The following is a 52,610-nucleotide window of genomic DNA, read 5'->3' as shown; positions in this document are numbered from 1 at the left end:
GGCCGATTGGCTTTGGTGTACTTTCAGCATCAATGCTTCGGCTTCCGCCGGTGATTTATAAAAGATGGTGGTAAGTATATTTACTACAAATTCCATCGTGGTGAAATCATCGTTGTAGATGGTAACCTTAAAGCGTCTCGGCTCGTGAAGGTCTATGCGTTCTCTTGCTTTGAAAGAGGATTGTTGTTGTTCCATTTTTTTGAAGAATAACTATTAAAACGTTGTATTACATTGACTGCCTATCGTTGTGTGGGTAGTGAGAACTCCTGCCAGTCGTAATCTTGTCCGAGTCCGTCGGCAACGGCAATGCGTATAGTTACTTCTCCGGTCTTGATGCGATCTCCGGCACTGATATTTGCCGTATACTTCACGCCTTCGTGAGGGGCAATCTGTTCTATCATGACGGAAGGTGAGATATAAATTCGTTTCATTCCTGTGGTTTCTATCACTACAGGTACTACGTTGAATGCAGTTTTGTCTCCTTCATTCATAATTTCGAATATCACTTTACTGTTTTCGCCTGAGCTGATGGTATGGTCACGGTTATCATCAATGAAACGGATATTACGAATCCTCAGATCATTAATAGCTGAACGAAAAGGTTGTTGTCTCTCCGTTTGTGGGGGAGTGGGTTGAGTTCTTTCTATCTGATAGCCGTATTCTTCTTGTTTAGGTGTAGTAACTGCATTGCCGATAGCTGCTCCTGCAATGGTTCCGATGATAGTACCGATGGCGGAACCACGGTAACCGCCTCGCCATCCTCCGTTGCTTTCGCCTATCAAGCCACCGATAGCATTTCCTACATTGCCGCCTATGGCAGCTCCGGCAAATATTGCGCCGGGATCGCCTGAAGTGGTGCGGCTTGTACCGCAACTGCTGAATAATAGGATGAACGCCAAAGCTCCTAAAAAGTATTTCTTCATATCTTTATCATTTATGAATCTAATATTCGTAAAATGCAAAGTTATGGAAACTATTGAAAAGGTGTTATCTTTGTCACAAATTTTAATGAGAATGAAGGTATTATATGAAAAAGCGTAAGCATAAAAAAGAAAAAAGCATCTCTATTCTACATCCTCACCACATGATACACCGTCCCCCTCCGTACCCTCTTCGACGGAATGCCATGTTTCTGCAATATCCTTCCGAACACACTCACTTTCTTTGCCGATAAGGGTTTGGAACTATTCCTCTGCATGTCTTCCAGAATTTCTGCCGGAGACAACCATTCACCTTCTTCATTTTCACGAGCCGGACGGAAGTATCGGTAAAATAACTGCTCCTCGGGTGATACTTGTTCAAATTCACGATTGCTTTCGGTCATGATGCGTTCGTCCTCGGAGGTGAACCAGTAGCGTTCATTATGGTCGAGTTCATACATAGCTTGGGCATAGAGCTGGTCGTAATCTATGGGGTGGGAGGTGTCAATCACTCCTGTGACTTCAATGCAGATAAAACGGCGGCTACCACTAGGATCAGTTAGTAAATCTTTTTGATTACTTGTTGCTATGAACGAGGCATAACGGCGCATTTCGAGCACGGCATTGGCGTAGGGTTTGCGTACGTTGACCACGGGCTTCTGTAAAATGTGCTTCAAGAATCCCTGTTGCGTGGCACTAATCTGATCGAACTCGTCAATATTTATCAATGCGAAGCGATTAAGATACAGCTCAGCGTCCCTCTTGCGGGAGAAGTCGATACTATCTGTAAAATAGACACGTTCCGATGGTGGCATGATGCTGCGGCAAAAGGTACTTTTGCGGGTTCCTTGCGCACCGACCAGCAAGGGCGAAACACTGTTTGCATACTTCTTATCCATCCCACGCCAGTGCGAAACCATATTCAGAAACCAACGGTGAAACAACTCAGGCCAGTGCGGATTCTTGCAAGGTACCGTTTGAGCAAGGGCTTGAATACGGTCTTTGCCGTCCCAACCGGAAAGATTGTACAAGAAGTCTTCCAACGGATTGAAGATAGGTACTCGATTGGAATAGACGTAGCGGCTGATGTCCCTATCCCACAGCGGAATACCTTCGGCTTGAGCGTCGAGGGCGATACTGTTCAATGCACGCTTGTCGATAGGATTGAAGCGGAAACGGTAGGAATGGCGTTCGCGGTACTCCACTTCACCCACCTGCGTGTTGTAGCGGAATTCATAACGACGCTTCATAAAGTCATCGGTCTGCAAAGAGAGTTGCTGCTCTTTACTCAGGCTGATTTTCTCGCCGAAACCTTTGCTCTCCAAGTATATGTTGTTGAATATTTGACGGATAAGCATCTCCTGCCTGCGCAGATAATAGTGAAAAATGGTGTGCCTGATGGCTTCCTCTTCGGGTATCCCCGATTGAAAACAGTTGACAGCGAGTTGTGTCAATAATGGTTGAAGACTATTGGCGGGAGTGGCTCCGGAAGCTTCGGTTTCGGTTATGTCTGTGTAGGATTTTCTTAATGCGGATTCGAATAGAAGACCGATAGAGTCTTCCTCATTCATTCCGGGTACGGCTCGTGTCAAGGGAGATTTTTCCTTTTGTAGGGTTTCCCGATAAGTAGGTTCATCGGGCATGGAGGCAGGTTGGGATAGATAAAACTGCACGGTGTCGGGACGATATATCACTTCCGGATCGTATGAGAGCCGTGAGAACTGATCGAGGCGTGGCTCTTTGGGAATAATGTCGTAGGGAAGTTGAGGCTGATAACATTTCACGGCCAACCGATAGGCATGGGCGTGGAAGATAGCGGCTTCTTCCTCAGTTTGGGGTAGTTCGTTGTCCGGACGAGTGAAAATAGTCCATATTTTTACTGTCCGCCCGCTGGAGCCGGTGAATGCGCAAAGCGTTTGGGGCTGTTCCCATGCACGTTGTTTCACGAAGGCTATTTCGGCTTTGCCGGATAGTGGGCCAACGGTCAGTTCCACAATACCGTTGTATGTTTTCATCTGCCTGCCACTACCGGTACGTTGGTATTCGGCGGCAGGCAGAATCTTCGGGAGTCGTTCTGAAAAGTTACATTGTTCGCCTGGTAATGTGTACTTTAATTGCTCTCTGAAAGTGGAGATGGGGCAGCTTTTGTTCTCGTTTTTTATTTTTTCGATTAGTGTCTCCAAGTTTATAGTAGTCAATGCTGCGGCACCTTCTCTTTCCCTCAGTTGTGTTATTTTCATTAATTTGCTTATTGATGTGCGTAGTTGTTAATATTCAGCTAAGGTACACAATAATCACTGCCTGAAAAATAAAAACGGACAAATTAATTCTTGAAAATAACTTTATTTATACTTTTTCTTCTTCCTGTTCTTGCATCTTTATTAGTAAATAGCTTACATTTTGGAAGTGGCAATGCAGATTACTATATAGCTGTTTTATATAGCCGGTATTTCCAGCCAATTCTGTAATGAATTGCAAATGCCGACCAATTTCGCTATTGATACGCAGGAGTTCTTTTCTATCAATTTGATTTTGAAACATGTAGACACCGCAGGCATTCTGTATTTCCGAAACACCTCTTTTCCATTCGTGCTCGATGATGGGTTGTAGTGAGTAGATAAACTGCTTCAGTTTGCGTTGTAGGTTTTTTAAGCGTGTAATTCCTTGAAAGTCTTCTAACTGGATATTGGCGTTAAATGTATCAGCCATTAGCAGGTAATACGTTGTCATGGCTTCATCTGAATCGAAGCGTTTAGATACAGAGTTAGGTTGTTTTAGGGAAATTGCATGAAATTTCTCCGGTTGATTGCTGTTTTCCATAAATCTTTAAGTTTTTAAAGGTGAATAATTCGATTTATGGGAGAGGAGAGAAGGTACAACAAAAGCGATCCCCGCCTGACCCATTGTCGAAACCTATACATGTAGCATATGTTTGGAGATGCATTACACACTCCCCATGGGGGTACAGGGACCGCCATATAGGAGTGTCATGACCAGGCATAAAAATGCCCGCCACGATGATTTGGCAGGTTTCCCTGCTACATGTTTATTAAGTTTCGACGCGACAAATATACAATAAAAATAGAACTATTGCATGATTGTCTGTAAAAACTATATGTTTTTTGAGTAGCAGGATTGATGTCTTGACTTGCTGTTTCAATGTTCAATATTTGTTTCTACATGGAAAAACAAATAGTTTCAGCAGGCAAAACGATTTGTTTCAACTAACTGTACAGTTAGTTTCAATGAATGAAACACTTTGTTTCAACATACAGAACACTTCGTTTCAACAAGCAAAACAGATTGTTTTTATGGCTTAAAACGATTTGTTTATACTATATGAAACAAAGTGTTCAACACTATGAACTAAGTATTTAACTCATATTATCTTCAAACTAAAACTATGTATTCTCGTGTATGATTATCGTCTTTTCTTTTCGGACTATAATGGAGTGTTGCAGATAAAATCATCTGCAACCATCTGCAACAGGTATCTGCAACAGCGTAAATTATTGAAAGATAATTCTGTATAAGCAAAAGTGTGGCAGATGGCAGATGTTTTTCAGAAAACAAACTTTCGTGTAGAGTGGAGCTTATTTCCAATCAAATTCTTTGCTGAAAGACTCGAAAGCTATTTCTTCATTATGCCCGTAACGTTGGAATAGCTGACGGATGTATGCTTGATCTTCGGGAGCAAGGTAGCACTCTTTGCGGTAGAAGCGATAATACTTTCCTCTACCGAAATAGGCAATCATTTGGCTCTTTAATACTGATACATTTTTATGGGGAACATTGTCGAACAGATTTCTGATGCCCCATGCCACATTGATTTTCTCGGCAGACAGGAAATGGGAACACTTGTCGGCATTGGCAGTGATGCATGCAGGATTAATGATGCGTAGAGTAGGGTAACTGTTTGTACAATGTTGTGCTGCTATGTTGCGCAAGCACTTCGCGGCTTTAGGGCATTGGTTGTTGAAGCAATGGGCAAAGTTGTAAGGAACTAATTGATAATTAAATTCTTCTTCCATGATTTGTTTAGTAAATGCTTACCATTTTTTCGTATACAACGTGTTTTTGATATTACTATCTGCAAATATAAGCTTTTAGGCGGCATTTCGAAAAAGAAAAATGAATAAAATGTGGTAGTGGGTGCTACATTTAGTATGAAAGTGGAAAATCCCTGCACTTGTTCAGTAAATAAGTAGTGCTGTAATTCAATTAGAGGCTGGCTCAAAATATATTTTTTTGAGTTCAGCCTCTTTTTGCTTTTGAAGAGATAGAGCGGGGCTCTACATCTTTCGATTGGTGACTATGTATTCTTTTTGACTTTTTTACAATCCAAATCTGTGTAAATTTTGCATTCCAGGTATTTTGAAATCTTGCTTTACGGTATAAAATCCGATGCTATTCAAGTAATAGCCTGCATTTCCGAATAAAGCACAGATGTGATAACCTTTTTCGGCGGTGTACTCAAAGCCGTACTGACCTGAGAAGTGCGGATCAGAAGAAATGACGTTCCCATTTTTTGTGGTAAAAGTCAATGTTCTAATAACGTATTGATTTGCATAGTAAATGACCATACCCTTTACTGATACAATGTAATCGCCCTGACTAAGTGTTGCTTTGATTTCGGTTCCACCCATGCCACCGTGCACTGCATTATATCCTTGATATACAAAAGTGAGGTTATCGATTATATCTCCTTTGCGGATAATAATACCGGTCGGGATTATAGCCCCTTTCTTACAACAAGTTTCAATGTCGTCAAATTGTTTTCCACAACTGTTTGATCCAAATAACTCAGATTTTTTGAATGAATCAAATAAATTTTCTGTTCCCATTTTTATTACGGTTTATTTCCTACTCTTTGATCGGCTTTTCGGAACCCGCCGTTTTGTAAGCTTGCGAGGCAAATGTAAAAGAGAAATTAAGTATGGAATAATTTGTTTGACGAACAGCATTTATTACACACAAATGTATTAATGAGGGGTAAAACAACCAATATCTTGTGATTGAACAAACATTTTGTTTATTCGTGAAACGGAATTGGTAGGGGATTAATTCAAGCTTAGTTTTGCAGCGTAGGTTTACAAATAAGTATAGGCGGGTTCCGAAAAGCCTTGGATAGAGTAGGAAAATAAAATTTATAAAATATGGGATTGAATAATGTTAAAGTAAAGGAGTCGGTTCTTGAAATTGCGGGAACTGGAAAAATCGAGATTGATTTAGATAAAGTTGCAAGTCTGGTTGACCTTAATAAAGGATGCCGTTTTACTCCTAAGGGGGTCTTGGACTTTTGTAGAAGCTTTAAGGTAAATAAAGATATCTACCCTGAACCAGTATATACCTCAAACTCTGTAAGAAATTTGCATGAGGTATTTGCGTCATCTGTACCCAATAGCTACGATTATGCTGTATTAGCACACATCTTACTTGCTCAAGGCAAAATTAAATCAAAGATTGTCAATGTAGTGAATCCTAAAGATGGAGCGAATAAAGATTATCGTGCCTTTGTCATTTTCGCTGATAACGGAACAACGTATGTTTTGGATTCTGCCGTTGATGATATTGTAGAATTGGAAGAAGGCAAACCCTATAGCAAGAAAGGTACTAAGTACCAACAAGTGGAAGGTAACTATAGAATGGTATCCGTGAAAGACGTTCCCGACTACGACCCCTCGAAATAGATCTTATTATCTAGAAGATAACTAATAGTAAGAACCAAAGTACATATATCCGTATGCTTGCTTTGGTTCTTTTTAGTTTTTAAACAGCAATATTGCTCTAAAGTTCTCCCGTCTCTGCTCTTTATCAAACAAATCGGTGTTTTATTAAACAAATTTCTATTCTATAGATAAGTTTCATTCATTTGCATATTGTATATTAGGAAGTATGAAAGAAAACCAGTGTCTAATAATATCTCTACCTGCTCATTTGGCAGATCTACCCATACAAATTGTGAGGGGATCGGGTCAGGGGCTTGTATGCAGTGTGCAGCGGATGGATGAAGAAAACAATATTGAGTATTCCGTTGGCGAGGATAAAAAGTATATTTTTATTTGGCGTCAGAATGATTACCTTAAACTGACACTTGACGAAATTTTATGGATTGAGGCCGAAGGAAGCTATAGCAGAGTTCATCTTACCGGTAACAGAAATATGGTTATCTCCTTCAATCTTGCTGTTATTGAGAAAGACTTGCCCGGTAGTGACTTTATACGTATCCATCGTTCATACATCATAAATCTGCATCATGTGAATTCGCTGATGGGCAATAGCTTTATCATTGAAGGTAAACTATTGACTATCGGAAGAGCATATCGCGAAGATGTTCTTAGCCATTTCATATTTATAGGTGTACGCAGGAAAACCAAGTAAGATACTTGACACCTTTTTGTGTTGTTCGTGGAAGATTTTAGTTGTACGTACAACGGATAATCAGAATGATATTTATCAGCATACTTTTACAGTTGTAAACCTACAAAATAACAAAAGTATTCATTTAAAAATAGAAACGTATGGCTATTGACATAACCCCGTCGCAAGTTGCGACCAACGCATTGCAGGCGTTACCTTTCGGTAATATTATCGGAGGTCCTTTGAAAGCTTGTATTGAAGCCCAAGCTATGGCTGCCAAAACATCCTGGAATTTTATTCAGGAAGTAGGTCTTAACACAGACCCGCAAACCGGAGAAAAGAAAACTGTAAATGTCTCATTCCAATTTATTAAGGATGGACGCGTCGCACAACTGAATGTACCGTTGCTGACCATTGTCCCCATCCCTTACATTGCTATCCAGACTATTGATATTAATTTCAAAGCTAATATCAACGCTTCGGCATCAAACTCTAAAGTAGAGAATGAAAGTACCTCTATTGACGCAGGAGTGGCTGGTTCCGCTTCTTTGAATCTGGGCATTTTCAAAGTAAATGCGGATTTTCATGCCAATTACTCCAGTAAGAAGGACTCTACCGCAACACAGGATTCCAAATATAGTGTAGAATATACCATGGACGTTGCGGTGAAAGCCGGACAAGATAGTATGCCTGCCGGTTTGGCTAAGGTTCTTGAACTTCTGGGTAATAGCTTGGATGTTTGCGATCCTTCGGGTACTTTAGAAGTAAATACCCTTGAATTTAAAGGTGCACCCGGCGACAAGGCCATGTTGATTGCTACCTACAAGAACCGTGACGGTCTGTTTGAACCTGCCAAGATTCAGGTTCCGGGTCAGACGGGTACAGTTGATGGTGACAACATGATCTTCCAGCTTCCGATAGAAGAAGGCAAAACTACTTCATACATGGTTGGCGTATCCGGTATCAGCAAGAAAGCCATTGTTAAAACAGTCGATACTTATACCGACCAGAAGAATCGTGAACTTGCCCGCATAGAGCGTGAACAAAAAGACAAAGAACGTTTGGACAGCATGCAAAAAGAGATAGCCGACCGTCGGCAGAAGCTGGATGAACAGCATCAGCAGGAATTACTGGCTTCTCAGGAACGTGTTCGTGAACTTGAGAAAAAGCAGGCTCAGGAAGAAGAGGAAGAAAAGGCTAAGAAAGAACAAGCCTCGAAGTAGTAGAAAAATGATTAATTCATAATCCGTCAATAAGTTTATGGCTCAGTTAAGCAAAATTTTAGGAATGATTCTCCGGGATATGGTGGCAGCCCAACATGAGGCCAATATGTATGCTCTCAAGCTGGCTACAGCCTACCGTAACCAGAGTCAGGCAGCTACATTAGGTCCTCCTGCTGTATGTTTAGGAGAAATGGAACTAATGCTTCATTGTGGTTTTACCGGAAAATCTGTTATGGGGGAAGATTACGAAATAGATCAGACTGCGGTTCTTCGTACAATAAAAGAATTGTCCGATGAATTATCAGAAATGATAGTATCTAGTATACTTTCCACCATCGTTCAGAATAAACATAGTGATGAACTTGAAGAAGGTCCTATCACACAGTTGAACCGGGAAAAAACACTGCGACGTAATTTTGTAACTTATCTGAGTCGTAAACTTTTGATTTATCTGAAAGAGCACCGGGCTGAATTCATAGCTTTAGATGGGACGATTGACGCAAAAACACTGTTAGAAAGCGTCCTCCTCATCAGCGACCGGGAATTCATTTCACACTCGGATTTGGGAGATGCATTTGAAAATGATTCGTCAGGTGAATTACGAAATAAAATCAAAGAGAATTTAAGATCAAGCGTTGAATTGCTTTTGCCCAGATTATTGGCGGATGTCAATATTAGTCGTCCTAATCAGTATTCGTCCATGGATGTGATAGTATCTTCCGAAGAATTGTCCAAACTTTCTGACGAGTGCATTCAAACGATTCGATTGAAGATTTCTCCGCGGGATTTGCCGTCGGAAACCGATGTTGAATAATTCAATAATAGCTTAAGAATATGAATGTAGATAAAGAAGAACGAATCAGTAGTCAGGTAATGGAATTGAAGGATCTTATATCAGGTCCCTTGCTGGCTACCATCGATGCTGATTCAATGTCAGCTCAAAGGTATCTGGACTATCTGTTTAAGATAACGTTCGAGTCGTATGATCCGGTTTCCGGTGAAGTTGGAGCGTTGCGTATGTTAACTTTCAGTTATCAGAGCCGTGATTTGACCGGTCCACGTATGCAATCCGTCAGCATCCCGTTATTAACCCTTGTGCCATTGCCTTTATTGCAAGTGCAGGAAGCGGACTTTGATTTTGATATTCAAGTTTTGGATGCATCCAGTAAACAACAACAGTCATCCTTCTCTTTTGAAAAGGGGCATAGTGTGGATAATGCTGATAGTGAAAGTGGCAAGGACACGCGTTTGAGAGTTGCGTTGGCAGCTTCTTCCGGCAGTCATGGAAATAAGTCGGACAGCAGGCAAAGCAGTTTGAGTGCGAATATGAAAGTTCATGTAAAAATGCGGCAGGCTGATATGCCCGGAGGATTGTCTGCTTTATTAAGCAAAGCTGTAACCAATATGTCCTCAGATGTGGCACATGCACTGCCCGAAGTATCTTAATATAAAACCGAAGTTGAACATAAATTATAGAGTATAAAATGCACACATCCAAATCAAATCCTGTTGTGTCGCAGCCAGCTGCTACGCAACAACCAAGTGGGATGTCTTGCCCCATTTGCAAATGTTTCATTCCAATCAGCATTTACCAACTTTTACATGATGGTGCTATCTCATGCCCGCATTGTGGGTTGTCACTTACTATTAACCGCTCGGTTTCCCAGTCTGCCATGAATGCTCTTAAAAAGGTAGAGAATGCTGTAAGCAGAGTTCGGGAAACTGAAAAATTTAAACGATAAAACAGATTAACATGAAAAGAATTTTATTTATTTTATTGTGTGGAGTATTGGCGGTTGCATGTGTTGCATCCACTGCTACTAATCAGCCAATCAAAAGTCATGTGGAAAAAATCACCGAAAGTGATTCTGTGACTGTTGATATTGCATTACAAGCAAAAGAAGTAATTAAGAAATGGATAAAAGAACAGGATGGATTTACTCATAACATATCTGATACCCATATACTTGAAAAAAAAGTATCTCGTGGGCAGGAAGTTTTACAAATTATGCTAGACCACCTTTTATCTCAATCCAAAGATTTTAAAAAAGAAGATGAATATTCTAAAATTTGCAAATATGAGTCTGACCAGCTAAGAGTATATTATACCGAAATTGGAAAGGACGATGTGTTTGCAAGAGCTATCGTGATCTTTGATCTGAATACAAAGCCTGAGGTTTATATTCTTGTTTTCAAAAAATAGTCGGAATGTATCTGATTCACCTGATACATAGATTAATCGATTTGATTTTTCCTGTTGCTTATAAAAAGTATTTGTTGCAGGTTCAAAACGAGGTATGGCCTTATGATGATAAACGTTTCAGTGGTCATGCCCTCCGTTTAGTATACCCAAATTTGAGGATAAACAAACAGGAAGATAAAAAGTTATGGATCGTGCATTCCCTAAATGGTCTGACACCTTATCTATTTCTTAATTCAGTAGGTTTCATCGCTTCAAAGGCTCTTATTCGCGACACAGCTAAATGTATTATTACAAAGCTTCCTTTAGTCGATGGGAAATGCTATTTAAGATTAGTGGAATATAAATATCCATCTCACATTAAGATGAGAGTAGGTAAGAACGATGAAGTCCTTTTTGCTGCTATTCGGATTGAGACTTGGGGAAGAGTATATGACGGCTTCAAGATTGATTTTTATATCTGAATATGGGCAAATGTAACTTAGGGTTGAGGTGAATACCATAGACTTATAAAATAACTTGCACACGGCGGATTCTGAAAAGCCGGATAGGGAAGAGAGTAGGAAATAATAAAGATGTTATATGGAAATTATTAATTCAAAAAGTATTAAAGGGTCAATGTTTTATGCTCAAATTTTACTTATTGACCAAGGATATTCTATTGTGCTAAATGGTGATTATGATAAAAGAACCCGTGAAGCAATAATTGACTTTCAACGTAAGCACCATTTAGAAGCCGATGGCATTATGGGATATAAAAGTTGGGAGGCTTTGCTTTTATCTACACATGAAACAGGAAAAAAGTTATCCGAGAATGACTTTATACTGGCTGCCCAGCTTCTGGATGTAGAAACCGCAGCCTTGAAAGCCATTCAGAAGGTAGAAACTGGTGGTCGTGGCGGTTTCTTTGCACCAGGCAAACCGGCTATACTTTTTGAGGGACATGTGTTTTGGGCGCAACTGAAAGAGAAAGGGCTCAATCCGGAAAATCACGTAGTAGGAAATGAAAATATTCTCTATCGCCATTGGGATAGGACCAAGTATTATGGTGGAATCCGTGAATACGAACGTTTGGAACAAGCTAGGAAAATAAACCTTGAGGCGGCAAATTCTTCTGCTAGTTGGGGAATGTTTCAGGTTATGGGATTCAACTATGCTGCTTGCGGAGAAAAAAGTGTGGAAAGTTTTGTGAACGCCATGTGTGAAAGTGAATTCAAACAATTAATGCTTTCTGTGCGATTTATTAAAGAAGGTGGAATGCTGCCTGCTTTGCAAGCTAAAAAATGGGATGTATTTGCAAAGTTATATAATGGTGCAGGATACAAAGCGAACAATTATGATACGAAGTTAAGTGATGCGTATAATATGTTCACAGAAAATGCCAATAAAGCAAAATGAAAATATTAGAGGGTTTTTATTGTATTGCCTTTTAGTTGTTGTCTCAATAGGGTGCACTTGCCGTGTTACTCCTCTTCATACTAATGACAATGGCTTATTTCCGAAAGGAAAATTGCTGGGACAACCTTATACGCATGTACGTCCTGATATCCGTATGGTAAGGGTTTGTTCGGTTGATGAAGCGGATAGTTTCTACTACCATTTGTGTGGTAATAATGAAATATTGAAATATAGAATGGACAGCAAAGACGTGTTTTACTGCAAAAATAAAAGTACCGGCGGAACTATGATATACAGTCATCATGTCCCGCCGGGAACTTATGAAGTAGGAATTATTCACTTCCTGGATACGGTCATCAATCGATTAGGAATAACAGAAGTGCATTTTGTTAAGGCTATCAGGATTGAATAGATTTAGAAATGGTTGAAGGAATTTCTTTACCATTTCAATCTGTTTAATATTCTATCTTATCCTCTTTATTCATCCATTTCTCGAAAATCTTTTGTGATGATTCCCGGTCGTGTTCTTCGGCAACTATTTTGCGCTTGTCAGCAGGCAAGTCCAGTTGCTTGTATATGAATGAATCGTCAAAACCTACTTCGGCTGCATCGTGCTTGGTGCAGCCATAGTATATTCTGTCTATATGTGCCCAGTAAATAGCAGAAAGGCACATGGGGCAAGGTTCGCAGGAAGAATAGATTTCGCACCCTTCTAATATGAATGTGCCGAGTTCCCGACAAGTGTTCCGGATAGCCATAACTTCGGCATGAGCAGTAGGATCTAAATGATTGGTTACACTGTTGCATCCTTGACCAACTATTTTCCCATCTTTTACAATAACTGCGCCGAAGGGACCTCCTCCGTGGTTGATATTATCTAATGCCAGTTCGATGGCAGCTTTCATGAATTCTTTTTGATAGGACATATTGTTATGTTTTAAGTTAGTACAAATATCGGAATATTTAAGTATAAAGCATACTTAAAGGAAGACTATTTCACTTTCTCGTAAATAGTTTATCAACGTTAATCAGTCTGCTGACTGGAATGCGAACCATCGTAACCCCATTTCACATAAACTGCGCCCCAAGCAAAGCCTGCTCCAAATGCAGTGAATATCAGATTGTCCCCCTTTTTGAGTTTATTTTCAAAGTCCCAAATACAGAGAGGGAGTGTACCGGCGCTTGTATTGCCGTAGCGCTCAATATTGACCATGACTTTTTCAGTTGGTACTTCCAGACGTTGTGTTACTGCACTGATAATACGCTGATTTGCCTGATGAGGAATAACCCAGTCGATATCTTCTTTGCTGAGATTGTTTCTGGCAATGAGTGCTTCGCATGCATCCGACATATTTGCTACAGCATATTTGAATACCGTGCGTCCTTCTTGGTAAACGTAATGAAGATGGTTATCCAAAGTGTAATAAGATGAGGCGCAAACGGATCCACCTGCTTTAATATGCAAAAAGGGTAGTCCTTTGCCATCTGTTTTCAATACGGAATCCATGATGCCAATATTTTCGGTAGTCGGTTCGAGCATGAAAGCTGCTGCACCATCGGCAAAAATAGGGCAGGTAGCACGGTCTGTGTAGTTGGTTATCGAGGACATCTTATCAGCTCCTATAACAATGATTTTTTTGTATCTTCCTGAACGGATAAAGTTCGCTCCAGTTTCCAATGCATAAAGAAAGCCGCTGCAAACAGCCTGCACGTCGAAAGCAAAAGCATTCTTCAGTTTCAGTTTATCACATAAGATGGAGGAAGTTGATGGCAGACGATAGTCGGGAGTAGTCGTTGCAACAATTACCAGATCAATATCATCAGGGTTGGTTTGAGTACGTTGCATCAACTGTTTGGCTGCTTTGCGAGCCATGTACGAAGTTCCTAGTCCTTCTTCTCTTAAGATGCGTCTTTCTTTGATTCCGATACGCCCCATTATCCATTCGTCGGTGGTATCCACCATTTTTGAGATCTCATCGTTCGTCAAGATATAATCGGGCACATATCCTCCGACTCCTGTGATTACTGCATTAACTGTCTGCATCGATACTATTTGTTTAGTAAGTTTAGAATAGATTTGTTCGTCTAATACGTAAAATAAGGGCGTAAATTTACATAAAAGAGAATAAAAAACAATAGTAAGGAATAAATCGCCTTCTCCTTTTATTATCAAGAAGGAAACTTTGATTAAAATTTAGCTAAAATGCTGGGATGTATATGATATAGAGATTGTGAATTACTTTCCGATGCAACACAATTATCAAAATGACAGTCAGCGTTTTGACCTTTTAAACGGTACAACCTCGTTTTTTGCAACTACACGGAAAGTGCCGGCAAGTTGATGTTGTTGATTACAAGTGTTTTAGATATTCGCCTTGTACCGTATTTTTTCAGCTCCGTTGTTTGTGCTTTTATCAGTTTCAAGATGCTGTTTATTAACATCTTGCGTTACTAATGCTCCAACGGGTTTTTATTGAATGCAAAGATACGAAAAATGGAGCAAATTAGACCCCGATTTCTCGAATTTTAGACTTACAACAACTCTTTTATAACTTGTTTTACTCTATTTATATCATTGTCAGACAGTAAGGGGATTAATGCGTTAATCTCGTCAATCTCTTTGTTCCACCACTTAAATTTCAGCATCATTTCAATCAGCTCGTCGTCAAAGCGTTTACGAATGGGCTTCGCAGGGTTTCCGGCAACAATCGTGTAAGGATCAACATTCTTTGCGACAACACTGTTCGCTCCGATAATAGTACCGTCGCCAATCGTTACGCCGGGCATGATCGTTACGTTTTGCCCAATCCAAACATCATTACCGACGATCGTATCGCCTTTGATTGGCATCTTTGAAAGGGGAGGGGCCTCTTGTTCCCATCCTTCTAAAATATAAAATGGAAATGTAGAGACAGCATTCATCTGGTGATTCGCACCATTCATAATAAACTCCACTCCTTTCCCAATCTGGCAAAATTTGCCGATGATTAGTTTGTCGCCACAGAAATCATAATGGTGCGTGACGTGACTTTCAAAGTCCGTGTCGCTAAAATAGGTGAAATCGCCCACGATGATGTTCGGATTCTTGATGGTTGGTTTGACATAAGTAACCGTATCGAAGCCTTCGACCGGAAATACTACATTCGGATCGGGAGTTTTATTATTTCTCATAACTGTATCTCATTTTTAAAATCGGAAACGGATTTCCCTGTTCATCTAATTCGGTGCGTTCGAACAACTCGAATCCGATATGTTCGTAAAATCCTATCGCTTGCGGATTTTGCTCGTTCACATCTACATACCGCACCTCATATTGTGAAATCGCAAGTTCTGCTAACTCCCTTCCAACCCCTTTGCCGAAGTAGCTGGGCGATACAAAAAGCATCTCGATTTTGCCGGACTCAACTCCCATAAAGGCAACGGGGTTGATGCCGTCATCGGCAATTACCAGCGTTTCGATACCCGACAAACCCTTCTTTACAAACGGGATAAGTTTCTGAATATCATCTTCGACCAAAAAATGATGCGTAGCACGTACCGATGCTTCCCAAAGAGTGGTCAAGGCATCGACAAGCGTATCAGTTCTATTTGGATTTATTGTAATCATAGCTTTCGTTTCAGATACACCATATCTTTAAGCAACACACCATTTTCAATCATCATGTGGTCGTAGTTGTCAGTGAAAAAGTTTTCAATGCGATGCGAATATTCAAATCCGCAACTTTCGTAGAAACATAGTGAACTGGGTACATCGCCTGTACCCACTATCATTTGTGCATATTTCCCTGAATAATGCGTAGCTAAGTAATTTATAAGTTTTTTGCCATATCCCTGTCGTTGTGATTCGGGAGCAACAGCAATATTTTTAAGTTCACAAACACCATCGCCTTCGTCAGTGACAACACAAATAGCCTTTACGCCGTTATCGTCAAGCACAAATAGTTCTCCACGCTCCAGATAACGGTCGATCATAGCCTCTGACTCATCGGCAAGCAGCAGCAGGTCTATGTATTGTTTCTTATTTCCTGTTACTTGAATTATATTCATTTTTCAAAAGACTATAAACTTCAATATCGGCAAAACTACCATCGGGGAATAACTCTCCTGCACGTTCGATGCCCTCGAACTTAAAGCCAAGTCGTTTGGGGATATTGCTACTCGGAGCATTGCCAACGGCACACTTTATCTGTACACGATTCAGCTCAAGCTCCTCAAAAGCGTATTTGCACAAACGTTCAACGGCACGGGTCATAATACCTCGCCCTTGATGCTCTTTTGAAAGCCAATAACCAATCTCTGTTTTGCGGTTTGCTTTGTCGGTAGCCTTAAACCCAATCAGCCCGACGAATTTATCGCCCTTGCGAATGGCGTAGGTTTTATCATCGGCATCCACCGCAGAATCAACAAACGCCTGTGTAACTGCCACCGAGGTAGTACCGACCACAAATGGCAACCACTGCCCCAAATAGTCGCGTTGAGCATCTATCGTATTGTACATATCGTTTGCATCGTCTACCTGCAAAGGTCTGAGCGATATTTTGTCTGTTATTTTCATGTGTCGTTTTCATTTTTATACCTTAACAGGTATAGCTGTCGTTTTGTATCTCAAAATACACCCGATTGGGTATAGTGGCATGGTAACAATTTGATAATCATTAAATTTCTTTTATTCCGATTGATTTCAAATACTTATATGTTGAGTCGTAAAATTCTGGCTTTCGTGTCGGGTCTTCGGGGTTTCCTTGCGGAACAACAATGATCATCCCTTGGCGTGCACGAGTCAGCAAAACACGATAGGCGTTTTTTAGATACATTTTACGCTCCTCTTTCTTGATATTCTGCCACTTGCTACCCACAAATGAGTATGTGCCCCAATCACTTGACTTGTATCTGAAATCACCATCCCAAACCACGCATGTATAGTCTAATTCCAAACCTTGAATATCAAATTCTGTTACAACATCCTCCATGTAGTACGAAGAACGAACATCCTCTCTGTCCGACAGGAACCAATGCACGGGATCAGGTTTCACTCGTACATCAATCGCCAATGGACGCAAACGGTAGGCCTGTGACGAAACGATAATGCCGTAACGCTCATTCCCTCGTGCACGCTCTTTGAGCCATCGTTTGGCTTTTTCGACATCGCGAGTAAGGACTATCGGATATTTTGTAAGCTCCTTGAGTGTCTCCGATGCGGCTGGTTTGTCCATATCCAAAAGCTGATGCACGAATAGTGATAGTTTTTCGGCTCTGAAACTACGTAGCGACACTGCCAAATGGAGCTCATCGGTTGTATATACATTCGGATGGTCGGCAAGCAAATTCAAGACCTCACCAGCTGCATACTCTTTGTCAGTCAATCGAGAGGAGATATGCACATGCCAATCTTTGAAATGGTTATTGAGCGATGCAATCCACTCACTAATACCTGCTTCGCCTGTGTTAATCTCCTGACCACCTCCGACAAGGCAGACTACCATTGCCCAATCCTTATGGCGATCCATACACGAAATCAGAAACTCTGGTTCGGAGTACGGAAAGCCCGGACGATTCTTCTTTCGAAGCATAAAGTCAGACGTCATATCCTTAGTCCATGCACGTTGCGCCTCATCAAAAATGGCAATATGGTCAATTGGAGCAAAAGATTTATCTTTATTCTTCTCGCTACGGAAATAGTCAATATCGGCTACAATCTCCCCATTTTCTATCATCGTTCCCTCTAAACAAGCATCACGAAAATGGTGAACATTTTGAATAAACGCCTTAACCTCTTGCGCCACTTCCTTTTTGGTGCATTTCTCGCCTTGCTCCTTGAGTTGGCGAACCTTATCACGTGTCAATGCTTCAACAAGAATTTTCACCAAGGGACCATTACCCGAAAGGTAGACCGCATTTACGCCCTCTTTGCCTGCACTCTGGGTAGAGATATTTAGCCCCACAAGCGTTTTGCCGGCTCCGGGCACGCCTGTTACGAAGCAGATAACTTTATTATGTTGTTCTTTTGCCTGCTCAATAACTTTGAAAATATAATCACTTGTATCTGTAAGATTATCAGCATCAGAGCGAGAAATATCTTTCACAGAGTGATTTTTATAGAGAGCCTGTGCAGCCTCAATAATGGTTGGAGTTGGTGCATAGCGACTTATACTCCAAAGGTAGTTGTCGATGGATGTCGAAGGAAAAATCAACTGCGATTGACGAATAATATCTGCGATATTGTCGCCATTACTTAATATCGGACGCACTATCTGGTCGTCGTACTGAAATAGCAGAATGTCGCTCTCTTTAGCATTCGTTGCTACAAGAATAGGAATAATCGGAAGGTGGTGGCTCTCCTCGTGAAAGTACTTCAAATCGAGCGCGTAGTCCCAAACCTGATTAACATCTGCACCTGTAAACTCTTTAGCGCCCACTTTAAACTCCACCACGAACACGATTCCATCAATGAGCAACACCGCATCAATGCGCTTGCCCATACGAGGGATTGAATACTCAAAGAAAATATCGCCACGAAACCCATTTAAGTGCGCCTTTAGAATTGTAATCTGCTCCGCCCATGCCTGCTTCTGAGTATGGAGTAAATCTCCACGCCCAACAGCAGTCAGCTGAGCCCAAATTGCATCAAATGGCTGTCCAAGGAATTCCTCTATTGTATTGTGGTAATAGTGGCGCATAATATAAATATAGTCTCTTGTTTAGTATTACTCTTCTAGTGAGTACGTCTCATCGTAAATATCCCGCAAGTTTTTACCATCGTATACCCAATATTTGATGGGCTGTACAGCATAGTCTAAACCTAATAATTGCTTTGTAATGGCTGTAAGCGAAATCTCATTGTCGTTATATGAAACTTTCTTGTCGGCGATAACCGTAACGCAAACAGATGGGTCATTAACAAACGTCAATACAGAGTTAGGTTGTATTCCCATCTCTCTAAAATTAAGAGGTGGGCGACGGTTTGTTTTAATCTTTTCACCCGCAGCCTTGTCCTCTGGGGTCAGGTCATTTTCAATTTCGGCAGTCACCTCGCTGGTTATGTCTTTACGGTCGAAGAGCTCCAAAATTGCGGTTGCTTGTTCGGCTTTGATATTGAAAAACTCCCGATTTGCATTTATTCGATTTGGCTCAAACGCTTTGTGAAGAGCTTTTTCAATTTTAGCACAATCCGAAACTTTTACCTCGCATGCATACACGCAATAAAATGGCACAGGAACGCCTGTACTGTAAAGCTCCTTCATTCGAGTATCAATGCTCTCACGTGTTGTCATGCCTATCTTAACCAGCCCCGGCATCGCCGAGTTGGTTAAAACATATACTATTCCTTTGCTATCTTGTTTTGCCATATTTTGAATCTTTAATATTCATCTCGTTTAACCCATTCTATTGACTCAAATTCCACTTCGATTACAGCACTATTAATAATCTTTTCGTCAGCATCAGGAAAAGCTTCAACAATTTCGTTTCTTGCATTATATGGTCCACCATTCCAATATTGATAACCTCCCTCCCTGCCATTATACGGGACTCCATTAGCTGGATCCATATAATTACTAAGAAACCAGCCAACTATGTCTTCTTTTGTTGTATTAGATTTTAGTTTATCAATATTCAGAAGAAGTAATTCCCTAAGACCTTGATGCCCTAATTTCATTACTTCACTCCACCTTTTATCAAACGGATCTATAATGCGATGAAACATAATATTTCGAAGCATATAGCAAAAGTAATGAAACCATTTTCTATTATCATCATCAGAGCCCCTATACTTATCACACCATGGAGTAAAGACATATTTATGAATATCATTTCCTCCCAATAGATTTATTATATCCGAAATAAGTCTATCAACAATTACCAGTGTCTTACTAGTGCTTTTTTCATCTGTTTTAATGATATTAGAATAATATTTCTTCCGTAACTCTAATCTTATATTTGAATAAAATATTTTTTCATTTTGAATAATGCCAAAAGCACTCTTATCTGGAATCAAGCTTATTTTTGCTTCCATAAATTGTTTTTTAAGGCTGCTTTTTAATCCTTCAGAAGTAACCAATATGCCAACATATAGTTCTATGTTATTTAATTCGTTTTTGTCAAGAATCCTTATTGTATACTTATATTCATCTTTCCCAATTACAACAACTTTAGCATCTGCTATTTCTAATTTAGCAACCTTTTTGTAATACGATTCAAATAGGTATTCTGGGTAATCTGCTTTGATGATTTCATGACTTTTATTGTAAATATCAAAAATCACATCTCGGATATTGTCAATATTAATTTTGTTTAAAATATTATCTTCGTAATATTTTAAAAATATTTTATCTCCTTTAGCTCCCATTAATTGCTTCTGGTCATCTTCTGAAGCATTTTTCATTACGAGTTCATGTACGGAGGCAAGAAATGCAAACCATGTTTTGATATACAAGGAGAAATTATCTGAATCAAGACTGATTAACCAATTATTGTATTTGCTTTCCATGTAAATTAATTACGAATTAAGGTTTACTGAGGGCACCACTTTTTGCCCACGTATTACATATTGCAGTAATAAATATGACTAAAAAGAGCACAGGTATTAATGTGAATACAATTGTGTTAACTACACAATTAAAGGTTCCATTCACAAAAGTGATAATTGCCGACACGTAATGTATTGTCAAGATTATAAACCATATTATCATCAAAAATAATCCAATCATAATATTCAATTTTGAAACTGAATAGGCTCCAGCCGTTTTAGTAAATAAATTACTATCCAGCCCCCAAGGTGTGCAATCAGCTCCCATACGGTAATCTTTATTTACCATTAATGCGTTCTCCTTTTCTATGTCGTAAATTCTTCTTTCATAGACCTCATACCAAGCCTTTGAACCCTTAGCCATCATAATCCATATAATAGAGAATGTAAATCCACATAATGCTATGCCACAACATATTTCATTCAATAGGAGTATGCTTGAACTTTCTGGTTGCTTAATTATTTCAGATGCTAAATACGCATAAGCAGTAAAAAACAAAACCAGCAATGCCGACAGGAAAATAGATCTCTGCCATAGGTTTGATATTTCAAAATTTCGCAGTTGGTAAAACGTGTCTCTAATATCTTTCAAGGAAACAATGCTCTCTATCTTCTCTGAAGTAGAAGTATGGGTGTTGTTATTTTCATTTTCCATTTTTCTTAGCTTTAATATCTATTCTACTTTTTAGTGTAAGCCAAAAGCCTATTATCATTAGCACTATTCCGGGAGATGCGTTTATTAGTTTTGATGTAAATCCTGCGGATTCAACGATCCATTCAATAGACCCCGTGAATCCAAGTATCGTTAGGATAAGTCCTGCTATAAGACATCCGATTCCTCCAATAAGACTAATTAATACAATGATAAACTCATATTTCATCGCCTGCATTCCAAATGTGGTATTAGCAATATTTGGATCAATATCCATCGCACATCCAGCCATAAATACCATTGTAAGCACTAATATCAGATATTTTATTTTCAATTTCATAATACCAACGGTTTATAATTATGTTGAGCTTGACGATCTACATTCTATTTATCACATCGGCATTAGTATGATATTGCACATCGTGATTTGAAGATGCCTTATCGGTCCACACCCTAAAAGAATCAGGTAAGAAATTTATATATATATTTCCATTGCTTCTTGTAGTAAGAACTTTTCCATTATATACCTTTTTATCTTTAAGATTGTAGTAGTTAGCACCATCTGCATAATTGCTATATTGAGCAGCTACATCTGTTCCTTCAATATTAGCCTCTGATCCTTTAGAGTGTATGATCATTTTCACGTTACCTATAAGATCAAATAAACATTTTGGGAATCCGGAGTTATGACCGTGATGTGGAGCTATAAAAATATCGATACCACTTTTTACTGTATTTACAAAATCTCGATTATTGTCAATTAACCATTGCCTACCTGCTGTTTCTAAATCACCAGTAAATAATATACGAACACCATTGTGCGAAATGTATCTAAGAATACTTGAGTTATTTCTTACTTTTTTAGATAATTCCTCATCTGTTTTCACAGTATCAATTGGGATTTGAAAGATTTTATTTTCATCAAACCCCCATTCAATAGTTTCAGGATTAGAACCACGATACTGATTGTCAATACTCTGCTTGTAGTCATTATTTATATCTTTGCCATCAGGAAATTCTTCCCATTTTATCTTTCGCAAAAGATATGGCTTTAATTCACGCTCGATACGAGCCGCATTTCTAACATGGTCATCGTCAGGATGCGTTATATGTAGTAATCCCAAAGGATACGAAGTTCCAGTACTCGCTACGAATGGCTTCAATTCTAACCACTCAACATTGTTTCTGATAACATTAACTGGGTTATCTTTGTCATTATGACACCCACAATCTATCATTAATCCATAACCATTAGGACTCTTAATAAGAGAACAAAAGGCATTGCCAACATCAAATACTATAATCTTCATACTGTCTATTTTTTACAATTTAAATATTCTTTCAATACTTCTTTTGCAAAGTAATACCCTCTTTCTCGACATCTATTCCACGCTAAAAGCAATGTAGGTATAGTTGTCGCATATGTTATCCAACAACAAGGAAATTTTACAATAATTAGCACTGTAGATATTATCACAAACGTTAGCATTACCCTTGAGAATACATATTGTTCATTGAAGGTTGGTATACGAGTATCTTTCAGGGCACCAGCAAAACGCATTGCAACTCCAAATATATGTCGTTCATCAGCATTTTGATTTTTACACTCTTCTTTTAATAATTGTACAGCTCTCTTTGTTTCATAAAATCTCACCCTGTCAATCCCAGCATATCCTTTTGTTTCATCGTGCTGAAGTAATTTGGTAGATGGCATACCCCCAAATGTCCAATAATAAAAACCTTCTAGCAAACCACTTATAGCATTGAGAAAATAACCTAAAACAAAGCCTGCTGCCATATATGGAATTGTCAGTTTTTCATTGTATTCTACTCCAATTATATACATGAGTATAAACAGCAGTAAATATCCAAGTATAAGGTTAGCTAATGTGTCGTAATAACTAAATTTCATATTCTATAAATTTAAGAGTTCTATTGCTTTTTGTTCGCCATGCTCAATCGCTGTTTCGACTGCGGTTTTGGCGAGGTCAAGGAGGCGTTTGCTTTCTGCTTTTAGGGCGAAACTCTCCTGTATCTTCTGGGCAATTTGCGTCTGTAACTCACGAGAGAGTTTCGGTATAATCACCTGTTCAATTTCCGATGGTTTCCAGTGTTGGATAATTGAACCGCCTGCATCTCTTTCTGCCTGCATCTTTACAATTATTGAGTTCAAAACCAAGGTTAGGTAGTCGGGTAAAAACTCTTTATCTGTGATTTTTAGGTGCAAGATTGCTCCCGATGTTACTGCATCAAGGTCTTGTTCCAATTTGTATGCAATACCTACGCTGCCGTCTTTGGATAGCAGTATGGTGTCTTTTTTAGGCTTTAATTCATTGGTCTCAAATATTGCTCTGTCGAGGTGAATATCTGGCTCTGTCAAGCCGAATTTTGAGAGGTTCGACACTCTTGCGAATGGGATACCGCTCTCTTGATAAGCATCACTTCCTGGCTCTATTGATTTATTGATAGTTGCAATTTGGCTTAATTGTTTTGTTTCGTACTTTTTAAGATGAGCAAATAAGTCATCATATTTTGGTTGATAGTATTCAGCATCGAGGCGACCACTTACGAGAAAGTCAGAAAGGCTCTTTACTGTTGTTGCCCGCTCCTCTGGTTTCCAATCCTGTAATCCCAACTCTTCCAACAAAATTTTCTCTGCCTCAGAGTAGAGTTTTTGCGAGTTTTCAATACTTTTATGTGCGGACAAAACAACCTGCTCAATCATTGATGATAACTCTACTGAAATGCAAGGTACTTTTAATGTTTCTAAAATTGTTAGATTCACGTGACCTTGTAATCCTCCACTGGCAAATCTATATAATTGATTTTTACCTAATTTTGAGTTTAGAAATACAACCAAATAATATGGATTTAATTTCGTGTCATCTGTTTCAACAATAATAATATCCGAAGAGTTTGAGACTTCGTCTTTCAAATAGATACTTGCTTTACCAAAAGACCCACTTCTCGCTAATAATACATTTTTCTTTTCTACTTGTGATTTAGTAAGTTTCTGATGGAATTGTCTATTAATACGTTGCGGATTTATATCTTGAATAAAAAATTCGCCGATATTATTTGTTTGCAATAATACAGGATCCGAATCATCCTCAGAATAATTACTAACCATCGATCCTACAAATCCCACATCAATCTTTTTGGTAAATGATGATAACGGTTTTGCGTTTAGAGAGCATAATTTTGCATCTTCTAAGACAAATATTTTTTTGTAATACTCCGAGTCAAGTCGCATAGATAAATCACTTGAAATTACATTTTTCAACTCCACCTCGACTGCTTCCAGCCCCTCTAACAAGTTTTTATACTTTACTTCGTCAAAGGGGCATCCACGAAAAAAGATAACTTCTCCTTTTTCGCAAATTCCACAAATGCCTCTGCTATGCCATCGGGCGTTATTATATCGGCTTCGTTACACTTTGTTATATTGTTCCACCGATAATTTACTGTATTATGCAGGTCGTGGTAAATGACAGGGTGTCCGTGCATATCGCATAAAGCAAGTTTGGGGTCGGTGGTTGTTCCGCTCTTATCCTCTTTCCAAAAGAGCTTCTCGCCGCTATTATTCTTACCCTCTTTCTGTTGAGTTGCAAAGAAAATAGGGTAATTATCAACCTTTGGGCATAGTTTTTCATCCCACTTCTGTACAAACAAAACGCTTGTCTTTGTACCTGTGTGCGGTTTGAAAGTGTTGCCGTGTAAGCCCACTACTGCTAATATGCGGCATCGCTCGGCTATAAATTCACGGATATATTTATCACTGGAATTGTTAAATCGACCTTGCGGCAACACGATTGCCATACGACCACCCGGCTTTAGAAAGTTGATATTTCGCTCAATAAACAAAATATCCCGTCCGACACTTTTTTGTGTCTTCCCGTTCTTCATTCCAAGCTCATAGCGGCTCAATATCTGCCCCTCTTTCACATCTCCTGCAAAGGGAGGGTTAGCCATTAGTATTGCAAAATCAAATCCACTGAAATTAGTGTCAGTAGCTAACTTTTTGAGCTTTTTGAATCCGTTGTTATATGTGTCATTCCAGTTTTCATCTTTGGTAACTGTTGCCCAACGGCTATAATCCAACGTATTTAGGTGCATTACATTGGTCTGCCCGTCTCCTGCAATAAGGTTCAGAGTACGAGCCACACGCACCGCCTTTTCATCAAAGTCTATGGCAAATACATTGTCAACCACATAATCAGTCTCTTCTCTCCCTTTCTTGATTGCTGTAAACAGATGGCTTACAGGCTCATTTTTGGCAAGTTGCATATTTTTCCATACGTGAAAAATCGTATGCACTGGAAAACCAGAACTACCCGCTGCTGTATCGATAATAGGCTCGTGGGGTTGTGGGTTCATCATCTTAACACACATATCAATCACATAACGAGGCGTAAAATATTGTCCTTTCTCGCCCTTGCTACTCTTGCTCATCAAGTATTCGAAAGCCTCATCTACAACATCAAGGTTTGAGTTAAAAAGTTTTACGCCTTCCAAAGACGAGACACAAATCGAAAGGTGAGGAGGTGTTAAGTTTATCTTTGCATCAACAGGAAAAACTCCCTCCCATTTACTACAAGCCTTTTTGAATAATTTTTCTATCTTCTCTTTTAGCTGAATATCGCTTTGACCCGAATTGCGAAACTCCAAATTATATTTTTTGTCCGTAGCTCCAGTCTGTTCATCAAACAACTTGGCAAATATTAATTTAAAAACCTCCTCGAACACATCAACGCCTGCATTTGCCAAAACCTCATCTTCCATCTCGGTAACAAGGTCTTTGAGCGATTTACCTGTTTGTGTCAGCTTATCACTCTTTATCAAATCATCCATTGTAAAAGGACGTTGCAAAATATCTTCGAGCGTTTGAGTATCTTTCGGAATATCAGGTATATCCTCAAAATAATTCGGATTTTTTCGTTGGTGGTAAGTAATGGCTGTTCCATTCGTCCATATAGCCATACTCGCACCCGTGCTATGCGTATATGATTTCAACTGCTCCCTGCCATCCTTAGCTTTTGGCTTTTTGACCTCGACAATGATATATGCTACATTGAAATCGTCTTTGTCTCGCACGACAATATCAGCACGTTTTGCCTCTCGTCCAAAGTAGATTGGATACTCAAATACCAGCCTATCCTTAGGATAACCGTATTTTTCTATAAGTTCTTGTGTATATAGTTGTCGTACTATCTCCTCCGGGGTTAGCTTTATCTCTTTATCCCTTACAATACACGTAACGTAAGCATCTTCACCACCCTTTTTGTTTGCTTTCGTTGTGATGCGATTTTCAAGGTTGGTAATATCCTCTTGCTTGAACAAGGTTAGGCTGTATTCAGAGCCTTTCAGAATGTCTGTCAGTTTCATATATATTATTTTTTTTCTTTATTATCAATTAATTCCTTCACATCCACGCCAAGGATTTTGGCGATTTCAAAGAGTTGCTCTAAGCTAGGTTGGCGACGGTTACAGACATAGGCGTTGGTTTGGCTGAAACTTTTGCCGATCTTCTCTGCGAGCCACGTTTGCTTGATTCCTTTCTCTTCGAGGACTTCTTTTATTCGGTTCATCTCAAATTATTTTTTGATGTTTACATCTGTCATACTACAAAGATATGAAAAATTACGCTATGTAAAAGCGAAAAGATGGAGAATGCTAAAAATCTCCATCTTTTCAACTGATTGATAATCTATTTCTTCTGTTTGATGCTCTCCGCTTCTTTGCGGAGCTGCTCGGCTTGTACCTCTTTTAGGCGAGCTTGTTCGAGGTCGCGGGCTCGCTGCTCGACACGCTGTTCGTGCTCTTCAACCATTTTACGCAGAGAGTGTTGTTTCTGCTTGTCAGGCTCAAATTCAAAGATGGTTTCGAGTTTGAACAAGTTGTCGGGAGTGATTTCGCCCATTGCTTTGATGTAGCGGAACTTAATATCGTTGTCCGTCAACCGGCTATTTGCTGAGAACTGATAGACGTTGTAGCTCATTGAGGCGAGCAGTGCTACACCGAGCGAGACCAATGCAACGATCACCTTTGAGGATTTTAACTCAATGGTGTGGAGGTGCTTTTGTGGTGGTAGGGGAGCGAATTGGCGGTTGTCGATTTTTTCGCTTAGCTCGTGAATTTGCTCGTTTGACCGCTCAAATTCGCTCTTGATTAGGGCGTTGGTGTTAGCTGCTGACTGTTCTAAGTTCGAGAGGTCGGGCTGCGGAATATTTCGTATTAGCTCTTCGATTTGCGAGGTATCAACTGTGGGTGAGGCTTGTTCCGATGGAGTGGTTTTTGCCGACTCCATCTGCTTTGATAGGTTTTTGAACTGTTCGATGATGAGCTTGCGAAGTTCATCAAATGAGGTAATTACTAATTTTGCATCCATATTTTTTAATTTTTAAGTGTTTAAAATCTGATTCCTTTTTTCTTTTTCTTGCGTTGCATTTGGCGACGGAACGCCTCTTCTTCGGGATCGGTACCGTTGGAGAATGCCGGTAGATCAAAGAGTGAACCGATGGTGTTGCCTGATGAACTGCTTTCGTGTTGTTCGGTGTGGTGTGGCTGAACGGGTTGCAGTGGCTGCAAACTTTGTTTCTCCTCACGTGCATTCTGCCGTAGAGCATAGTCAATCTTTGAGTAGCTGAACTGACGGTCTACTTTGGAACCGTTGAACGATAGGTTGTTCATCGTGAACCGCACGCCCTCGACCTGAGAGGTGGAACCTTTGGTCTTGAAACCAATTTCTATTCCCTCTGCTCGAAGCCTACTTTGAAGTTCGCTCCACGATCCAGATTGTGGAATGTGCCGCACCAGTGCATCGTATATGCGATATTTGGTCGCATCGGGTTCTCGAAGTCTTTCACGTTTAACATTCTCTTTGCCGCTCGAAACGTATAGTCCGTGTTTTTCGGTTAGCTCCCTACAAATTTTGGTACTCCGAATGCGGTCGTGGTGGTCGGAGATGGTACAGCCGTTGTTATCTACACGGTTGTAGAGCAGGTGTATGTGCGGATGTTCTCGGTCGTGGTGGCGACCGATGATGAACTGCGTGTTGCGAATCCCCATGCGCTGCATATACTCTTGTGCAATGGCGACCATCGTGGCATTGTCGAGCCGTTGGCGGTCTTGCGCAGAGAAGTCGAGCGAGATATGTCCGACCGGACGAGTAACTCTTGTGTTGAGTTGCCGTTGGGCTTCAAAATTTCGGGCGACTGACTCTACGCTTTTCAATCGCACCCCCTCGGCAGCCAAAAGTTCGGTCTGCTTTTTGGAATCGAAGATATATTTTACGGCTCCGGCAAAAGCTGAACCTTTTGTGATTTTTGCCATCATTTTTCGAGTTCGTTTAGTAGGTTATCAATCTTTTCGGCAAGGAACAGATACTCCGTTCGAGCATCCCGATAGCCTGCTGCATTAGCTCGGTGGGCTATCTGATTTAGGTTGTTTGCCATACCTGCCAACTGCCGAATAAGTCCCATCGTTTCGGGCGAAAGGTGTTGTCGTATTTCCGCCTTGGGAATGATAGATCGGATAAAATCTTTGAACGACAAACAGGCTTCTCCTGCTTTCGATGCAAGGGTAAGATACTCCTCTGTATTGAGCATCAGGTTTACTCGGTAGCTTCGTTTTTCTATATCTTCTTTGAGGGGGCGACCTCCTTTTTTACGTACTTTCATTTTACTTGTTTAAATGTTGAATAATAATTAATTCGCTGCCGTTGCACGGCTTGACCATCGGGAGCAAGTAGGGTTTTTGGTACCAAAAACATAAACTTGCTAACCCAATTCTCAATTAACTTATAGTAGGTTGTTGCCTACATCTTTAGACCTCGTTTTTTGATGGTTTTCGGGAGATGTTCTTCCTCTTTTACCAGCTCTAAACCGAGCGAATCTATCAGTGTTTTCAGTGACGGATTGCGTGCGATCATCCCTTGAAGTATGGCTTGCGGTTGCTTCATCTCGAGCAGAAAATCTGCAATATCGAATCCCTCTGCACGTTGCTTTTCGGTGGCGTTCTGCTCCAAATAGTCGAATAGTTTGACCGTAATTCCCATCCGTTGCATCGTTGGAATTTTGCTCGCCCAATCCTCCGTCGCTCCCAAATCAGGAAACAGAACCACGTTTCGTCCACGCAGCACGCTGAGGTTCTCATCTCGGAAACAACCGTTCTTTCCTCCCGATGCAATCCATAAATATTGCGGCAGGTAGGAGCTGGCGATGAGTGCGCTTTTCTCGCTCTCGACAATGGCGACGGACTTGGCGGTATCTGTCGGCAAGAGGTGTTCACCGAAGAAACATTGACGGAGGTTGAACCCCTCTTTGTGGAGAATGGAATGCACCCACGTAATATGATTGTGTGGTTCTTTGATGCGTTTGCCTGTTGTCGGATTGTAGAGCATGATTTTGCCTGTGCGCACCCTGTCGTGGATGTCAGTTTGCCAAAAGACGGTTGCCCCTTGCCAATGGTTTGCCGTACCAACCCGATAGAGCCGCATCAACCGCAACGCTTCGCCCTCACCCAACTGAGACGTGAGAAACTGAAACAGACGATTTTCCCGATAACGATTCATCGACCGTTCCACGAGTGTGGCATCTATGTAGCTTATAGGCAGAGGTGGTGGCACCGGGCGTGCGATCCGCTCGTAGGTTTGCGTTTGCTGCTCCGGGTTCTGCTCGAAATACTCTTTCGGCGTGAAGTGATAGCCGCACTTCTGTTCACGGTCGCACCGTCCGACGTGTTCGGGAAAGTGAATCTGCTCTTCGGTGTCGATATATCGTGAAAAACATCTTTTGTGTTTGCACTCCGGACAGGTGTGTCGGGAGGCAACACCTTTATAGGGTTCTAATGTGAATCTATGGTTCATAACATTGGTGTTGTTGCATTTTCGGCATTATTGGCACTTTCAAAAAGCAAAGTGCCGATAGTGCGGAAAGTGCAGGGTAATTAATCGTTGATTTTTGTGTAGACACCGTGCTTCTCTTTGCGAAACAGTGTGCCTGTGCCGTTGCGTAGAAACTCCTTGAATGTCCTTTCGGGCGTAGAGTGTTGCAGGGCGATGGCAAGACCTTCGGCTGTACTGAAGGTTTCGGGTAGTGCGCTCAATACAGCCTTTTGCGTTTCATTGAGTTGCTCGATAATGTAGTTGGAGATTATCGTTTGTACCCTCTGTGCTGTCTGGCGGAAATATTCGGTCAGTTCGATGGCACCATCTAAACTACCCAGCCCGACACACTCTTTCGCCTGCTCGCCAAATACCCAATGAATGAGTTGCAACACAAGACTAAATCGTGAGATGTAAATTTCCAATTTGCTATATATCCCTATCAGTCGTTCATTAAATTCGCTGTTGCACAGGTCTACATTGCCCCGTTGCCATTGATAAAGTTTGGCTCTGGCTTCGCTGTCATAGCTCAACTCTACCGGAACCGGATCGCCATTCTCATCCATAGCACAATCAATCTCGGTCAACCGTTTTATCGTATCGTTCCAAACCACATCAATTGAGGAGGGCAGTTCATCCGTGCTCCAATACTGCTTTTGCATCTTGCGAGGCACGACAAACAGAATGCGGTCTATGAAACCGTTATCGCTTTTGTCGCCTTTGGCAAGGTCGCACAGTTGGTGAAACTGAATGCTGCCGATGACACTGATAAAAGATTTGCGTACCGAGATAGAGTGCTCGTTGTTGCGACGGTCCACGATAATCGGTTTGCCGCTGAAATTCGAGAGCCAGAATTGCTCTTCGGAGCCTTTCGAGTAGCGGTTGAAGTTATTAACCCACGTTTTTAACTCATCCACATAGAGGCAAATGCCCCGTTTGTTCTGCTCGTGCATATAGGCCAATCCTTCTTGTGTAATGTCCGACACGACAAATTTGTGCAGGCTGGGGGCTTGCGGCATTTCGTTTATGCCCTGTTCTTTGCGCTCTTTGGGTGTGAGGGATGCGAGTTGTTGGTACTGGGCATACTGCATTTTGAATTTATGATGTTCCGCTGCATCGTGACTCAAAAGCGGTTGCATCGCAAAGCTCATCGGGTGGCTCTTGTTTACGCCTGCCTTGCCCACAAGTGCCATATAGAGGGTGGCACGCTCCGTCCATCCCTGCGTTACCTTAATAGAATAGGTGTTGCCGATGGCCACCGATGCCGCAAAGAGCATCGAGCTGGCGACAAAGTCGAGCGGATAGCCCAGACAATGGCTTGTGGTACGGGCTATCTCTTGAAATTTAGCAGGAAAAATGTGGAGCGGAAACTGCGACCCAGCAAGCACATCACCGCATGACAACGCTTCACTGATAATCCCTTCGGCTGTGATTTTGTTCTCTTCCATAGCAGCAACGAATTAAAGACCGAAGCCCGATTTGGGTTTGCGACGTACATCATTCTGCATTGCAGACAACACCTCATCATAACTCTGTGTGGAGGTCGCCTTACGCCCCGTCTCAATCCACTCCAACAGCTCGTTCTCGTAGAAATAGAGTTGCTTGCCTTTCTTGTACGACGGCAGAAGTCCCTTGCGGACGAGGGCATAGATAGTCGGCTTTGCCTTTTTGATGATTCGGCAAGTATCGTCGATGCCTACCAATTGTCGGTTGTCGCTCGGTGCGGGGAGAATCTCCGCCACCAATTTTTTCAGTTCCGAGACCTGCTCGGTCAGATAAGCCACCGCCTGGGGCAGCTTATCGAATGTAATCTCTTCTTTGCACATAAACACATGATTTTTAATGGTTCGTGGGCAAAGGAAATAGGTGTTTTCAAGGCGAAATGCGTCACCTGATAATCACCAATAAATAACCGATTATTGATATTCTATACTGATAAAAAAAAGAAATGGCAACCACGTTTTTGCGTGATTGCCTGATTAGTTGGAGTAGAGAGAGGGTCTATATCTCTTTCTGTAACTTGATTATTGTGCCGCCCTCCATTCGTAGTTTGCTTTTAATGGTTGACTTTTCGTATTTTTCAAAACTCCGTGCGAAGACTTGTTTTAGGAAAGCTGCGGTTTCCGGGCCCGATTTCTTGAATTGATTTCCGATGTTCCACCCGTAGTGCAGAATGTCAACCACACGAACCTTGCTATCAACCACCACAAAAGTATCTATCTTGTCGCACTCCTGTTCGTTGGCAAATTGAAAGGTGCGAATATTCTCGCAGAGCGACTTCATATCCGCCTCGCTCATATAGGCGGAGAGTTTTTCCATCGTGTAGCGGATTACATTGTCGAGCGTTTGTTGCTGCTGCTCGGCGGCTCGCTGCTCAGTTGCTAATTTATATTCGTTGTATTGGGGCAGGGAGGCTACTTCTGGAACTGGCTCCTCTTCGATAATTGATTCCGATTGTCCTCGACCGAAAAGCCGCTCCAATTTAGGCGACAGAAAGTCATTGACAATGGACTGAAACGCGAAATAGAGAGCCCCAAACAATAAACCGCAAACCAAGAATACGATAAATCCCGAAAACTCGTCCAGATTCAACACCTGCACCACGTATATACGCGCCAGAACCGCTATGCACAGAATTGATGCACAAATAAAACTAATGAGAATAATGTTATCTATTTTTTTGCCTGACATATTAATCAATGGTTATTGTTTGTAGGCAAAGTTAATCAGATAATTGTCTCACGCAATGTATTTTGGCTTTTTGGCGTTGTTTGTCCACATTTGGCTGCATTTGTCCACCCTTAAAGAGTAAATAATTTGAAAATTCAACTTCTCAAAATCGATTATTATGCCTTTTTCCCATTTGCCGCTTTTCCAAGAGAAATATCGGTTGTTTTGCCACCTTCCCAATTAATGCAAGGCTGGGTTTCAGTAATTATTTGCCGATAAAATTTTTGATTCTATCATTAAAAATCGCTCCGAACATCTCCATTTCACTGTTTGCAACTCCCAATTTGGTAGCCAAAACTCTCCAATCTTTCACAGTGGTTGCCACTTCGGAGATAATTTGTGCAGCTACCTCACGAGTTAACATATAATTTTCGGAAGCATCTAAAAGAATCGACAAGTCTGCTTTGCTCGAAGAGTCGGAAATAAGCAGACTTTGGTATTCGTTCAGCGTAGGATTCATGTCATAGGCAGGCGAAAGCGTCCACCCTTTGGGGGTGAGTAAAAAGCCGTGATTGCGGAAATGGTCGTCGGAGTTGGCTATGCAAATATTAAACGCAACACGGCGATAAAGTTCTTGCAGGTTCTTTTTTACATCCGCACAGTTTTGAAGAATGAAATCGACCATATCTAAATAACCGTTGCCTGTGCCTGCGTTGGCGCCATCCGAAAGTCCTAACAATGTCATCGCAGAGGCAAAGTGTATGCGTTTACCTGTTTCAACTCTGTCAAAGCGATGAGATAACAGGGTGTGATACTTGTCGTTTGTAGATATTACCTGTGTCGATGCAGCATTAATGCCTGCTTTTCGGGCTAACAGATGGCTGAAATGCTCCCAAAGTCCTACGTTATAATCATCTTTGCGAGATGGAAATTTGGCTATACACAACCGTTTATCTGCATCAATTAGGCTTGCTTTGGGTCTTGCTCCTCCGAGCGATGAGCCCGGTTGAACTAATTGTGCAAGCCATTTTTTATCGGGCAGTTGATTCTCCTGTTCGCTTTTTTCTATCTCTTCGCAAGCGTGCATCAACTCTCGGATATTGGTTAACGGCGGTATTCGTAGTGTGTTGCTTGAGTTGATAAAATCACCGTCAGGTGTCTCTTTGAATCGGAAGCCGCCCATACGCGATGAATCATCTATCCCCAACAGATAATCAAACGAAGATAGACGGCGAACAGAGCGTTTCTCCTCCGCAGCTGAAATTTGCTCCCTACGATTGAGTAGCGTGCGCCCCCAACGGTCGGGCAGAGCATCGGAGAAGCATCCGAAAATATCCTTTTCGGGTTGCGTGTATTGCTGTCCGGGGTAGTTGTTCAGATCATCACTGAGAAATAAATTGCCGTATTTTTTCAGCCATTCATTGTCAAACTTAAATCCATAGCTATCCGAGCCACGAAGCGATTCGTAGCTCAGCTCTCCGATGAGTTCAATATCTTTCAGCCAATCAAAATCGGCATATACATATAGTTTTTTCATTGTTTATTCTTTTTTAGATGCCCGTTCTCGACTCTTGAGGGTCAAATCTTGCAGCGACTTACCCAGTGTGTCCTCTTTGGCAAGCCAGAGAATATCTTCATCGAGTTGCAGGGCATAAAGCACCCGAAGATATATCCCGATGGCGACTGTCGGCACACCTTTTTCAATGCGCGAAACCGTGAGAGGTGAGCAGGTAGCCCGTTCCGCTACCTGTGCCACACTTAGGTTACGACGCAAGCGAGCCAACTTTATTTGTTCGCCTACCGTCTCCATCTTTTGCTCTAATTTTCGGGGCAACTTAGTACCCATTGTATTTTTTGCCATAATATCAACACATCATATAATATGCAAATATAACGATATTTATTTACTATATGATATGTTGATGAAAATAATTACTTATTTAAGTGATATTCGATTGGTCGTTTCGCGCTTCTTGTCGCTCACAAGGTCTGCGTAAATCTGCGTGGTCGAGACGTTGCGGTGGGTGAGCATCTTGCTGACGGTGTAAATATCTGTGCCTGCTGCAATTTGCATTGTGGCGTAGCTGTGACGAAAGCAATGGAACGTGATATGCTTCTTTATGCCACACTTTTTCAACCAGTTACGGAGCGGATAGTTTGTCATACTACGAGTCAAACCTTTAAAAACTTTTCCTGTGTCGGGCTCTCCGCATAGCTCATACGCTTCGAAACTGATGGGCAGTGTTGCTTCGGTTTGGGTCTTTACGGTTCTGATACGAATGCAGTAGCCTCGGTCAGGAGCAATCTCGAAATCCTCCCATTTGAGGTTCAGAATATCGCTGATACGCAATCCCGTTAGGCACGAAAAGAGCGATGCACGTTTTAACACAGGAATATCACATTCGGTGGCGGCTAAGCGTTTCACCTCGTCATTGGTCAGGTATTCCTTTTTAACATCGGTCGTCTCGATGCTCTCCAAAAAGTCGTTGATATTTTCGCGGATCATCTTATCACGATAGGCGACTTTCAGCACGGAGCGGAATTGGCAATAGTAGCCCGATGCCGAATTGATGGATACCCGTCTGCTGGCGTGGCGAAGTCCGTCGGCATTGAGTAGATAGGCTCTGAAACGTTGGCAAAGCTCTATGGTGAGGTCGCCAAACAAGCATTTGCCGTGAACGAAATTCTCAAAATGAGCGTATGCTGAGCGGCATTTATGGTCTTTCATTCGCACCACTTTATAAAAGTAGGCAAGAAAGTCGGCTTTCATTTTGTGTTTGTCTAAAAAACCAAACTCTTCGTTGATGAGCGACTGCACCCGAATGCAACGGATCGCCTCTGCCTTGGTCAGCATATCATTGTTGAACTCACGCTCCATTTCGTTCTTGGGGCGAGCGTAGATGTAGATTCCAAGATACTCACGTCGAGTCATCTGCATGGTTTCGGGGTTGCGAACTGCTGGGTAGTAGTCCAAATAGAGAGAAATCTTGTCGTTACGAATGGCACGTTGGCGAACCGTAACTTTTGTACATGTGTGTGACATAATGATTGATATTTAATGTTTTACAATTGTTGAAAAATCTGCTACAAATATGGGCGGTGATATGTAGGCGAAATCGTTAACCGCCAAATAACCGCTATTCGATTTTCGGAGCCTCGAACAGTTTGTCTAAATCGGGCTTTGAGATTTTGGTATATTTCCCCTCGCGGACTTTGGGAATGTTATAATCCTTGACATAGTGGTATATCTGGTCGCGGGTCATGTTGTAGCGTTCCATCGCTTCGGCAACGGTGTAGTATTGTGGCTCGTCCGGTTGGGCTATGCCTTTGGCAATATCGAAGTGCTTTTTGGAGTAGTAGACCATGATGCCCTCTTTCTTTTTAGGGATGGCATTCTTTGAGGCGAGCGTATAGATAGCAGCCAAAGTCATATCGAATTTATCCTGAATCTCCTGTACGGTGTACCACTCGGCAATTTCCGGATTGGCTGCTTTCTTAGCAAAATAGTTATCGATATGTTTTTTACTCCAATAGGTTTTGCCTCGATTGAAGGTTCGGGGAATGTTGTGCTTTTTAGCTACAACGAATATCCATGAGTCAACTACATTGTATTTCTCTTTGACTTCGGCTGTGGTATAGAACTCGGTGATAGGGGCACGCTCTTTAGATTGGATGCGAAATTCTGTCGGACGGTTAAATAGCTCGTCAATATCCTCTTTTCGCAGTAGATATTTACAGCCCAACCGAGAGGCTTTTAACTCTCCATTTTTTAGATAGCTGTATAAAGTTGGGCGAGTGACACCCAAATAGACAGCAGCTTCTGTGATTGTGATAAAAGGTTTGTCTTTTATCCTTTCGATAGGCTTTTCAAGTACGATTTTCTCTGTAAACTGATTATTCACTTTGATTACTTCGTCTCGCTTTTTCTTTTTGTACAGTGCATTTGCACACCTGTGCGAACAACATGTAGTTGTAGTTTTGTGGGCGATAAATTCAGTACCACACCAGCTACAAATCTTCTTAATGTCAATGTTACTACTCATTTTAATTCGTATTAGCTCTCTGTTATTTCTGTAAAATCCCGTAAAACCGTGTAAAATGGCGTAAAGTTTCTCTACTACCTTTCTCTACGATTTTTTAGAAACCCCGTCCGAGAGCCAAATGCGGTACAAAAATGAGCTGAAAATGCACTAAAAACGATAATCATCGCCTAAGTGCCAAAAAGAAAAGGCGTTCATTATGAACGCCTTAGTAATCATTTGTGATATATGTTAATCGTTGGTAATCAGCAATTATTTCCCGATGCAGAAGTGCAGGAAAATATTTTGCAAGACCATATCATTTGTCACTTGTCCGGCAATATCGCTCAAATGGAAAATACACTCCCGAATATCCTGTGATACAAAATCACCGGAAAGATTATTTGCCAAACCCTGCTGAACACGTTGGATAGCTTCTAATGCATGGGTTAAAGCTTCGTAGTGGCGGATATTGGTGACAATGATATCATTTTGAGTAACTGTAGGCAGATTGGCGGCTGCTATTAATATCTGTTGCAGCTCATCGATATTCGTTCTTCTCTTGGCAGAGATGAAGATGGACTTTACATTTTTCGGAAAGTCTGTTGTGACGATACTTGAGGTATCTTGTACTAAATCGGCTTTATTGAATACAAGAATCAGTTGCTTTTCTTCGCAACGGGGGAGTATCTGTTCTGATAACTGTGCGATTTGAGAGGATGCATCTGTAGTATCTATCATCCAAAGCACAATTTCAGCTTGGTCTAACTTCTGGAAAGTACGCTCAATACCCAAACTTTCAATGGTATCATTTGTCTCTCTGATACCAGCTGTATCTATAAAGCGGAAAGTAATGCCACCTATGTTGACTGTATCTTCAATCACATCACGGGTTGTTCCATGAATGTCGCTGACAATAGCCTTTTCTTCGTTCAGCAAAGCATTTAACAAAGTGGATTTGCCTGCATTTGTTTCACCGATGATGGCTACAGGGATGCCGTTTTTAATGGCATTACCTACACTGAATGAATGTACCAGACGTGATATTACTTTTTCTATGTTATCAGCCAATAAATGAAGTTCAGAACGATCTGCAAATTCTAATTCTTCATGGTCGCTGAAATCAAGTTCCAGTTCTATAAGAGAGGTGAAATGTAACAATTGGTCGCGCAATGCAGTAAGTTCTTTACTAAAGCCACCTCGCATTTGGCTCATGGCAAGGCGATGAGTGGCGGCGGAAGAAGAAGCGATAAGGTCGGCAACGGCTTCTGCCTGACTTAAATCCATCTTACCATTAAGAAAAGCCCGTTGAGTAAATTCACCCGGTTGTGCCATGCGACAACCATTTTTGATAAGTAATTGCAAGACTTTTTGCAGAATGTAATTGGAACCATGACAAGTTATTTCGGTGCTATCTTCTCCTGTATAGGAATGCGGATTACGGAATATGCTGACGAGAACTTCATCTATGATTTCCGTACCTTCATATATACGCCCGAATGTAAGACTGTATGGTTTACATTCCGTCAGTTTCTTTTCTGCTTTCACTGGTACAAAGATACTGCTTGTGATCTGTATGGCGTCCGGTCCTGAAATACGGATGGTTCCGATTGCGCCTCCCTGAGCGGTAGCAATGGCACAAATGGTGTCTTGATTCATCATATTTGATTGTTTTGGAGTACAAAGATAGCCATTTAGATAAATAAATATGTGCGATTTGATACAAGTTCCTCTTTTTTATTATATTTGCTCAGTTATAATACATTTAGCATCGATAAAAACCACTATGCAACAGAATTTAGACAATATTTCTGATAATAATCCTCTTGGTTCGGGTAAATCAGAAGAGATCGGGGATTTGGAATTGAAGCTTCATAAAGTTACTTCTGTATTAGCTGCCCATCAGATTGCACTTTGGGAATATGACATTAAAACGAAAGAGTGTACTTTCAATGAAAAATACTTTCATATATTAGGTTTGGATAAAGTAGGCATTCGCTATAAAAATTTGGAAGAATTTTGTGAATGCGTCCATCCCGATGACCGACATTTAGTGTCACTGGATAGATTCTATGAGAAAGTGAATAATCAGGAAAAATCAATGTTGCGTGTTCGCTGTATAGGTAGTAAGGGTGAAATAATTTGGTTGGAAGATCATTTTTTAGATGTTCAGAGAGGTCATGATGGTCTGCCGGAAAAACTATTCTGCTATGCTGTTAACGTGACAGAACAATGTGAACGTGAGGAGAAGATTCGCCAATTAGAAGAAAGAAACTGGAAGATCATCGAAGCTCTGCCTGAATTCATCTTTATTTTTGATGATAATTTCTTTTTCCAAGACATATTGATGGCTTCGAACACAGTGTTGCTGCATAATGCAGCGGAATTGATAGGAACGGATGGTCGCTTGGTTTATTCACCTGAAGTCAGTGATTTGTTTGTAAGAAATATACGTCAGTGCTTGAAGGATGGGCAGTTGAAGGAAATAGAGTATCCTTTGGATGTGCCCGGTCATGAAAGACGTTATTTCCAAGCACGAATCGCACCGTTTGAAGGTAATAAAGCTTTGGCATTAATACATGATATTGGTGACCGTGTGCAGCGTTCCAATGAGTTGATAGAAGCCAAGCAACGGGCGGAAGAGGCTGACCGAATGAAATCTGTATTCCTGGCTAATATGAGTCACGAGATACGTACTCCGTTGAATGCGATTGTAGGCTTCTCTGAGATTATAGCTTTAACTGAAAGTGAAGAAGAAAAGTCTGAATACTTGGGTATTATTCAGAAAAACAGTAATTTGCTTTTGCAGCTTATAAATGATATTCTCGACTTGTCACGAATAGAATCAGGAAAATCGGAAATGAATATCCAATTGACTGAAATGAGGGCGTTGATAGTTGAGATGGAAAAGATTCATCGCCTGAAGATGAAGTCAAATGTACGTTTGCATGTTGAAGGACTGAAAGAGGATTTATGGATATTGACTGACCGTAACCGACTTACGCAGGTGCTATTTAATTTCTTGTCCAATGCTATTAAAAATACGGAAGAAGGTAATATAACTCTAGGTACTGAGTTGCAAGACGAATATTTGAAGATTTATGTGTCGGATACAGGATGTGGTATTCCAAAGGAGAAATTGCCTTTGATATTTAATCGCTTTGAGAAACTGAACGACTTTGTGCAAGGCACTGGTTTGGGACTCTCTATTTGCCAAAGTATAGTTGAAAGACTGGGAGGTAAGATGGATGTAGAGTCAGAAGTAGGAGTTGGCAGTACATTTATGGTATATTTGCCTTATCAGCAGGTAACTCAGAGTGTTCATGGAGAATTGATCGAAAAACTTGATGATAAAGGACAAATTTCGTCCAAACGTAAGAAAATTCTTATTGTTGAAGATACTGAGTCGAATTATTTGCAGATAAATGTTCTGTTAAAAAAAGATTATACCATCTCATGGGCAGTAAACGGTGAAGAAGCTGTAAACAGTTTCCTTCGTGAACAACCGGATTTGATATTGATGGATATACGTATGCCTATCATGAATGGTGTACAGGCTACGGAGAAGATACGCACAATAGCTCCTAATTTGCCCATTATTGCAGTGACTGCTAATGCTTTTTTTATTGAGCAACAACAAGCCTTAGCCGCCGGATGTAATGATGTTATTTCGAAACCATATACTTTTGAGAAATTATCCGAAACTATCAGCAAGTATATTTAAGAATATTCTTTGAGGTGATATATAAACAAAACATCTCTTCCTCAAATAAGAGGAAGAGATGTTTTGTTTATATAGGTGGAATACTGGATTAAATTCTGTCTAACACCGTTTTGATTAGAGTATCAATCGTGTTTTTATATCCTGTATTAGCTTCTTTAATCAGGCGATTGGCAATCACCATGCAAACTGTCATGGCTTTGTGTCCCATCAATCGGCTCAGACCTGCTAATGCGGAGCTCTCCATTTCGAAATTAGTGATGCGGTAACCGTTATACTCAAACTTCTCAATCTTATCATTTTGATGTGGATCGGCGAGTGGAACGCGAAGTTCGCGCCCTTGTGGGCCAAAGAATCCACCAGCAGCAATCGTCACGCCACGTACCATATCGTCTTTGGCAATGCGGTCTATTAATTCGGCATTAGCATCAATTACATAAGGGGCAGGGGCACATAGATTACCTGACCATCCCATGTGGTTCAAGAAAGCACGTTCAAATGCCAGGTCGCAAACCGAATTACGTCCGGCGTAGAAGTTCAGCAGGCCATCCAGTCCAATAGATTTCTCAGAACAGATAAAAGTCCCTACAGGAGTATAGGGCTGCAAACCACCGCAAGTACCAATTCGTACCAGTTCCAATTGGCGTAATTGGGGTTTTTCTTCGCGCGTTTGGAAATCGATGTTTGCCAGAGCATCCAACTCATTCATTACTATATCGATATTGTCACAGCCGATACCTGTAGATACTACTGTGATCCGTTTGCCTTTATATGTACCGGTGATAGTATTAAATTCACGACTCTCTACTTCGCATTCTTTGTTCTCAAAATGAGAAGCAACTAAAGCTACTCGTCCGGGATCGCCTACTAAGATGACCTTGTCAGCCAGCCATTCGGGTTTTACGTGGAGGTGAAATACTGAACCGTCGTCATTGATAATTAGTTCGGAAGATGCAAAATATTTTTTCATACTACAGGATGATTAGTTAATTCGTATATAAAAAGAAAACGCCGGAAACCGGTTTCTGTTCACCGGTGCCGGCATTTTCATCTGTTATTTTCCCGGTTATTTGCTTAACGGTTGGTTAGGCGTGGTGGTAGGTTTTGCAATGTTTTCACGCATGGAGGTATCGGCTTCGATATTCTTCATCCGATAATAGTCCATGATTCCCAAATTACCATTACGGAATGCTTCCGCCATAGCTTTAGGAACTTCTGCTTCTGCTTCGATAACCTTGGCACGGGCTTCTTGTGCTTTAGCCTTCATTTCTTGTTCACTAGCTACTGCCATTGCACGACGTTCCTCTGCTTTAGCTTGGGCAATGTTCTTATCGGCATTTGCCTGGTCTATTTGCAGGGCGGCACCGATATTCTTACCTATGTCAATATCAGCGATATCAATGGATAAGATTTCGAATGCAGTTCCGGCATCCAAGCCTTTACGGAGCACTAACTTAGATATAGAATCCGGATTTTCCAATACAGTCTTGTGACTTTCGGATGAACCGATAGAAGAAACGATACCTTCACCTACACGTGCAAGGATAGTATCTTCACCAGCTCCACCCACTAACTGGCGGATATTGGCACGTACCGTAACACGGGCTTTGGCTATCAACTGAATACCATCTTTAGCTACTGCTGTTACCGGCGGTGTATCAATCACTTTAGGGTTTACTGACATTTGCACGGCTTCGAATACGTCACGACCGGCAAGGTCGATAGCAGTTGCCATTTGGAAAGGAAGTTCGATGTTGGCTTTAGAAGCGGATACTAAGGCATGCACTACTCTCTCGACGTGTCCTCCGGCGAGATAATGCGCTTCTAGTTCGTCGCGGGTAATTGTTTTTAAACCGGCTTTGTGAGCCTCGATCATTGCGGGTACGAGAACGTATGGAGGTACGTTACGAATGCGCATAAGGAATAGCTGTACCAACGAAATATTAACTCCCGAAACCTTGGCGGACAGCCACAGGAAAAATGGTACATAATGGAAAAATAGAACCAAAAAGATAATGCCTCCCACTACGAGGAAAGCCGTTAAATACAAAGTACTCGGATCCATAAATTGTCAAGTATTAAGTGAATATTAGTTTTTAAATTTTTCAACCAGAAGCACGCCATCTGTGATACGGCTTACTATGATGGGGGTCTTTTCATTTAGAAAACCATCCATAGACTTTACTTCTACAATGTTTCCATTGATTTCGGCATAACCGATAAGTGCCAGCCGTGTAGTAGTAATACCGGTATCTCCGACTTTAACTTTCTCTTCGGCACTACGATCCACCTTAGAGGTGATGTCCTTTTTCAATGCTAGCTTATCCAGTGTTTTGGAACGCATAAACCAAACTAACGAACCTGTGCAGGTTATGGCAGATACTGCAAGCGTGATGAAGCCTTCCAGTGTTCCCATATAGGCAAAAGCATAATAGTTGGCAAAGATAATGCAGCCTCCGGCCATAAAACCGGCAACACTGATACCCGGAATTATAAATAATTCCACTAAAAACAGAATAACTGCTGCGATAATCAGTATCGTAATGATTAGTATATCCATAGCTTGTCTTATTTGATGGTTTGTTTTTCTAAATTGCGAATTTGTATAGCGGTATCTTTCATTTGTGCGGATACTTGCTGTATATTTTTTTCTAAATCAAGAATTGCTGCCGACATTTTTGCCTTTTCATCTGCACTGGCACGTGAATACCATGTACGCATATCTTCTAACTTGGTGGATTGTTGCTTATAGCTTTTCTCTAATTGGCTGTATTTACTGAATAAAGCTTTGGCTTGCGGAGAACGGAAATCGCTTAGCTGGTAGTATGTTGTATGATCATCAATAATGAATTCGAAATCATAGTTCTTGGTTGTCTGTTGTTTTTCGTTGCCTATGTTTTTAAGCCTTTCTTTAGCTGCTTTTACGGCACTGGCATCCTTCCATGTGTCTTTTATGGAATGTATTTCTGCTAATTGAACTAGCTTCTTTAAATCCATACTTTCATAATTATAGACTTGTTTGGACGAATTGGGGATGAAAACATAAATACAAACTTTATCGTCCGGTTGAAATCTGTCGGATGCAAACCAACCCAGATCATTGAACTCGTCGATCACATACATATAATCGTTATACGGCGAATTGAATGGCATCCCGACGTTATCAGGTGTCAGGTAAGAATCAGTATTTGTATTGTAACGAGTGACGAATATATCATATCCACCTATTGAAGACGGACCATCTGCCGCATAATAAATGGTTACTCCATCTGTAAGTACGAATGGATAGTTGGCATTGATTGCTTCGTTAATACTTCCGGGAAGCAGACTTCCATTGCTCCAATTATCCAGCAATTTATTGCGAGAAAGTATGCTTAGAGTTCCGTCCGGTTGTTGTTCACTATAGTAGACTTTATTGCCTAATTCTGTTTCGTATACCGTGCCGCCTTTCTTATCTGAGTCTTTGAAATAGGCATTGTACATAAATAATTTGCCTGATTCAGGACTAATTTTATATGCATCCAAGAAGTTCTTTTTATCTACAACAAAGCTATCGATGAAACAAACCTCTTCCACGCCTTTCAGCATGCGTAAGTTGGCTTTGGTTTTCTCTAATAATTTTTCCGCTTCTTCGGCAGGTCGTTTTCTTCGGTTAAGATCGGAAATGTATTCTTCATAATTTTGGATGGCTTCATCGAAACGGTATAAATCGTTATAGTTCTGTGCTAAGTAGAGTTGACCACTTGGAATACGCTTCTTTACAGCAGTTTCTAAATACTTCAGAGCTTCGACAGGTTCACCCGTATTGAGACAGCATACTCCGTACCACAGATTATAATTGCCATTGGCGGGTTGCGAGCTGACGAATTTCTTGAAAATGGGTTTAGCTTTTTCATATTGCCCTTTCTCATAAAAGTCTTTGGCTTCTGCCAGTGTTTGTGCAGAGGCTGTGATACTTAAAAGACTCAATAGGAGAAAGAAGATATATTTTTTTTTCATATTTGCTTTGTTTACTTATCTTTAGGAGTTCAAAAATACAAATTAATCGGGAATAAAGCAGAATTCCATAATTCTATTATGTTAATTCTTCTTTAAATGCTTCTTTTCGCTTACTTTTGCAGCCGATTCTTGCATTATGTGGGGAACCGGAATAGAGAGATGAAAATTAACTGTTTTATATGGCACAATTTACCGAAGAAGAGAAGATGATACGCCGCATAGAGAAGCGGTTTAGCAAAGGTGTGGTGGAATACGGATTGATCGAAGACGGAGATAAAATTCTGATAGGTCTTTCCGGAGGTAAAGATTCTTTGGCTTTAGTTGAGCTACTGGCTAAGCGCGCACGTGTTTTTAAACCTAAGTTTTCGGTGGTAGCTGTGCATGTGGTGATGAAGAATATTCCTTATCAAAGCGATATAAAGTATTTAAAGGAGTATGTGGAGTCGTTTGGAGTCCCTTTTGTGATTTATGAAACAGAATTTGATGCTACTACCGATTCTCGTAAATCCCCTTGCTTCCTGTGTTCATGGAATCGTCGTAAGGCCTTGTTCACGGTAGCTAAGGAAAATGGATGCAACAAGATAGCATTAGGACATCACATGGATGATATATTGGAGACATTGTTGATGAATATTACCTATCAAGGTGCATTCAGTTCTATGCCGCCACGTCTGGTAATGAAGAAATTCGATATGATGATTATTCGTCCGATGTGTTTGGTGCATGAGTCAGATCTGATAGAAATGGCGCAGGTGAGGGGGTATCGTAAACAAGTGAAAAACTGCCCTTACGAGTCACAATCCAGTCGTAGTACCATGAAAGGCATTTTGAAACAATTGGAAGCAATGAATCCGGAAGCACGTTATAGCTTATGGGGTAGCATGACGAATGTGCAAGAAGAATTGTTGCCGGTTAGATTGAAAATAGAGAGTAAGGAATAGAAAAATAGTATCCAACTTATTATCTTTTATAAATGAAAGCATTTTATACCATTTTATTATTGATCGTATCCAATATCTTTATGACATTTGCTTGGTACGGACATCTTAAACTACAGGAAACAAAAGTGATTTCCAACTGGCCGCTTTTTGCGGTTGTGCTCTTTTCGTGGGTGATTGCATTGGCTGAGTATTCATGCCAAGTACCTGCCAACCGAATGGGCTTTTTAGGGAATGGAGGTCCATTCTCGCTGATGCAACTTAAAGTTATTCAAGAAGTGATTACTTTGATTATCTTTACGATATTTACGACAGTACTGTTTAAAGGCGAAACGTTGCATTGGAATCATTTCGCCGCTTTTATTTGTTTGGTACTTGCAGTATACTTTGTCTTCTATAAATAAAGAATGCTTATTTATTTACGTATTTCTCCATACCCTTGGTTAAGAAGGTTTGGAGTTTGCCGTTTTCATCGCTATATATAAAGCAGGCATCAATATCCGGATGCGCATTGGCAAATTGTTCAGCTTCTTTCAGTCCCATTACCATGAAGGCGGTAGCGTATGCATCGGCACTCATGCAATCGCGGGCTATAACGGTAGCAGAAAGGATATTATGTTGTACCGGATAACCAGTGCGTGGATCGATGGTATGTGCATATTTCTTTCCGTCTTTGTAATAATAGTTGCGGTAGTTACCAGAGGTTGCCATACCTATATTGGTGATACTCAGAACTGTTTGTAACTCTTGGTTGACGGATAAAGAATCATCGATGGGTTTATTGATGCCAATTCGCCAAAGCTCTTTTTTAGGATTTTCACCACGAACAACAATTTCTCCACCTATGTCCACCATGAAGTTACGAATACCTTTTTGCTCTAATAGTTGTGCTATGACATCTACGGCATATCCTTTGGCTATGGCGCTACAAGAGAGCATAATGCGTGGATCTTGCTTTATGACCTTTCCTTCTGCGGATAACTTGACTTTGGCGTAGCCGGTGATTTCCTGCAAACTATCAATCATGGTAGAATCGGGGAAAGTTCTTTTTTTGAAACCGAATCCCCAGGCATTTGCCAACGGAGCAACGGTAATGTCAAATGCACCATCGGTTTCTTTAGAAATCTCTATGCTACGACGGAAAACATTGATAAAGAAAGAATCAGGAACAAAATCTTCGTTGTGGTTTACCCGGGTTATGGTAGCTGTATCATTGAAAGGAGACAGCGAACCGTCAAAGCGTTTGAGCGCCGCTTCTATTTCTTCTTTCAGATCGTCATCATATTGATATGTAACTTTATAGACTGTACCGAATATCAAACCATTATCTATTTGATAAGGAATGGTTCGGTTGTGGCGGGCAAGTATCCAGATTGTACCCAACACCAATAGGGCGATCCATAAAAAGTTCCGTTGTATTTTCTTATCCATAATCAAAGTGTTTAGATAGAATGTTAGCTGAAAAATAAATGCTCAATCAGAATCTTGATTCCGATAAGGATGAGGATAATACCTCCCCAAAGCTCTGCCCGTAATTTGCGTGCAATGCCGCAACCGAACCGAATTCCGAATATCAAACCTATCATAGACATGACAAATGATACAAAACCTATAATGCAAATCGGAGGTAGTATTGCCGAGCAATCTTTAATTCCTAAGAATGCGAACGAAACACCTACCGCTAACGCATCAATACTGGTTGCTACTGACAATGCCAATACTACTTTAAGGCTTGTAGGATCGTATTCTTGTTTGCAATCTTCATCTTTAAAAGATTCCAATACCATGCGTCCGCCAAGAAAAAGAAGAATGGCAAAAGCGATCCAGTGATCTACGCTTTCTATCAAGTGACTGAAAAAACTGGCACCTATCCATCCAAGCAAGGGCATAAGAGCTTGGAAAAAGCCGAAGCCGAGTGCCATCACTAACATGGGACGTAGTTGTAAGCGTTTCAATATGATTCCGCTGGCTATAGAAACGGCGAAGCAATCCATCGCAAGTCCTAAAGCCAACAGCCAAATTTCAAATCCTGTCATTGTTTCAGAAGGGTAGTTTATAGGTTATTGTATAAGTTATTCCCGTAGTATTCGAACCGTATTTGCCAAACCCGGGTACATACCACGGATCACCATATTGATCGGTTGATGCTGACAATTTGAATTTAAATCGCAATGCCCATCCCATATACAGCTCTTTCCAGATATGAGCACGGATACCTACGCAGAATTCTGCCCATTGCATAGAACCTTTCATTCCTTTATGATTATACGGCAAACTTCCTCCCCATATTCCGTCTTCCAAGTTCGGATTTCCTATGACTCCTCCATAGATCGGATCATCAATTGCAAGAGCTTCCACATCATATTTGAAACTGGTAACGCTATAGCGCAAACCTACAAGTAACATGTGGCCGTGCTTTTTCTTATAAAGGGCATTGTAATCCATGCCGATTCGGAAGTAGGGGGCACCGCTATTATAATGTGTGCCTTTGTCGTTCCATGTGTCTGTTTTTCCATAGCCGATTTCCGCTATAGGAAAGAAGCGGTTTTTGAGGTTTACATCTACAGCGACCTCAGTACTTAAAAAATCTCCTCCAAGAACCTTACTTCCAATTCCCCATAAGTCCACACCGACTGAAACACCGTTGTAAAGCGGATAATTCACCTCTTCTGTTGTCTTTTTCTTCTCAGCAGTCTGGGGGCGGTTACTTCTTCCTTGAGGGTTAGAGGTATTGCGAGTCTGTGCCTGCAAAGGGAAAGACATCAGTAGGCAAAGTGCCAGGCTAATAGAATAATTTAAGATTTTCCCTTCCATAGATACCGGCTTCATTATTTGACACATAGATGGAATCGAGGACGCGGCGGGTAGCTTGGATGCTTGTGATAGCTTGCTTCATCTGATAGCCGCAATCCATTGATAGAAAATAAGGCGTGTTAGTATGTTTGATGACTAGCGTATCAACCCTAGTTTTGCTATATCGGAAAACCAGTTTGGTAGAATCTACCGTATATCTTAAAGGTAATGAGATGTCATGTACCTTTTTCTGGTTGTTGATGATAATGGAATCCGTATCCCAAGCAGTCACCGTTAGAGAATCGAGCGTATCGTTCTTTACGGTCTTAGTTTCAGGGTCTATTGTATAAATATAGCATTGTACCATGGCACGGGTAGCCATAGAACAATCCGCCTCTTCCGAACAGGAAACCACGATACTGATAATGGGGCAAAGAATAGCGCCGAATATGATAAGTCTGACTAAGCTTTTCATTGTTAAATCGTTTTCTCTATTTGATACTTGTTTCGTTCTGGTGCGGTACGTGAAATCAGTTCTCCGAGGAATCCTGCTACAAACAATTGTGTACCGATAATCATGGATGTTAGCGAGAGGTAGAAGTAAGGAGAATCTGTTACGAGTCGGTAGGGCATGCCATGGTGCATATAGTATAGTTTGGTAGCTCCTACTATAATTACGGCGATAAAACCTAATACGAACATCAATGAACCCAGCAAACCGAAGAAATGCATGGGTTTGATACCGAATTTGGAGAGGAACCACAAAGATATCAAATCCAAATAGCCATTCACAAAACGATTAAGGCCGAATTTCGTTGTTCCGTATTTACGGGCTTGGTGCTGCACTATCTTTTCGCCGATTCTGTTGAAACCGGCATTTTTAGCGAGATAGGGGATATAGCGATGCATTTCTCCGTATACCTCTATATTTTTGATAACATCTCTGCGGTATGCTTTCAGTCCACAATTAAAATCGTGCAAATTCTTAATACCGGAGACTTTACGGGCAGTAGCGTTGAAAAGTTTGGTAGGCAGGGTCTTGGATAGCGGATCGTAACGTTTTTGTTTCCAACCTGAAACCAAATCATAACCATCTTGGGTTATCATGTTGTATAGTTCTGGTATTTCGTCAGGGCTATCTTGCAGGTCGGCATCCATAGTAATGACAACATCGCCTTGAGCCTGCTCGAAACCACAATACAATGCCGGTGATTTACCATAATTGCGGCGGAACTTAATGCCTCGTGCTATGTCCGGTGCCTGTTTTTGCAGTTGTTCGATGACTTGCCAGGAACGGTCTGTACTTCCATCATTCACAAAAATCACTTCGTAGGAGAATCCGTTAGCTTTCATTACCCGTTCAATCCATGCGAACAGTTCGGGAAGAGATTCTTCTTCATTATATAACGGTATAACAACTGAGATATCCATTGATTTACGATTTAGCTTTTTATGATTTATGTTACTTGGTTACTTTATTGTTTTTTCTCTTATTTAAATCCGTTCTGTCTTTTTCCGTCTCATAACAAACAGCGCAGTCGGAATTGCCATCAACGAACCGAAGAAGACATTAAATGATACCATTTCAATCGTGATATCTATTGGAGTCAATGTACGTGCTGTTTCCAACATGTCACGATACATTTTGATATATTCCTCTGTTCCCGGAATGCGGCTTTGAGCAAGCAGATTGATCTGTGATTCTATGGAATTAATAATATATCCATGATCGATAAACTGGAAATAAATGTAATGTGCGACAGCAGTAAGCAAGGCGGCAAATATATACATGAAAACGGTAAATATCCATGCGTGGGGAAAGCTGATATAACCTCCACATACCTGATTGCGGTACATTCGGGTATAATAATATCCCATAAAAGGTACTCCCAAAGTGAGCCCTATGAAAAGGAAGGATAAAAAAGGAACTGCCATCCCCAAGGGAAAGAGAATGAATTTTAAAATCCAGTATCCACCCATGTATGTGCCAAACAGCATCGCGTATCGTTGCATGTAACCTCTATTTTCTGTCATCTTTCTACGAAATAATGCGCAAAGGTATAAATAATATTGTATGTAACGCCTTGTCTACCTGTTAAAGTTGAAAAAAGTTAGGGGTAGGTATTGCAGGTTTCAAAATAATGCCTACCTTTGCAACCGCAAAACAAAAAACGGGTAAGTCCTATACGGCCAGCTCCCTTCGAATCCTCCAGGGCTTGATCGCAGCAAAGGTAGTTGGTTGTAGCGGCGCGATATAGAAAGCTTACCCACCCGCCTCTTTAGCTCAGTTGGCCAGAGCACGTGATTTGTAATCTCGGGGTCGTTGGTTCGAATCCGACAAGAGGCTCAAACGGAAAGCAGGTAATGTGAAAACATTATCTGCTTTTTGTTTGTCCGCTCAACATGAACATTTTCTAGCTCTCAGTTCCGGATCAGCCCACTCTACACAAAGTTTGTTTTGGTTCTTCGTCACTTTAGGTGCAATTTTACGTTTTGAAAGCTACAAGTTTCTCATATAATAACGCATAGCCTGCCCTATTGAACATTTGTCTCTTAATACATTTTATCTTGTTAACCGTTCCTTCCAATAATCCATTATTTAAGTATATATCCATAGCATTTTGTACGGCTTGCTGGTCCCACTTTATTCCCATTGCAAATCTCCTCATAGCCTGCGAGTCAGAATTCATTGCTTTTTTTATCCATTTGTCCAAACTAAGCTGCTTAGGATTCCCGTTTATCATCTCTCGAAACTGCTTACATAATACTATGATTTGTCTGATAGCCGTATTTTTCAAAAGGTTTTCCATTTGTTGCGTTGAGCATATTCCGGTAAGAATAAAATGTTGTATCTCTTTTGCAGATAGATGTTTCATATGCTTTTTCTTTCTTAGCTCCTTATTATATGCTTTGACTTCACATTTCTGTATACCAATCTGCTTTCTGATTCCCACGGTTGCATGCTCCACTGATAAAGGGCTCATTTTATCTATCATTCTCTTTTTTAGCATTTTGAGTTCACAACACCCATGGCTGATTTCAGAGGCAAGTTCATCAGCATACTTCAAGATACTTTTCTGTTCAGATGACATATAATCTTTTCCTGTATGATGGCGTAGCAAACGCCAGATGACTTGTGAATATTCTCCTAGTTGGTCTGCCGTCTCCCTGATACTCATACCTTTTCTTATACAGTTATCGGCAGCTATAAATAAATTTAGTTTATGCCGATGTTTGGCTTCTCCCAAACTAAAAAGAGATTCCATAATTTTTATCCGACATTCCTCAATCGAAGGATACTGATAAGTCTGTTTACCCGTAGCCAATCGGGATAGAGAAGCTATTTCTTCTGTCATGGAATCGACCATATTCTTTATCAAATGGAATCTGTCGCATATTTGAGTTGCTCCGGGTAGAATACGGTTGATGGCTTCGATGAAACATCTGCCGCGATCACGGGTTATATATTGAATTTGAGGATTGTGGCATAAATAACGTTCTAATTCGTCTCCTTCCCGGCCGGGAATTATTGCAAGAGGACGATGTGTGATTTGGTCCATGACAATGCTTCCGTAAATATGTCCTTTCTTTTGGGCAAAATCATCTATTCCTATAGCCACGGGAAGAGGGCCAGCTACTTCTTGGGGACCGGGAGGGATAACACGACGCAAACAAGAGGATTGGCTACAGGAAATATTTTGTTGGGAAAGAAGTTCTGTGGCTATACGGGAGCTGGTTTTTAAAGACACTTGACGAATACGATTCTCCACTTCCAAAGTATTCCTTGCATAGGAAGAAGCCAAGCCTGAAAGGGACTCGCTGAAGATATGGCAGCAGCAACGCTTGTCTTTACAGCGGAATTTACGAGTTCTGACTAAGAGGGTTAATGGATGACCAAAAACTTCCAGCCCCTGAAGCTGACGCATATAGTGACTATGAATACTTTTACTATAGCAACCACATTTAGGACAATGAGATCCTTTACTAATACGGGATAGTTCTATGTAATAAGAACGACCTGTTTGAGAGATGTTATACTGATGATAACCGGGAATATGGAGTGTAAAAGAGAATGTAGAGAACTTTTCCCGACTTTTATTAGCAACCTTGGATAAATTAGTAGTAACTTTGCTATATGTAGATGTGTTTTGAATCATGAGTACTTCAAGCTTTGGTCAGCTATAAAGTTACTAATTTTCAAGCACATCTACAATTTTTAAACAGACTATATTACAGCTTATCAAGCGGTTAGCTACAAATAAAAGAGCATAACAAACAAGTGGAAATGCACCTAAAGTGACGAAGAACC

At 40.8% G+C, this 52,610-nt stretch carries 57 protein-coding genes and 1 tRNA gene; 13 read left to right on the top strand and 45 right to left on the bottom strand.

Annotation, left to right across the window (positions count from 1 at the left end):
* From Q1W14_RS13380 to Q1W14_RS13355, 6 genes are all read right to left on the bottom strand, one after another.
* Positions 1-195: ATP-dependent Clp protease adaptor ClpS (locus Q1W14_RS13380; RefSeq protein ID WP_300702160.1), on the bottom strand; the 195-nt coding region annotated here is incomplete at its 3' end.
* Between the two features lie 44 nt (positions 196-239).
* Positions 240-923: a glycine zipper family protein gene (locus Q1W14_RS13375; protein WP_300702159.1), complete on the bottom strand. Its 684-nt coding sequence runs from the start codon at positions 921-923 to the stop codon at positions 240-242.
* Positions 924-1,069: 146 nt separating this feature from the next.
* The gene (locus tag Q1W14_RS13370) at positions 1,070-3,160 is read right to left on the bottom strand and encodes a BT4734/BF3469 family protein (protein WP_300702158.1); all 2,091 of its coding nucleotides are present in this window, start codon (positions 3,158-3,160) and stop codon (positions 1,070-1,072) included.
* Between the two features lie 106 nt (positions 3,161-3,266).
* Entirely contained in the window at positions 3,267-3,740 is a 474-nt protein-coding gene (locus Q1W14_RS13365; protein WP_300702156.1) for a hypothetical protein, read from the bottom strand.
* Positions 3,741-4,513: 773 nt separating this feature from the next.
* On the bottom strand, positions 4,514-4,951 hold the full coding sequence (locus Q1W14_RS13360) for a DUF6078 family protein (protein WP_300702155.1): 438 nt from the start codon (positions 4,949-4,951) through the stop codon (positions 4,514-4,516).
* 303 nt (positions 4,952-5,254) lie between these two features.
* The gene (locus Q1W14_RS13355; protein ID WP_300702153.1) at positions 5,255-5,764 is read right to left on the bottom strand and encodes a jacalin-like lectin; all 510 of its coding nucleotides are present in this window, start codon (positions 5,762-5,764) and stop codon (positions 5,255-5,257) included.
* Between the two features lie 312 nt (positions 5,765-6,076).
* Between Q1W14_RS13355 and Q1W14_RS13350 the strand changes: the two genes are divergently transcribed.
* From Q1W14_RS13350 to Q1W14_RS13310, 9 genes are all read left to right on the top strand, one after another.
* Positions 6,077-6,610, top strand: a complete 534-nt coding sequence (locus tag Q1W14_RS13350; protein ID WP_300702151.1) for a hypothetical protein — start codon at positions 6,077-6,079, stop codon at positions 6,608-6,610.
* Between the two features lie 205 nt (positions 6,611-6,815).
* Positions 6,816-7,301: a LytTR family DNA-binding domain-containing protein gene (locus Q1W14_RS13345; RefSeq protein ID WP_300702149.1), complete on the top strand. Its 486-nt coding sequence runs from the start codon at positions 6,816-6,818 to the stop codon at positions 7,299-7,301.
* A 140-nt stretch (positions 7,302-7,441) separates the two neighbouring features.
* Complete coding sequence (locus Q1W14_RS13340) at positions 7,442-8,503, top strand: DUF2589 domain-containing protein (RefSeq protein ID WP_300702148.1); 1,062 nt, start codon at positions 7,442-7,444, stop codon at positions 8,501-8,503.
* 37 nt (positions 8,504-8,540) lie between these two features.
* Complete coding sequence (locus Q1W14_RS13335) at positions 8,541-9,317, top strand: hypothetical protein (RefSeq protein WP_300702147.1); 777 nt, start codon at positions 8,541-8,543, stop codon at positions 9,315-9,317.
* 20 nt (positions 9,318-9,337) lie between these two features.
* Entirely contained in the window at positions 9,338-9,949 is a 612-nt protein-coding gene (locus tag Q1W14_RS13330; RefSeq protein WP_300702146.1) for a DUF2589 domain-containing protein, read from the top strand.
* Between the two features lie 307 nt (positions 9,950-10,256).
* A complete protein-coding gene (locus Q1W14_RS13325; protein ID WP_300702145.1) occupies positions 10,257-10,706 on the top strand; it encodes a hypothetical protein in 450 nt (149 codons plus the stop codon).
* A gap of 5 nt (positions 10,707-10,711) precedes the next feature.
* Positions 10,712-11,167, top strand: a complete 456-nt coding sequence (locus Q1W14_RS13320; RefSeq protein WP_300702143.1) for a hypothetical protein — start codon at positions 10,712-10,714, stop codon at positions 11,165-11,167.
* Positions 11,168-11,285: 118 nt separating this feature from the next.
* Entirely contained in the window at positions 11,286-12,101 is an 816-nt protein-coding gene (locus tag Q1W14_RS13315) for an N-acetylmuramidase family protein (RefSeq protein ID WP_300702141.1), read from the top strand.
* 19 nt (positions 12,102-12,120) lie between these two features.
* Entirely contained in the window at positions 12,121-12,513 is a 393-nt protein-coding gene (locus Q1W14_RS13310; RefSeq protein ID WP_300702139.1) for a hypothetical protein, read from the top strand.
* A gap of 43 nt (positions 12,514-12,556) precedes the next feature.
* Here Q1W14_RS13310 and Q1W14_RS13305 read toward each other — a convergent pair whose 3' ends face one another.
* From Q1W14_RS13305 to mnmE, 28 genes are all read right to left on the bottom strand, one after another.
* A complete protein-coding gene (locus tag Q1W14_RS13305; protein ID WP_300702137.1) occupies positions 12,557-13,027 on the bottom strand; it encodes a nucleoside deaminase in 471 nt (156 codons plus the stop codon).
* Between the two features lie 98 nt (positions 13,028-13,125).
* Positions 13,126-14,145 (bottom strand): beta-ketoacyl-ACP synthase III, encoded by a 1,020-nt coding sequence (locus tag Q1W14_RS13300; protein WP_300702135.1) that lies wholly within the window; start codon positions 14,143-14,145, stop codon positions 13,126-13,128.
* A gap of 488 nt (positions 14,146-14,633) precedes the next feature.
* Complete coding sequence (locus Q1W14_RS13295; protein ID WP_300702133.1) at positions 14,634-15,272, bottom strand: DapH/DapD/GlmU-related protein; 639 nt, start codon at positions 15,270-15,272, stop codon at positions 14,634-14,636.
* The gene (locus Q1W14_RS13290) at positions 15,262-15,708 is read right to left on the bottom strand and encodes a GNAT family N-acetyltransferase (RefSeq protein ID WP_300702131.1); all 447 of its coding nucleotides are present in this window, start codon (positions 15,706-15,708) and stop codon (positions 15,262-15,264) included. The genes Q1W14_RS13295 and Q1W14_RS13290 overlap by 11 nt, the downstream gene beginning before the upstream one ends.
* A complete protein-coding gene (locus Q1W14_RS13285) occupies positions 15,705-16,148 on the bottom strand; it encodes an N-acetyltransferase (protein WP_300702130.1) in 444 nt (147 codons plus the stop codon). The genes Q1W14_RS13290 and Q1W14_RS13285 overlap by 4 nt, the downstream gene beginning before the upstream one ends.
* A complete protein-coding gene (locus tag Q1W14_RS13280; RefSeq protein WP_300702128.1) occupies positions 16,120-16,656 on the bottom strand; it encodes a GNAT family protein in 537 nt (178 codons plus the stop codon). Before Q1W14_RS13280 ends, Q1W14_RS13285 begins: the two co-directional genes overlap by 29 nt.
* Positions 16,657-16,756: 100 nt before the next feature.
* Positions 16,757-18,778: a DUF2075 domain-containing protein gene (locus Q1W14_RS13275; protein ID WP_300702126.1), complete on the bottom strand. Its 2,022-nt coding sequence runs from the start codon at positions 18,776-18,778 to the stop codon at positions 16,757-16,759.
* A 27-nt stretch (positions 18,779-18,805) separates the two neighbouring features.
* Positions 18,806-19,447, bottom strand: coding sequence for a GIY-YIG nuclease family protein (locus tag Q1W14_RS13270; protein ID WP_300702124.1), 642 nt, complete (start codon positions 19,445-19,447; stop codon positions 18,806-18,808).
* A gap of 11 nt (positions 19,448-19,458) precedes the next feature.
* Positions 19,459-20,586 (bottom strand): hypothetical protein, encoded by a 1,128-nt coding sequence (locus Q1W14_RS13265; protein WP_300702122.1) that lies wholly within the window; start codon positions 20,584-20,586, stop codon positions 19,459-19,461.
* 16 nt (positions 20,587-20,602) lie between these two features.
* Positions 20,603-21,280 (bottom strand): hypothetical protein, encoded by a 678-nt coding sequence (locus Q1W14_RS13260; RefSeq protein ID WP_300702121.1) that lies wholly within the window; start codon positions 21,278-21,280, stop codon positions 20,603-20,605.
* Complete coding sequence (locus Q1W14_RS13255) at positions 21,270-21,617, bottom strand: hypothetical protein (protein ID WP_300702119.1); 348 nt, start codon at positions 21,615-21,617, stop codon at positions 21,270-21,272. The genes Q1W14_RS13260 and Q1W14_RS13255 overlap by 11 nt, the downstream gene beginning before the upstream one ends.
* Before the next feature lie 37 nt (positions 21,618-21,654).
* The gene (locus Q1W14_RS13250; RefSeq protein WP_300702117.1) at positions 21,655-22,587 is read right to left on the bottom strand and encodes an MBL fold metallo-hydrolase; all 933 of its coding nucleotides are present in this window, start codon (positions 22,585-22,587) and stop codon (positions 21,655-21,657) included.
* 5 nt (positions 22,588-22,592) lie between these two features.
* Positions 22,593-23,189 (bottom strand): hypothetical protein, encoded by a 597-nt coding sequence (locus Q1W14_RS13245; RefSeq protein ID WP_300702115.1) that lies wholly within the window; start codon positions 23,187-23,189, stop codon positions 22,593-22,595.
* Between the two features lie 3 nt (positions 23,190-23,192).
* Positions 23,193-24,593 carry a restriction endonuclease subunit S gene (locus tag Q1W14_RS13240; protein WP_300702113.1) on the bottom strand — a complete coding sequence of 467 codons (1,401 nt, stop codon included), beginning with the start codon at positions 24,591-24,593 and terminating at the stop codon, positions 23,193-23,195.
* A gap of 11 nt (positions 24,594-24,604) precedes the next feature.
* Positions 24,605-26,662, bottom strand: coding sequence for an N-6 DNA methylase (locus Q1W14_RS13235; RefSeq protein WP_300702111.1), 2,058 nt, complete (start codon positions 26,660-26,662; stop codon positions 24,605-24,607).
* A 5-nt stretch (positions 26,663-26,667) separates the two neighbouring features.
* Positions 26,668-26,865: a helix-turn-helix transcriptional regulator gene (locus Q1W14_RS13230; protein ID WP_300702109.1), complete on the bottom strand. Its 198-nt coding sequence runs from the start codon at positions 26,863-26,865 to the stop codon at positions 26,668-26,670.
* A gap of 119 nt (positions 26,866-26,984) precedes the next feature.
* Positions 26,985-27,665, bottom strand: coding sequence for a hypothetical protein (locus Q1W14_RS13225; protein ID WP_300702106.1), 681 nt, complete (start codon positions 27,663-27,665; stop codon positions 26,985-26,987).
* Positions 27,666-27,685: 20 nt separating this feature from the next.
* Positions 27,686-28,612, bottom strand: coding sequence for a relaxase/mobilization nuclease domain-containing protein (locus Q1W14_RS13220; protein ID WP_300702104.1), 927 nt, complete (start codon positions 28,610-28,612; stop codon positions 27,686-27,688).
* On the bottom strand, positions 28,609-28,956 hold the full coding sequence (locus tag Q1W14_RS13215) for a MobC family plasmid mobilization relaxosome protein (RefSeq protein ID WP_300702102.1): 348 nt from the start codon (positions 28,954-28,956) through the stop codon (positions 28,609-28,611). Before Q1W14_RS13215 ends, Q1W14_RS13220 begins: the two co-directional genes overlap by 4 nt.
* 137 nt (positions 28,957-29,093) lie before the next feature.
* A complete protein-coding gene (locus Q1W14_RS13210) occupies positions 29,094-30,143 on the bottom strand; it encodes a DUF6371 domain-containing protein (protein WP_300702100.1) in 1,050 nt (349 codons plus the stop codon).
* Positions 30,144-30,223: 80 nt separating this feature from the next.
* Positions 30,224-31,564: a DUF3987 domain-containing protein gene (locus Q1W14_RS13205; RefSeq protein WP_300702098.1), complete on the bottom strand. Its 1,341-nt coding sequence runs from the start codon at positions 31,562-31,564 to the stop codon at positions 30,224-30,226.
* 57 nt (positions 31,565-31,621) lie between these two features.
* On the bottom strand, positions 31,622-31,987 hold the full coding sequence (locus Q1W14_RS13200) for a helix-turn-helix domain-containing protein (RefSeq protein WP_300702164.1): 366 nt from the start codon (positions 31,985-31,987) through the stop codon (positions 31,622-31,624).
* Between the two features lie 175 nt (positions 31,988-32,162).
* Positions 32,163-32,852, bottom strand: coding sequence for a hypothetical protein (locus tag Q1W14_RS13195; RefSeq protein WP_300702096.1), 690 nt, complete (start codon positions 32,850-32,852; stop codon positions 32,163-32,165).
* Between the two features lie 244 nt (positions 32,853-33,096).
* Complete coding sequence (locus tag Q1W14_RS13190) at positions 33,097-34,368, bottom strand: type II toxin-antitoxin system HipA family toxin (RefSeq protein ID WP_300702094.1); 1,272 nt, start codon at positions 34,366-34,368, stop codon at positions 33,097-33,099.
* A 3-nt stretch (positions 34,369-34,371) separates the two neighbouring features.
* On the bottom strand, positions 34,372-34,692 hold the full coding sequence (locus Q1W14_RS13185) for a helix-turn-helix transcriptional regulator (protein WP_300702093.1): 321 nt from the start codon (positions 34,690-34,692) through the stop codon (positions 34,372-34,374).
* A 75-nt stretch (positions 34,693-34,767) separates the two neighbouring features.
* Positions 34,768-35,874 carry a site-specific integrase gene (locus Q1W14_RS13180; RefSeq protein ID WP_300702091.1) on the bottom strand — a complete coding sequence of 369 codons (1,107 nt, stop codon included), beginning with the start codon at positions 35,872-35,874 and terminating at the stop codon, positions 34,768-34,770.
* Between the two features lie 94 nt (positions 35,875-35,968).
* Positions 35,969-36,874, bottom strand: coding sequence for a helix-turn-helix domain-containing protein (locus Q1W14_RS13175; protein ID WP_300702089.1), 906 nt, complete (start codon positions 36,872-36,874; stop codon positions 35,969-35,971).
* Between the two features lie 249 nt (positions 36,875-37,123).
* On the bottom strand, positions 37,124-38,509 hold the full coding sequence (gene mnmE / locus Q1W14_RS13170; RefSeq protein WP_300702162.1) for a tRNA uridine-5-carboxymethylaminomethyl(34) synthesis GTPase MnmE: 1,386 nt from the start codon (positions 38,507-38,509) through the stop codon (positions 37,124-37,126).
* A 127-nt stretch (positions 38,510-38,636) separates the two neighbouring features.
* On the opposite strand from mnmE, the gene Q1W14_RS13165 reads away from it, so the two are divergent.
* Entirely contained in the window at positions 38,637-40,574 is a 1,938-nt protein-coding gene (locus Q1W14_RS13165; RefSeq protein ID WP_300702087.1) for an ATP-binding protein, read from the top strand.
* Between the two features lie 88 nt (positions 40,575-40,662).
* On the opposite strand, the gene Q1W14_RS13160 is transcribed toward Q1W14_RS13165, so the two are convergent.
* The 4 genes from Q1W14_RS13160 to Q1W14_RS13145 form a co-directional block, all read right to left on the bottom strand.
* Positions 40,663-41,541 (bottom strand): nucleoside phosphorylase, encoded by an 879-nt coding sequence (locus Q1W14_RS13160; RefSeq protein WP_300702085.1) that lies wholly within the window; start codon positions 41,539-41,541, stop codon positions 40,663-40,665.
* Positions 41,542-41,637: 96 nt separating this feature from the next.
* Positions 41,638-42,636 carry a flotillin-like protein FloA gene (gene floA, locus Q1W14_RS13155; RefSeq protein ID WP_300702083.1) on the bottom strand — a complete coding sequence of 333 codons (999 nt, stop codon included), beginning with the start codon at positions 42,634-42,636 and terminating at the stop codon, positions 41,638-41,640.
* A 24-nt stretch (positions 42,637-42,660) separates the two neighbouring features.
* Entirely contained in the window at positions 42,661-43,131 is a 471-nt protein-coding gene (locus Q1W14_RS13150) for an NfeD family protein (protein ID WP_300702081.1), read from the bottom strand.
* Positions 43,132-43,139: 8 nt separating this feature from the next.
* Entirely contained in the window at positions 43,140-44,570 is a 1,431-nt protein-coding gene (locus tag Q1W14_RS13145) for a tetratricopeptide repeat protein (RefSeq protein ID WP_300702079.1), read from the bottom strand.
* Positions 44,571-44,749: 179 nt separating this feature from the next.
* Between Q1W14_RS13145 and Q1W14_RS13140 the strand changes: the two genes are divergently transcribed.
* A complete protein-coding gene (locus Q1W14_RS13140) occupies positions 44,750-45,511 on the top strand; it encodes an ATP-binding protein (RefSeq protein ID WP_300702078.1) in 762 nt (253 codons plus the stop codon).
* Positions 45,512-45,543: 32 nt separating this feature from the next.
* Positions 45,544-45,912: a DMT family protein gene (locus Q1W14_RS13135; protein WP_300702077.1), complete on the top strand. Its 369-nt coding sequence runs from the start codon at positions 45,544-45,546 to the stop codon at positions 45,910-45,912.
* Positions 45,913-45,919: 7 nt separating this feature from the next.
* Here the strand turns inward: Q1W14_RS13135 and Q1W14_RS13130 are convergent, their stop codons facing one another.
* The 6 genes from Q1W14_RS13130 to Q1W14_RS13105 all read right to left on the bottom strand — a co-directional run bounded on the left by Q1W14_RS13130 (position 45,920) and on the right by Q1W14_RS13105 (position 50,335).
* Positions 45,920-46,939 carry an FAD:protein FMN transferase gene (locus Q1W14_RS13130; protein ID WP_300702075.1) on the bottom strand — a complete coding sequence of 340 codons (1,020 nt, stop codon included), beginning with the start codon at positions 46,937-46,939 and terminating at the stop codon, positions 45,920-45,922.
* 23 nt (positions 46,940-46,962) lie between these two features.
* A complete protein-coding gene (locus Q1W14_RS13125) occupies positions 46,963-47,544 on the bottom strand; it encodes a manganese efflux pump MntP family protein (protein WP_300702073.1) in 582 nt (193 codons plus the stop codon).
* A gap of 4 nt (positions 47,545-47,548) precedes the next feature.
* Positions 47,549-48,322, bottom strand: coding sequence for a DUF6048 family protein (locus Q1W14_RS13120; protein WP_300702071.1), 774 nt, complete (start codon positions 48,320-48,322; stop codon positions 47,549-47,551).
* A complete protein-coding gene (locus tag Q1W14_RS13115) occupies positions 48,291-48,776 on the bottom strand; it encodes a DUF6452 family protein (protein WP_300702069.1) in 486 nt (161 codons plus the stop codon). The genes Q1W14_RS13120 and Q1W14_RS13115 overlap by 32 nt, the downstream gene beginning before the upstream one ends.
* A 2-nt stretch (positions 48,777-48,778) precedes the next feature.
* Positions 48,779-49,732 (bottom strand): glycosyltransferase family 2 protein, encoded by a 954-nt coding sequence (locus Q1W14_RS13110; RefSeq protein ID WP_300702067.1) that lies wholly within the window; start codon positions 49,730-49,732, stop codon positions 48,779-48,781.
* 63 nt (positions 49,733-49,795) lie between these two features.
* Entirely contained in the window at positions 49,796-50,335 is a 540-nt protein-coding gene (locus Q1W14_RS13105; protein WP_300702065.1) for a DUF4199 domain-containing protein, read from the bottom strand.
* Positions 50,336-50,574: 239 nt separating this feature from the next.
* Between Q1W14_RS13105 and Q1W14_RS13100 the strand changes: the two genes are divergently transcribed.
* Positions 50,575-50,648 (top strand) — tRNA-Thr (locus Q1W14_RS13100).
* A gap of 139 nt (positions 50,649-50,787) precedes the next feature.
* Here Q1W14_RS13100 and Q1W14_RS13095 read toward each other — a convergent pair.
* Positions 50,788-52,458: an ISL3 family transposase gene (locus Q1W14_RS13095; protein ID WP_300702063.1), complete on the bottom strand. Its 1,671-nt coding sequence runs from the start codon at positions 52,456-52,458 to the stop codon at positions 50,788-50,790.
* Positions 52,459-52,610 lie beyond the last annotated feature (152 nt).

The sequence above is a fragment of the Bacteroides sp. genome, assembly GCF_030151085.1.
Classification (GTDB): Bacteria; Bacteroidota; Bacteroidia; order Bacteroidales; family Bacteroidaceae; genus Bacteroides.
Note: the sequence above shows the minus strand (reverse complement) of the source record. Positions and strands in the feature narration are given on the sequence as shown.

Coding starts and splice junctions, on each gene's coding strand:
- Q1W14_RS13375 (WP_300702159.1), bottom strand. CDS start 923: ATGAAGAAATACTTTTTAGGAGCTTTGGCGTTCATCCTATTATTCAGC.
- Q1W14_RS13370 (WP_300702158.1), bottom strand. CDS start 3,160: ATGAAAATAACACAACTGAGGGAAAGAGAAGGTGCCGCAGCATTGACT.
- Q1W14_RS13365 (WP_300702156.1), bottom strand. CDS start 3,740: ATGGAAAACAGCAATCAACCGGAGAAATTTCATGCAATTTCCCTAAAA.
- Q1W14_RS13360 (WP_300702155.1), bottom strand. CDS start 4,951: ATGGAAGAAGAATTTAATTATCAATTAGTTCCTTACAACTTTGCCCAT.
- Q1W14_RS13355 (WP_300702153.1), bottom strand. CDS start 5,764: ATGGGAACAGAAAATTTATTTGATTCATTCAAAAAATCTGAGTTATTT.
- Q1W14_RS13350 (WP_300702151.1), top strand. CDS start 6,077: ATGGGATTGAATAATGTTAAAGTAAAGGAGTCGGTTCTTGAAATTGCG.
- Q1W14_RS13345 (WP_300702149.1), top strand. CDS start 6,816: ATGAAAGAAAACCAGTGTCTAATAATATCTCTACCTGCTCATTTGGCA.
- Q1W14_RS13340 (WP_300702148.1), top strand. CDS start 7,442: ATGGCTATTGACATAACCCCGTCGCAAGTTGCGACCAACGCATTGCAG.
- Q1W14_RS13335 (WP_300702147.1), top strand. CDS start 8,541: ATGGCTCAGTTAAGCAAAATTTTAGGAATGATTCTCCGGGATATGGTG.
- Q1W14_RS13330 (WP_300702146.1), top strand. CDS start 9,338: ATGAATGTAGATAAAGAAGAACGAATCAGTAGTCAGGTAATGGAATTG.
- Q1W14_RS13325 (WP_300702145.1), top strand. CDS start 10,257: ATGAAAAGAATTTTATTTATTTTATTGTGTGGAGTATTGGCGGTTGCA.
- Q1W14_RS13320 (WP_300702143.1), top strand. CDS start 10,712: ATGTATCTGATTCACCTGATACATAGATTAATCGATTTGATTTTTCCT.
- Q1W14_RS13315 (WP_300702141.1), top strand. CDS start 11,286: ATGGAAATTATTAATTCAAAAAGTATTAAAGGGTCAATGTTTTATGCT.
- Q1W14_RS13305 (WP_300702137.1), bottom strand. CDS start 13,027: ATGTCCTATCAAAAAGAATTCATGAAAGCTGCCATCGAACTGGCATTA.
- Q1W14_RS13300 (WP_300702135.1), bottom strand. CDS start 14,145: ATGCAGACAGTTAATGCAGTAATCACAGGAGTCGGAGGATATGTGCCC.
- Q1W14_RS13295 (WP_300702133.1), bottom strand. CDS start 15,272: ATGAGAAATAATAAAACTCCCGATCCGAATGTAGTATTTCCGGTCGAA.
- Q1W14_RS13290 (WP_300702131.1), bottom strand. CDS start 15,708: ATGATTACAATAAATCCAAATAGAACTGATACGCTTGTCGATGCCTTG.
- Q1W14_RS13285 (WP_300702130.1), bottom strand. CDS start 16,148: ATGAATATAATTCAAGTAACAGGAAATAAGAAACAATACATAGACCTG.
- Q1W14_RS13280 (WP_300702128.1), bottom strand. CDS start 16,656: ATGAAAATAACAGACAAAATATCGCTCAGACCTTTGCAGGTAGACGAT.
- Q1W14_RS13275 (WP_300702126.1), bottom strand. CDS start 18,778: ATGCGCCACTATTACCACAATACAATAGAGGAATTCCTTGGACAGCCA.
- Q1W14_RS13270 (WP_300702124.1), bottom strand. CDS start 19,447: ATGGCAAAACAAGATAGCAAAGGAATAGTATATGTTTTAACCAACTCG.
- Q1W14_RS13265 (WP_300702122.1), bottom strand. CDS start 20,586: ATGGAAAGCAAATACAATAATTGGTTAATCAGTCTTGATTCAGATAAT.
- Q1W14_RS13260 (WP_300702121.1), bottom strand. CDS start 21,280: ATGGAAAATGAAAATAACAACACCCATACTTCTACTTCAGAGAAGATA.
- Q1W14_RS13255 (WP_300702119.1), bottom strand. CDS start 21,617: ATGAAATTGAAAATAAAATATCTGATATTAGTGCTTACAATGGTATTT.
- Q1W14_RS13250 (WP_300702117.1), bottom strand. CDS start 22,587: ATGAAGATTATAGTATTTGATGTTGGCAATGCCTTTTGTTCTCTTATT.
- Q1W14_RS13245 (WP_300702115.1), bottom strand. CDS start 23,189: ATGAAATTTAGTTATTACGACACATTAGCTAACCTTATACTTGGATAT.
- Q1W14_RS13235 (WP_300702111.1), bottom strand. CDS start 26,662: ATGAAACTGACAGACATTCTGAAAGGCTCTGAATACAGCCTAACCTTG.
- Q1W14_RS13230 (WP_300702109.1), bottom strand. CDS start 26,865: ATGAACCGAATAAAAGAAGTCCTCGAAGAGAAAGGAATCAAGCAAACG.
- Q1W14_RS13225 (WP_300702106.1), bottom strand. CDS start 27,665: ATGGATGCAAAATTAGTAATTACCTCATTTGATGAACTTCGCAAGCTC.
- Q1W14_RS13220 (WP_300702104.1), bottom strand. CDS start 28,612: ATGATGGCAAAAATCACAAAAGGTTCAGCTTTTGCCGGAGCCGTAAAA.
- Q1W14_RS13215 (WP_300702102.1), bottom strand. CDS start 28,956: ATGAAAGTACGTAAAAAAGGAGGTCGCCCCCTCAAAGAAGATATAGAA.
- Q1W14_RS13210 (WP_300702100.1), bottom strand. CDS start 30,143: ATGAACCATAGATTCACATTAGAACCCTATAAAGGTGTTGCCTCCCGA.
- Q1W14_RS13200 (WP_300702164.1), bottom strand. CDS start 31,987: ATGTGCAAAGAAGAGATTACATTCGATAAGCTGCCCCAGGCGGTGGCT.
- Q1W14_RS13195 (WP_300702096.1), bottom strand. CDS start 32,852: ATGTCAGGCAAAAAAATAGATAACATTATTCTCATTAGTTTTATTTGT.
- Q1W14_RS13190 (WP_300702094.1), bottom strand. CDS start 34,368: ATGAAAAAACTATATGTATATGCCGATTTTGATTGGCTGAAAGATATT.
- Q1W14_RS13185 (WP_300702093.1), bottom strand. CDS start 34,692: ATGGCAAAAAATACAATGGGTACTAAGTTGCCCCGAAAATTAGAGCAA.
- Q1W14_RS13180 (WP_300702091.1), bottom strand. CDS start 35,874: ATGTCACACACATGTACAAAAGTTACGGTTCGCCAACGTGCCATTCGT.
- Q1W14_RS13175 (WP_300702089.1), bottom strand. CDS start 36,874: ATGAGTAGTAACATTGACATTAAGAAGATTTGTAGCTGGTGTGGTACT.
- mnmE (WP_300702162.1), bottom strand. CDS start 38,509: ATGAATCAAGACACCATTTGTGCCATTGCTACCGCTCAGGGAGGCGCA.
- Q1W14_RS13165 (WP_300702087.1), top strand. CDS start 38,637: ATGCAACAGAATTTAGACAATATTTCTGATAATAATCCTCTTGGTTCG.
- Q1W14_RS13160 (WP_300702085.1), bottom strand. CDS start 41,541: ATGAAAAAATATTTTGCATCTTCCGAACTAATTATCAATGACGACGGT.
- floA (WP_300702083.1), bottom strand. CDS start 42,636: ATGGATCCGAGTACTTTGTATTTAACGGCTTTCCTCGTAGTGGGAGGC.
- Q1W14_RS13150 (WP_300702081.1), bottom strand. CDS start 43,131: ATGGATATACTAATCATTACGATACTGATTATCGCAGCAGTTATTCTG.
- Q1W14_RS13145 (WP_300702079.1), bottom strand. CDS start 44,570: ATGAAAAAAAAATATATCTTCTTTCTCCTATTGAGTCTTTTAAGTATC.
- Q1W14_RS13140 (WP_300702078.1), top strand. CDS start 44,750: ATGGCACAATTTACCGAAGAAGAGAAGATGATACGCCGCATAGAGAAG.
- Q1W14_RS13135 (WP_300702077.1), top strand. CDS start 45,544: ATGAAAGCATTTTATACCATTTTATTATTGATCGTATCCAATATCTTT.
- Q1W14_RS13130 (WP_300702075.1), bottom strand. CDS start 46,939: ATGGATAAGAAAATACAACGGAACTTTTTATGGATCGCCCTATTGGTG.
- Q1W14_RS13125 (WP_300702073.1), bottom strand. CDS start 47,544: ATGACAGGATTTGAAATTTGGCTGTTGGCTTTAGGACTTGCGATGGAT.
- Q1W14_RS13120 (WP_300702071.1), bottom strand. CDS start 48,322: ATGGAAGGGAAAATCTTAAATTATTCTATTAGCCTGGCACTTTGCCTA.
- Q1W14_RS13115 (WP_300702069.1), bottom strand. CDS start 48,776: ATGAAAAGCTTAGTCAGACTTATCATATTCGGCGCTATTCTTTGCCCC.
- Q1W14_RS13110 (WP_300702067.1), bottom strand. CDS start 49,732: ATGGATATCTCAGTTGTTATACCGTTATATAATGAAGAAGAATCTCTT.
- Q1W14_RS13105 (WP_300702065.1), bottom strand. CDS start 50,335: ATGACAGAAAATAGAGGTTACATGCAACGATACGCGATGCTGTTTGGC.
- Q1W14_RS13095 (WP_300702063.1), bottom strand. CDS start 52,458: ATGATTCAAAACACATCTACATATAGCAAAGTTACTACTAATTTATCC.